At 73.4% G+C, this 57022-nt stretch carries 47 protein-coding genes and 3 tRNA genes (1 of these 50 running past the window's edge); 31 read left to right on the top strand and 19 right to left on the bottom strand.

Features of this window, described 5'->3' with window-relative positions:
* The 3 genes from ACFVNO_RS17940 to ACFVNO_RS17930 form a co-directional block, all read left to right on the top strand.
* On the top strand, window positions 1–762 hold the 3' portion of the coding sequence (locus tag ACFVNO_RS17940) for an isoprenyl transferase (protein WP_220562620.1). Its footprint begins 69 nt before the window's first position; the window shows 762 of its 831 coding nt (coding positions 70–831); the start codon falls outside the window, past its left edge; its stop codon occupies window positions 760–762.
* Between the two features lie 3 nt (window positions 763–765).
* A complete protein-coding gene (locus ACFVNO_RS17935; protein ID WP_355259854.1) occupies window positions 766–1560 on the top strand; it encodes an SGNH/GDSL hydrolase family protein in 795 nt (264 codons plus the stop codon).
* A 115-nt stretch (window positions 1561–1675) separates the two neighbouring features.
* The gene (locus ACFVNO_RS17930; RefSeq protein WP_355259857.1) at window positions 1676–2494 is read left to right on the top strand and encodes an SGNH/GDSL hydrolase family protein; all 819 of its coding nucleotides are present in this window, start codon (window positions 1676–1678) and stop codon (window positions 2492–2494) included.
* A 45-nt stretch (window positions 2495–2539) separates the two neighbouring features.
* Here the strand turns inward: ACFVNO_RS17930 and ACFVNO_RS17925 are convergent, their stop codons facing one another.
* From ACFVNO_RS17925 to ACFVNO_RS17905, 5 genes are all read right to left on the bottom strand, one after another.
* On the bottom strand, window positions 2540–3376 hold the full coding sequence (locus tag ACFVNO_RS17925) for a maleylpyruvate isomerase family mycothiol-dependent enzyme (protein ID WP_378893837.1): 837 nt from the start codon (window positions 3374–3376) through the stop codon (window positions 2540–2542).
* Window positions 3377–3408: 32 nt separating this feature from the next.
* Window positions 3409–3795, bottom strand: coding sequence for a Fur family transcriptional regulator (locus tag ACFVNO_RS17920; protein ID WP_220562617.1), 387 nt, complete (start codon window positions 3793–3795; stop codon window positions 3409–3411).
* Complete coding sequence (locus ACFVNO_RS17915; protein WP_355259863.1) at window positions 3792–4694, bottom strand: metal ABC transporter permease; 903 nt, start codon at window positions 4692–4694, stop codon at window positions 3792–3794. The genes ACFVNO_RS17920 and ACFVNO_RS17915 overlap by 4 nt, the downstream gene beginning before the upstream one ends.
* Window positions 4687–5523 carry an ABC transporter ATP-binding protein gene (locus ACFVNO_RS17910; RefSeq protein WP_355259866.1) on the bottom strand — a complete coding sequence of 279 codons (837 nt, stop codon included), beginning with the start codon at window positions 5521–5523 and terminating at the stop codon, window positions 4687–4689. The genes ACFVNO_RS17915 and ACFVNO_RS17910 overlap by 8 nt, the downstream gene beginning before the upstream one ends.
* A gap of 63 nt (window positions 5524–5586) precedes the next feature.
* Window positions 5587–5958 (bottom strand): DUF6703 family protein, encoded by a 372-nt coding sequence (locus tag ACFVNO_RS17905; protein WP_355259869.1) that lies wholly within the window; start codon window positions 5956–5958, stop codon window positions 5587–5589.
* 311 nt (window positions 5959–6269) lie between these two features.
* Here ACFVNO_RS17905 and ACFVNO_RS17900 point away from each other — a divergent pair, with 311 nt between their 5' ends.
* From ACFVNO_RS17900 to ACFVNO_RS17880, 5 genes are all read left to right on the top strand, one after another.
* Entirely contained in the window at window positions 6270–9977 is a 3708-nt protein-coding gene (locus ACFVNO_RS17900; protein ID WP_355259872.1) for a CDP-glycerol glycerophosphotransferase family protein, read from the top strand.
* 103 nt (window positions 9978–10080) lie between these two features.
* A complete protein-coding gene (locus tag ACFVNO_RS17895) occupies window positions 10081–10386 on the top strand; it encodes an antibiotic biosynthesis monooxygenase (protein ID WP_220562613.1) in 306 nt (101 codons plus the stop codon).
* A 161-nt stretch (window positions 10387–10547) separates the two neighbouring features.
* Complete coding sequence (locus ACFVNO_RS17890) at window positions 10548–11936, top strand: glycine--tRNA ligase (RefSeq protein WP_220562612.1); 1389 nt, start codon at window positions 10548–10550, stop codon at window positions 11934–11936.
* 412 nt (window positions 11937–12348) lie between these two features.
* The gene (locus ACFVNO_RS17885; RefSeq protein ID WP_220562611.1) at window positions 12349–12726 is read left to right on the top strand and encodes a PadR family transcriptional regulator; all 378 of its coding nucleotides are present in this window, start codon (window positions 12349–12351) and stop codon (window positions 12724–12726) included.
* Window positions 12723–14090, top strand: a complete 1368-nt coding sequence (locus ACFVNO_RS17880; protein ID WP_355259878.1) for a permease prefix domain 1-containing protein — start codon at window positions 12723–12725, stop codon at window positions 14088–14090. The genes ACFVNO_RS17885 and ACFVNO_RS17880 overlap by 4 nt, the downstream gene beginning before the upstream one ends.
* 34 nt (window positions 14091–14124) lie before the next feature.
* Here the strand turns inward: ACFVNO_RS17880 and ACFVNO_RS17875 are convergent, their stop codons facing one another.
* Entirely contained in the window at window positions 14125–14862 is a 738-nt protein-coding gene (locus tag ACFVNO_RS17875) for a hemolysin III family protein (RefSeq protein ID WP_355259881.1), read from the bottom strand.
* 443 nt (window positions 14863–15305) lie between these two features.
* On the opposite strand from ACFVNO_RS17875, the gene ppdK reads away from it, so the two are divergent.
* The 4 genes from ppdK to ACFVNO_RS17855 all read left to right on the top strand — a co-directional run bounded on the left by ppdK (window position 15306) and on the right by ACFVNO_RS17855 (window position 21982).
* Window positions 15306–18002, top strand: a complete 2697-nt coding sequence (gene ppdK, locus ACFVNO_RS17870; protein WP_355259884.1) for a pyruvate, phosphate dikinase — start codon at window positions 15306–15308, stop codon at window positions 18000–18002.
* Window positions 18003–18284: 282 nt separating this feature from the next.
* Window positions 18285–19493, top strand: a complete 1209-nt coding sequence (locus ACFVNO_RS17865) for a YdcF family protein (protein WP_355259887.1) — start codon at window positions 18285–18287, stop codon at window positions 19491–19493.
* Window positions 19494–19544: 51 nt separating this feature from the next.
* The gene (locus ACFVNO_RS17860; RefSeq protein WP_355259890.1) at window positions 19545–20801 is read left to right on the top strand and encodes a deoxyguanosinetriphosphate triphosphohydrolase; all 1257 of its coding nucleotides are present in this window, start codon (window positions 19545–19547) and stop codon (window positions 20799–20801) included.
* Between the two features lie 194 nt (window positions 20802–20995).
* Window positions 20996–21982, top strand: coding sequence for a LacI family DNA-binding transcriptional regulator (locus tag ACFVNO_RS17855; RefSeq protein WP_378893825.1), 987 nt, complete (start codon window positions 20996–20998; stop codon window positions 21980–21982).
* Here the strand turns inward: ACFVNO_RS17855 and ACFVNO_RS17850 are convergent.
* On the bottom strand, window positions 21973–23547 hold the full coding sequence (locus tag ACFVNO_RS17850; RefSeq protein WP_378893822.1) for a substrate-binding domain-containing protein: 1575 nt from the start codon (window positions 23545–23547) through the stop codon (window positions 21973–21975). The two genes, ACFVNO_RS17855 and ACFVNO_RS17850, sit on opposite strands and share 10 nt — an antisense overlap.
* Window positions 23544–24722 carry a hypothetical protein gene (locus ACFVNO_RS17845; protein WP_378893819.1) on the bottom strand — a complete coding sequence of 393 codons (1179 nt, stop codon included), beginning with the start codon at window positions 24720–24722 and terminating at the stop codon, window positions 23544–23546. The genes ACFVNO_RS17850 and ACFVNO_RS17845 overlap by 4 nt, the downstream gene beginning before the upstream one ends.
* Window positions 24723–24884: 162 nt before the next feature.
* Between ACFVNO_RS17845 and dnaG the strand changes: the two genes are divergently transcribed.
* From dnaG to ACFVNO_RS17825, 4 genes are all read left to right on the top strand, one after another.
* A complete protein-coding gene (gene dnaG / locus ACFVNO_RS17840; RefSeq protein WP_378893816.1) occupies window positions 24885–26774 on the top strand; it encodes a DNA primase in 1890 nt (629 codons plus the stop codon).
* 104 nt (window positions 26775–26878) lie between these two features.
* Entirely contained in the window at window positions 26879–27955 is a 1077-nt protein-coding gene (gene rpoD, locus ACFVNO_RS17835) for an RNA polymerase sigma factor RpoD (protein ID WP_220565278.1), read from the top strand.
* A 166-nt stretch (window positions 27956–28121) separates the two neighbouring features.
* On the top strand, window positions 28122–29447 hold the full coding sequence (locus ACFVNO_RS17830) for a glycoside hydrolase family 18 protein (RefSeq protein WP_378893813.1): 1326 nt from the start codon (window positions 28122–28124) through the stop codon (window positions 29445–29447).
* Between the two features lie 49 nt (window positions 29448–29496).
* Window positions 29497–32418 (top strand): FAD-binding and (Fe-S)-binding domain-containing protein, encoded by a 2922-nt coding sequence (locus tag ACFVNO_RS17825; RefSeq protein ID WP_378893810.1) that lies wholly within the window; start codon window positions 29497–29499, stop codon window positions 32416–32418.
* A 126-nt stretch (window positions 32419–32544) separates the two neighbouring features.
* On the opposite strand, the gene ACFVNO_RS17820 is transcribed toward ACFVNO_RS17825, so the two are convergent.
* Window positions 32545–33042, bottom strand: a complete 498-nt coding sequence (locus ACFVNO_RS17820) for a hypothetical protein (protein WP_378893807.1) — start codon at window positions 33040–33042, stop codon at window positions 32545–32547.
* A complete protein-coding gene (locus ACFVNO_RS17815) occupies window positions 33043–33381 on the bottom strand; it encodes a hypothetical protein (RefSeq protein WP_220562597.1) in 339 nt (112 codons plus the stop codon).
* Between the two features lie 161 nt (window positions 33382–33542).
* Here ACFVNO_RS17815 and ACFVNO_RS17810 point away from each other — a divergent pair.
* Window positions 33543–33615, top strand: a tRNA-Asn gene (locus ACFVNO_RS17810).
* Between the two features lie 59 nt (window positions 33616–33674).
* Window positions 33675–33750, top strand: a tRNA-Asn gene (locus ACFVNO_RS17805).
* A 121-nt stretch (window positions 33751–33871) separates the two neighbouring features.
* Here ACFVNO_RS17805 and ACFVNO_RS17800 read toward each other — a convergent pair.
* Window positions 33872–34744, bottom strand: a complete 873-nt coding sequence (locus ACFVNO_RS17800; protein WP_355259914.1) for an SAM-dependent methyltransferase — start codon at window positions 34742–34744, stop codon at window positions 33872–33874.
* Window positions 34745–35256: 512 nt separating this feature from the next.
* On the opposite strand from ACFVNO_RS17800, the gene ACFVNO_RS17795 reads away from it, so the two are divergent.
* Entirely contained in the window at window positions 35257–35961 is a 705-nt protein-coding gene (locus ACFVNO_RS17795) for a dihydrofolate reductase family protein (protein WP_355259917.1), read from the top strand.
* The gene (locus tag ACFVNO_RS17790; RefSeq protein ID WP_355259920.1) at window positions 35958–36428 is read left to right on the top strand and encodes a deaminase; all 471 of its coding nucleotides are present in this window, start codon (window positions 35958–35960) and stop codon (window positions 36426–36428) included. The genes ACFVNO_RS17795 and ACFVNO_RS17790 overlap by 4 nt, the downstream gene beginning before the upstream one ends.
* 42 nt (window positions 36429–36470) lie before the next feature.
* On the opposite strand, the gene ACFVNO_RS17785 is transcribed toward ACFVNO_RS17790, so the two are convergent.
* Both ACFVNO_RS17785 and ACFVNO_RS17780 read right to left on the bottom strand, forming a co-directional pair.
* Window positions 36471–38975, bottom strand: coding sequence for a DEAD/DEAH box helicase (locus ACFVNO_RS17785; protein WP_378893802.1), 2505 nt, complete (start codon window positions 38973–38975; stop codon window positions 36471–36473).
* Window positions 38976–39123: 148 nt separating this feature from the next.
* Complete coding sequence (locus tag ACFVNO_RS17780) at window positions 39124–40113, bottom strand: malate dehydrogenase (RefSeq protein ID WP_355259926.1); 990 nt, start codon at window positions 40111–40113, stop codon at window positions 39124–39126.
* Between the two features lie 259 nt (window positions 40114–40372).
* Between ACFVNO_RS17780 and ACFVNO_RS17775 the strand changes: the two genes are divergently transcribed.
* Together ACFVNO_RS17775 and ACFVNO_RS17770 are read left to right on the top strand one after the other, a co-directional pair.
* Window positions 40373–40446: transfer RNA gene (locus ACFVNO_RS17775), tRNA-Ile, on the top strand.
* A gap of 168 nt (window positions 40447–40614) precedes the next feature.
* Window positions 40615–42621 carry a GDSL-type esterase/lipase family protein gene (locus tag ACFVNO_RS17770; RefSeq protein ID WP_378893799.1) on the top strand — a complete coding sequence of 669 codons (2007 nt, stop codon included), beginning with the start codon at window positions 40615–40617 and terminating at the stop codon, window positions 42619–42621.
* On the opposite strand, the gene ACFVNO_RS17765 is transcribed toward ACFVNO_RS17770, so the two are convergent.
* The gene (locus ACFVNO_RS17765) at window positions 42590–43210 is read right to left on the bottom strand and encodes a TetR/AcrR family transcriptional regulator (RefSeq protein WP_355259929.1); all 621 of its coding nucleotides are present in this window, start codon (window positions 43208–43210) and stop codon (window positions 42590–42592) included. The two genes, ACFVNO_RS17770 and ACFVNO_RS17765, sit on opposite strands and share 32 nt — an antisense overlap.
* Window positions 43211–43457: 247 nt before the next feature.
* The gene (locus ACFVNO_RS17760; RefSeq protein ID WP_355259932.1) at window positions 43458–44177 is read right to left on the bottom strand and encodes a glycerophosphodiester phosphodiesterase; all 720 of its coding nucleotides are present in this window, start codon (window positions 44175–44177) and stop codon (window positions 43458–43460) included.
* Between the two features lie 239 nt (window positions 44178–44416).
* On the opposite strand from ACFVNO_RS17760, the gene ACFVNO_RS17755 reads away from it, so the two are divergent.
* Window positions 44417–45190 (top strand): DeoR/GlpR family DNA-binding transcription regulator, encoded by a 774-nt coding sequence (locus tag ACFVNO_RS17755; protein ID WP_220562589.1) that lies wholly within the window; start codon window positions 44417–44419, stop codon window positions 45188–45190.
* A 13-nt stretch (window positions 45191–45203) separates the two neighbouring features.
* Here ACFVNO_RS17755 and ACFVNO_RS17750 read toward each other — a convergent pair whose 3' ends face one another.
* Window positions 45204–45656: a VOC family protein gene (locus ACFVNO_RS17750; RefSeq protein WP_220562588.1), complete on the bottom strand. Its 453-nt coding sequence runs from the start codon at window positions 45654–45656 to the stop codon at window positions 45204–45206.
* A 65-nt stretch (window positions 45657–45721) separates the two neighbouring features.
* The gene (locus tag ACFVNO_RS17745) at window positions 45722–47011 is read right to left on the bottom strand and encodes an MFS transporter (protein ID WP_378893794.1); all 1290 of its coding nucleotides are present in this window, start codon (window positions 47009–47011) and stop codon (window positions 45722–45724) included.
* A 187-nt stretch (window positions 47012–47198) separates the two neighbouring features.
* Between ACFVNO_RS17745 and ACFVNO_RS17740 the strand changes: the two genes are divergently transcribed.
* From ACFVNO_RS17740 to ACFVNO_RS17730, 3 genes are all read left to right on the top strand, one after another.
* Window positions 47199–48833 carry a histidine kinase gene (locus tag ACFVNO_RS17740; protein ID WP_355259938.1) on the top strand — a complete coding sequence of 545 codons (1635 nt, stop codon included), beginning with the start codon at window positions 47199–47201 and terminating at the stop codon, window positions 48831–48833.
* 44 nt (window positions 48834–48877) lie between these two features.
* Complete coding sequence (locus ACFVNO_RS17735; RefSeq protein WP_355259941.1) at window positions 48878–49534, top strand: response regulator transcription factor; 657 nt, start codon at window positions 48878–48880, stop codon at window positions 49532–49534.
* Window positions 49535–49650: 116 nt separating this feature from the next.
* Window positions 49651–50319: a metal-dependent phosphohydrolase gene (locus ACFVNO_RS17730; RefSeq protein ID WP_355259944.1), complete on the top strand. Its 669-nt coding sequence runs from the start codon at window positions 49651–49653 to the stop codon at window positions 50317–50319.
* Between the two features lie 151 nt (window positions 50320–50470).
* Here the strand turns inward: ACFVNO_RS17730 and ACFVNO_RS17725 are convergent, their stop codons facing one another.
* Both ACFVNO_RS17725 and ACFVNO_RS17720 read right to left on the bottom strand, forming a co-directional pair.
* Window positions 50471–50737: a DUF4031 domain-containing protein gene (locus ACFVNO_RS17725; RefSeq protein WP_355259947.1), complete on the bottom strand. Its 267-nt coding sequence runs from the start codon at window positions 50735–50737 to the stop codon at window positions 50471–50473.
* On the bottom strand, window positions 50734–51201 hold the full coding sequence (locus tag ACFVNO_RS17720; protein ID WP_220562582.1) for an Lrp/AsnC family transcriptional regulator: 468 nt from the start codon (window positions 51199–51201) through the stop codon (window positions 50734–50736). The genes ACFVNO_RS17725 and ACFVNO_RS17720 overlap by 4 nt, the downstream gene beginning before the upstream one ends.
* A gap of 200 nt (window positions 51202–51401) precedes the next feature.
* Between ACFVNO_RS17720 and ACFVNO_RS17715 the strand changes: the two genes are divergently transcribed.
* The 5 genes from ACFVNO_RS17715 to ACFVNO_RS17695 all read left to right on the top strand — a co-directional run bounded on the left by ACFVNO_RS17715 (window position 51402) and on the right by ACFVNO_RS17695 (window position 56876).
* Window positions 51402–52310: a tryptophan 2,3-dioxygenase family protein gene (locus tag ACFVNO_RS17715; protein ID WP_355259950.1), complete on the top strand. Its 909-nt coding sequence runs from the start codon at window positions 51402–51404 to the stop codon at window positions 52308–52310.
* Between the two features lie 49 nt (window positions 52311–52359).
* On the top strand, window positions 52360–53598 hold the full coding sequence (gene kynU, locus ACFVNO_RS17710; protein ID WP_220562580.1) for a kynureninase: 1239 nt from the start codon (window positions 52360–52362) through the stop codon (window positions 53596–53598).
* 698 nt (window positions 53599–54296) lie between these two features.
* The gene (locus tag ACFVNO_RS17705) at window positions 54297–55175 is read left to right on the top strand and encodes a hypothetical protein (protein ID WP_355259956.1); all 879 of its coding nucleotides are present in this window, start codon (window positions 54297–54299) and stop codon (window positions 55173–55175) included.
* 408 nt (window positions 55176–55583) lie between these two features.
* Entirely contained in the window at window positions 55584–56021 is a 438-nt protein-coding gene (locus tag ACFVNO_RS17700; protein ID WP_220562578.1) for an Lrp/AsnC family transcriptional regulator, read from the top strand.
* 66 nt (window positions 56022–56087) lie between these two features.
* On the top strand, window positions 56088–56876 hold the full coding sequence (locus ACFVNO_RS17695) for a PhzF family phenazine biosynthesis protein (RefSeq protein WP_355259959.1): 789 nt from the start codon (window positions 56088–56090) through the stop codon (window positions 56874–56876).
* Window positions 56877–57022: the final 146 nt, after the last annotated feature.

The raw sequence follows: 57022 nt of genomic DNA, 5'->3' as shown, positions 1-57022 counted from the left end.
GCGCGTCCTCCCGGCCTGCCCGCCGACCTGGTGCCCCGGCACGTGGCCGTGGTCATGGACGGCAACGGCCGCTGGGCCAAGCAGCGGGGCCTGCCGCGCACCGAGGGCCACAAGGCCGGTGAGGCGTCCCTCTTCGACGTCATCGAGGGCGCCCTGGAGCTGGGCATCCCCAACCTGTCGGCGTACGCCTTCTCGACGGAGAACTGGAAGCGATCCCCGGAGGAGGTCCGCTTCCTCATGGGCTTCAACCGCGACGTCATCCGCCGCCGCCGCGACGAGCTGCACGCCCGCGGGGTGCGCGTCACCTGGGCCGGCCGCCCGGGCATGCTCTGGAAGAGCGTCATCAAGGAGCTGCGCGACGCCGAGGAGCTGACCCGCGACAACACCGCGCTCACCCTCCAGTTCTGCGTCAACTACGGCGGCCAGGCCGAGATCGTCGACGCCGTGCGCGCGCTGGCCCGCAAGGCCGCGGCCGGGGAGATCTCCCCGGACAAGATCACCGAGGACACCCTCTCCCGGCACCTGTACTCGCCGGAGGTCCCGCCGGTGGACCTGTTCGTCCGCTCCTCGGGCGAGCAGCGGCTGTCCAACTTCCTGCTGTGGCAGTCCGCCTACGCCGAGTTCGTCTTCCTGGACACGCTCTGGCCCGACTTCGACCGCCGCGACCTGTGGCGGGCCTGTGAGATCTACGCGCGCCGGGACCGCCGCTACGGCGGCGCCGAACCGAACCCGGTGGCCGTACCCGAAGAAGAGGGGGAATGAGGGATGGCGGGGCAGGACGCGCCTTTGCTGCGCCCGGGGATGTCGCTGGTCTCGATCGGTGACAGCTTCACCGAGGGGGTCGGCGACCCCTACCCGGACGGCTCGGGCTTCCGCGGCTGGGCGGACCGGACGGCCGAGCACCTGGCCGACCACCTGGGGGAGGTCCGGTACGCCAACCTCGCCGTGCGCGGCAAGCTGATGCGCCAGATCGTCACCGACCAGCTGCCCCCGGTCCTGGAGATGGCCCCCGACCTGGTCACCCTGTGCGCGGGCGGCAACGACCTGCTGCGCCCGGCGGGCGACCCGGAGCGGATGGCCAGGATCCTGGACAACACCGTGGCCCGGTTGCGCGCCAACGGCTCGCAGGTGGTGCTGTTCACCGGCGTGAACATCGCCACCGGCTACATGCGCGGCACCATCGGCCTGTTCGCCCGCTACTACATGAACGTGCGCGCGATCGCCGACCGCCACGGCTGCCTCCTGGTCGACCAGTGGTCCATGGGCGTGCTGACCGACTCCCGCGCCTGGGACGCCGACCGGCTGCACATGTCCCCGGAGGGGCACCGCCGCCTGGCGCTGCGGGTGGCCGAGGTGCTGGGCGTCCCGGTCGCCGAGCGCTGGGACGAGCCCTGGCCCGAGGCGGAGCCGGTGGGCCGCGCGGAGGCGCTCAGGGAGGACCTGACCTGGGTCAGGGAGTCGCTGGGCCCGTGGATCGGCCGCCGCCTGACCGGCCGCTCCTCCGGCGACACCGTCACCGCCAAGCGCCCGGAGCTGACGCTCGTCACCAAGGAGCGCTGACCGGGTCCCGAAGCCGCTCATGGGGGATCCGCGGGTGTGACGTCACGCTCAAAACCCGAAAAACCGGAAACCTACTGTCGCGTAACCATGGCGCGTGGTTGCATCATCGTCTACCATGAGCGGCTTTGGGACGAACGACCTCACCAAGAAGGACATCCTGTCCTACGTCGCCCTCGGGGACAGCTTCACCGAGGGCATGAGCGACCCCTACCCGGACAGCGACAGCGTGCCCAACGGGCGGTACCGCGGCTGGGCGGACCGGGTGGCCGAGCACCTCGCCGACCACGTCGGCGAGGTCCGCTACGCCAACCTCGCGGTCCGCGGCCGGCTGATCCGGCAGATCGTCGACGAGCAGCTGCCCCGCGCCGTCGAACTCTCCCCCGACCTCATCACCCTCTGCGCCGGCGGCAACGACATCATCCGCCCCGGCTCGGACCCCGACGCGGTGGCCGTGGTCTTCGCCGAGGCCGTCGCCGAGCTCTCCCGCACCGGCGCGCGCATCGTGGTCTTCACCGGCTTCGACACCAACTGGCAGCCGGTCATGCGCCACATGCGCGGCAAGATCGCCACCTACAACATGCACATGCGCGCCATCGCCGACCGCTACGGCTGCGACGTGGTCGACGTGTGGAGCATGCGGATCCTCGACGACCCCCGGGCCTGGAACTGGGACCGCCTCCACCTCTCCTCGGAGGGCCACCGCCGCCTGGCCCTGCGCGTGTGCGAGGTCCTGGGCGTGCCCGTCGAGGGCGACTGGAAGGAGCCCTGGCCGCCCGCCGAGCCCCGCGACTGGCGGGCCGCCCGCCAGGAGGACCTGCACTGGGCGCGCGAGTTCCTGATGCCGTGGATCCACCGCCGCCTGACCGGCCGCTCCTCCGGGGACAACGTCACCGCCAAGCGCCCGGGCCTGGAGCCGCTGCGCCGGGAGCACTGACCGGGGAGGGACCCGGGAGGGGACCCCGCACCGGCCCGCCGGCCCTCAGCGCAGGATCGACACGATCCGGCAGCAGGCGGCCGCCAGTTCCCGGTCCCCGGTGAGGACGCCCCGCGCGGCGGCCTCACCGGGGTCGATCATCCTCGTGCACATCCGCCAGGCCGTGTCGGCGTCCAGCCGCACGGTCGCGGCGGCCGGCGCCCGCGGCGACGGGTCGTGCGCCCAGCCCCCGCCGGTGCGCACCACCGTCCACGTCCCGCCCGCGGGGCCCTCCACCACGACCCGGGCCCTGGTGCCGGGTTCGGCCCCGAACCCGCGCAGAGTGTGGGGCAGGGCGCGCAGGAAGGTGTCCAGCACCGGCCCGGCCGCCTCCGGCGCCAGGTCGGCGGCCAGTCCCGCGGCCAGCCGGATCTGCTGGCGGTGGGTCCAGTACTCGGTGAAATCGCGGGCGCAGTCGAACCAGGTCGGCGCCGGGACCACTCCGGCCCAGTCCACGCCCAGCGAGGGGGCGTGCGGGTCGGCGTCGCGCCACAGGTCGGCGACCCACCGGCCGGTCAGCTCCAGGGTGTCCACCAGGGCGGCGGGGCTGATCCGGCGGGTCCCGTCGACCCACCGGGCGTTCTCCCGGTGGATGAACTCCGCGACCGTCTCCCCCGGGGCCGGGGCCATGCCCTCCCGGTACCCGTCCCGGCGCCCGGCCAGCCGTCCGTAGTCGTCGCCCAGCAGGTGGGCGGCCAGATCCCGCACGCTCCAGGCGGGCACGGCCTCGGCCCTCCACTGACCGGGCTCCAGGGAGCGCAGCAGGGACAGCAGGGCGGCCCGCTCCGCGGGGAACAGGGAGCGGACGTCGATCTCCGGCCCCAGCAGGGGGTGGTCGTCCATGGGGTCGCCTCTCGGACGGGCGCGGGGCGCCCTCAGCTCCGGCGGGAGCAGGACGCGCAGGTCCCGAAGATCTCCACGCTGTGCGTGACGCCGGTGAACCCGTGCGCCTCGCCCATCTCGGCGGCCCAGCGCTCCACGGCCGGCCCCTCCACCTCCACGGCGGTCGAGCACACCCGGCACACCAGGTGGTGATGGTGGCTCTCGCTGCCGCAGGCGCGGTAGACGGCCTCGCCGTCGTCGGTGCGCAGCACGTCGATCTCGCCGGAGTCGCTCAGCGCCTGGAGCGCCCGGTAGACGGTGGTCAGGCCGATCTTGGAACCCTCGGCGCGCAGGTCCGCGTACAGGTCCTGGGCGCTGCGGAAACCGCTGGACGCGTTCAACGCCCGACGGACCGCCTCACGTCGTGTCGTCGTACTCAACGGCTCACCCTCCCCGGATCGCTCTCGGGCATCGTACCGGCCTCCGCGGTGACGGCGGGTGGCCGGGTGCTCGCGGCCCTGTGCCCCGAGGCCCGGCGCAGGACCCCGCCCACGCCCACCGCCACGACGAAGGCGGCCAGGGCCAGCAGCACGATCGTGGCGCCGGGGGCCAGGTCGGCGTAGAACGCGGTGCTCAGCCCGCCCAGCGAGGACAGCAGGCCGATCACCACGGCCAGCGACATCGTCACCCGGAAACTGCGGGTGAGCTGCTGGGCGGCGACCACCGGGACGATCATCAGGGCGCTCACCATGAGCAGGCCCACCACGCGCATCGCGATCACCACCGTCAACGCGGCGGTGACGGCCAGCAGCACGCTCAGGAAGCGCACCGGGAGCCCGTGGGCCCGGGCCACCTCCTCGTCCTGGCACAGCACGAACAGCTCGCGGCCGAAGACCGCGACCACGGCGGCCACGCCCAGCGCCAGCACCGCGACGACCCACAGGTCCTCCTCGCTCACGGTGCTCACCGAGCCGAACAGGAACCCGGTCAGGGTGGCGTTGCTCGCCCCCGGGGTGAGCCCGATGAGGAGCACGCCGCCCGCGATGCCGCCGTAGAACAGCAGCGCCAGGGCCACGTCCCCGCTGGTGCGGGTGCGCGTCCGCACCACCTCGATGAGGACCGCGCCGATCATCGACACGATGGCGGCGGTGAGCAGCGGCGAGGTGCCGGTGAGCAGGCCCAGGGCCACGCCGGTCAGGGCGACGTGCCCGATGCCGTCGCCCAGCAGCGCCAGCCGCCGCTGCACCAGGTAGGTGCCGATGACCGGGGTGATCAGGCCGACCAGCACCGCGGCGATCAGCGCGCGCCGCATGAACTCGTACTGGAGGAGGTCAATCACGGCCGGGCACCTCGAGTCGCATCAGGTCCGCGGGGGAGGACGGCTCGGCCGCCCGCGGGTCGGGGTCGTTGGGGTCGGGGTGGGGGTGCTGGTGCTCGTGGCCGGGACGGGCGCACTCGCCGGTCGGCGCGGGCGGGGCGCCGTCGTGCACGATCCGGCCCGACTCCAGTACCACGGAGCGTCCGATGACGTCCTCCAGCGGCCCCAGCTCGTGCAGGACCAGGACGACCGTGGAGCCCTGGTCGCGCAGGCGGGTGATGGTGCGGGCGAGCGCGCGCTGGTTCTCGTGGTCCACCCCGGCCATCGGCTCGTCCATGACGAAGGTGTCGGGGCGCCCGGCCAGGGCGCGGGCGATGAGCACGCGCTGCTGCTGGCCCCCCGACAGCTCGCGCACCGAGGCGCGGGCCAGGTCGGTCAGGCCGACGGCGGCCAGGGCCTCGTCGACCGCGGCCCGGTCGGCGCGCGTGGGCAGCGACAGCCGGCGGCGCGCGGCGACCTGCCCGGAGGCGACGATCTCGCGCACCGTGGCGGGCACGGCGCCGCCCGCGGTGAGCCGCTGGGGCACGTACCCGATCCGGCGCCAGTCCCGGAACCGGGACAGCGGTGCGCCGTGGACGCGGATCTCGCCGGAGGAGAGCGGCACGATGCCGAGCATCGCGCGCATGAGGGTGGACTTGCCCGACCCGTTGGGGCCCAGGACGGCCACGGTCTCGCCCGCCCGTATCGCCGTGCTCACCCCGTCCAGGACGGGGACCCCGTCGTAGGAGACGCGGGCGTCGATGGCCTGGAAGGCGGGCGGGACCGACTCGTCCCTGATCTGGGCGTACACGAACCCCATTATCACGAAAACGAAAATGATTGTCAAAATACCCGGACTCAGGGCGATAACACTTCAGAACCCCAGGAACCGGGCCACCGCCAGCACCGCGATCACCACCACGATCAGCACCCGCGGGGCCCGCTGCCGGGAGTCCAGGGAGGGCCAGGTCAGGTACGCGAGCCAGGCCAGGAACAGCGCCACCGGCAGCAGGCACAGCCCGCCCGCCAGCCCCGGGGCCAGCAGCCCCGCCACGAACAGCGCCCCCAGCAGCACCGGCGACAGCCACCGCGGCGCCCGGTGCAGCCACACCAGGGGCACCGCGCTGCGCCGCTCCACCGCCCGGCGCACCGGCCCCGCGCCCGGGGTGTACAGGGAGTCCCCGGAGGGCAGGGGGGCGCCCCCGTCGTCCGTTCGCTTGTCGTCGCCGTGTTCGGGAGGTGCCATGGGGGTCCGTTCGGTCTCGGGAGGCATCGGGCCGGGTCGTCACACGACCGATACCCGTCCGGAGCGCCCGATTCCCACTCCTGTGATACTTGTACCGAAACCCTAGTGCAGGGCTCCGGCCCGCCGCCGACGTCGAACCCGACCGGCCCCGCGCGGCCTCTCCATCCCCCGGAGAGGACACCTCCGTCGAGGGACCTCTCACTCAGGGTGAAAAGAGAACCACGAAAAGCTCCCAGCACCGTTACCGTCCACGCGCGAGCCGCATCTGCCGGGTCCCGCATGCGCGAACCCTTCGGAGGGTGTCAACTTCCGTGCCCGAACCGACAGTCATCGTGACGTTCGACGTCACCGAGCCCCATCTCCAGCACTGCCTCGACTCCCTGGGCCGCCAGACCGGCCTCCCGGGAGGGGGAGAGCCCGCGTCCGGTGCGGACGCGGGGATCGAGGTCGTCCTCGTCCCCGTCCGCCCGGCGACCGCCGCGCCCCGCACCGGAGCGCCCGACGCCTCCGCGCCCGGCACGGCCGTGTCCGACGCCGCCGCGGACGAGGAGGACGACGAGAACGAACAGGACGGCACCGCCCCCGGCAACGGGGCCCCCGGCGAGGAGGGCGAGCAGGGGGACGAGGCCGTCGACCGGGCCCAGGACGCCCTGGCCGTCGCCGCGGCGTTCGCCGCCGCGCCCCCCGCCGGGGTCACCGCCGTCCTGTCGGCAGACGACCCCGCGCCGGACGCCCCCGCGGCCCGCGCCCGCGGGGCCGCGGCCGCCCGCGGCGGGCACCTGCTCTTCCTGGAGGGCTCCGACGCCCTCACCGGCTACGCCCTCTCCTACCTGCTGGGCAGCGCCCGGGACAGCGGATCCGACCTGGTCGTCGGCAACGTGTACATGTTCGACGAGCTGGGCGCCGCGCCCTCCAAGCGCCACCGCCGCCACTACGCCCGCCCGCGCCTGGCCGAGGACCCCCGGAACATCCCCGGACTGGCCTCCGACGGCGTCCTGGGCAACAAGCTGTGGCGGCGCGACTTCTGGAACTCCCTCACCGACCACGGCCTGCACCCCGACGACGCCGACCTCGGCCTGCGCCGCGCCGCCCTGTCCGCCCGCACGGTGGACGTCCTGCCCGGGCCCGCCCTGCTCAGGCGCCGCAGCGAGCGGGAGGCGCTCCCCCTGGACGAGGAGACCCTCACCCGCAGACTGGGCGCCATGACCCGGCTCGCCGAGGGACTGGCCACCCACGACCGCGACCTGTGGGACCGCACGCTCCTGCACGGCGAGCTGCACCGCCTGCTGATGCGGCTCGACGACGCCGACGAGGAGACCCGCGCCACCGCCGTCGCGCTGGTCAACACCTACCTCGACCACGTGCCCGCCCGCCTGCTCGACGGCCTCGGCGTCCTGGACCGCCTGCTGTACCACCTGGTCCGCAAGCACCGGGTCGAGGACGTGCTGGAGGTCGCCACCTTCGCCAAGAGCGTCGAGATCAAGAAGGCCACGCTGGTCCGGCGCGGGTTCGGCTACTACATCCGCTACCCCTTCTTCGAGTCCGAGGACCCGGCCAAGGCCGTCCCCCGCGAGATCTACCGCGTCGACGACGACATCAAGGTCCGCCAGAAGACCGAGGAGATCGCCTGGGAGGACGGGCGGCTGCACATCCGCGGCCGGCTGGGCATCCGCCACCTGCGCGCCCACCGCCGCTGGCACCAGCACGTCACCGCCTACGCGGTGCGCTCCGACGACCGCCGCCGGGTCCGCCTGCCGGTCCGCATCCGCCGCGCCGCCGAGTACCGGCTGCCCGACGTGCTCGACGCCGCCCGGCACGACTACGGCGGCTTCACCGTCATCGTCGACCCGCGCCGACTGCGCGACTCCGGCCGCTGGGACGCCTCCGACTGGAAGATCGAACTGGTCGTCCTCAACCGGGGCATCACCCGGCGCCGGACCGTCTCCAACCCGGTGCCCGGCCCCGCCAGGCGGCCCGCCTACCAGCGGGTCGACGAGGAGGTGTGGGTCCGCCCGCACTGGAGCCGCGACCAGCAGCTGGTCATCAGTGTGGAGCCCTGCCTGGCCAGGATCACCGGGCACCGGTTCGACGAGCGCGCCGGGGTGCTGGAGCTGCGCGGCGAACCCGTCGCCGCACCCGCGGCCGAGGCCGTCGAGCTGAGACTGACCCGGCGGCCCGGCACCGCCACGGTCAGCGTGCCGCTGGAGTCCGAGGGCGGCCGGTTCGAAGCCAGGATCGCCGCCGGCGACCTGTACGACCGGGCCGTCGACGAGTGCGGCGGCGTCATCCGCCAGGAGACCTGGGACGCCCACCTGGTCACCCGCGAGAAGCAGGTGGTGTCCCTGGTCGTGCCGGAGGAGGTCGCGCCGGCCGCCTACGCCGACGGCGACGGCCGCCGCGAACTGTCCGTGCTGCGCTCGGCCGTCGGCCACCTGCGGCTGCGCGCGGGCCACGCCCGGCCCTCGGTGGAGGAGGCCCGCTGGGAGGGGCGGACCCTGGTGCTGTCCGGGGTCTTCCGGGCCGCCGCCGAGCTGAGCCTGGTCGCCAAGGCGCGCGGGCGCGACGAGGAGCACGCGCTGGAGGTGGAGCGCTCCGGGGAACGGTTCACCGCCCGGTTCTCCCCGGCCGACGTCCCCACGCTGTCCGGGACCCTGTCGCTGCCCGCGGGCGGTTACCAGCTGTGGGGACGGGTGGACACGCCGGAGTCGGGGGAGCGCCACGCGGACGTGGGCGTGGAGTTCGCCGAGGACCTGCTCGCCTCGCTGCCGCTGGAGATGCAGACCGCGGAGCGCGGCTACACCCTCTCCTACCAGGGCCGGGGCATCCCGGTCCTCCAGGTCGGCGGCGACCTGCGCCCCGCCGAGCAGGGCACCTTCGCCCAGCGCGAGCTGCGCGAGACCTTCTACCCGGCGCAGCGGCTGGAACCGGTCGTGGACGGCGTCCTCTTCGACACCTACACCGGCCGCCAGTACTCCGACAGCCCGCAGAGCGTCTACGCCGAGCTGCGCCGCCGCGAGCGCTGGGCCGACTACCCCATGTCGTGGCTGGTCGCCGACGGGCAGGTGAACCTGCCCGAGGACCTCACCCGGGTCCGCCACCGCGGCCGCGAGTACTACGAGGGGCTGGCGCGCAGCCGGTACCTGGTCACCAACTCCCGGCAGCCGGCGTGGTTCCACCGCCACCCGGACCAGACGGTCGTGCAGACCTGGCACGGGTCGATGCTCAAGCGCATCGGCTTCGACGTGGAGAACATCCGCGGCAAGTCCCGGGACTACTTCGACAAGCTGGCCTGGGAGACGCGGCAGTGGGACTACCTGGTGTCCCCGAGCCCGTGGGCGACGCCCATCCTGCGCAGCGCCTTCCGGTTCGAGGGCGAGATCCTGGAGACCGGGTACCCGCGCAACGACGTCTTCTTCTCGCCCGAACGGGACGCGATCGCGGAGCGCACCCGCGCCCGGCTCGGGCTGCCCGAGGACAAGAAGGTGGTGCTGTACGCGCCGACCTGGCGCGACGACAAGTACTACACCCGCGGCAAGCACAAGCTGGACCTGCACCTGGACCTCCAGCGGCTGTACGACGAGCTGGGCAAGGACCACGTGCTGCTGGTGCGCCGCCACCCGCGCGTGGTGGACAGCGTGCCGATCGTCGGGCGCGACTTCGTCCACGACGTGTCGCTGTACCCCGAGATCATGGAGCTGTTCCTGGTGACGGACGTGCTCATCACCGACTACTCGTCGATGATGTTCGACTTCGCCAACACGGGGCGCCCGATGCTCTTCTTCACCTATGACCTGGAGGGGTACCGGGACAACCTGCGCGGGTTCTACTTCGACTTCGAGGAGACCGCGCCGGGGCCGCTGCTGATGGAATCCGACCAGGTCATCGAGGCCCTGCGCGGGATCGACGACGTGGCGCGCGACAGCGCCCGGGCCTACCGGGCGTTCGTGGAGCGGTTCTGCCCGCTCGACGACGGCGGCGCGGCCCGCCGCGTGGTCGACCGGGTCTTCGGCGCCGACTGACGCCGGCCGGGGCGGCGGGCACCGGCCCGCCGCCCCGGGCCGCCCTCCGCTCCCGGGCCCGCCCCCGTACGGGGACGGGCCCGCGGTGCGCCAGAATGGGGGCGTGATCGTCATCACCCGCTACTCCGTGTCCGAGGCCGATGTCGAGGCCTTCCGCGCCGACGCCGCCCGGGCGGTCGAAGTGCTCTCCCGCCGCCCCGGGTACCGGGGGCACCGGCTGGGACGGGCCGCCGACGAGCCCACGCTGTGGACGGTGGTCACGGAGTGGGACGGGGCGGGTTTCTACCGGCGGGCGCTCTCGGACTTCGACGTCAAGGTCCACGCCGTGCCGCTGCTGTCGCGGGCTCTGGACGAGCCGACCGCCTTCGAGATCATGGACGCGGAAAGCCCGACTCCTCCCGCTTCCTGACCGAACAATCCGTGCGCGCGGGCCCGGCCGGTGCTCTAGCCTGGGTGGACGGGCACTCACCGTGGCCACTCCCGGTACCGGTGGGCGACCCCTTTCCCAGTACACACCGATGTATCGCGCACTGCGATCCACCGACCGCCAGCCGGATGGAGAGTCACCCCATGGCCGCAAAGTCAGAGGCAATGGACGCACTGGTCAACCTCGCCAAGCGACGGGGTCTGGTGTACCCCTCCAGCGAGATCTACGGTGGCCTGCGCGCCGCCTGGGACTACGGCCCGCTGGGTGTGGAGCTGAAGAACAACGTCAAGCGCCAGTGGTGGCGCACGATGGTCCAGGAGCGCGACGACATCGTCGGCCTGGACTCCAGCGTCATCCTCGCCCGCGAGGTCTGGGAGGCCTCCGGCCACGTGCGCGAGTTCGTCGACCCGCTCACCGAGTGCCAGTCCTGCCACAAGCGCTTCCGCGCCGACCACCTCATCGAGGCCTACGAGGAGAAGCACGGCCACGAGCCGGAGGGCGGCCTGTCCGCGCTGTCCTGCCCCAACTGCGGCGCCAAGAACTCCTTCACCGAGCCGCGCATGTTCAACGGCCTGCTGCGCACCTACCTGGGCCCGGTCCAGGACGAGAAGGGCCTGGCCTACCTGCGCCCGGAGACCGCCCAGGGCATCTTCATCAACTACAAGAACGTCGAGCAGAGCGCCCGCCGCAAGGTCCCCTTCGGCATCGGCCAGATCGGCAAGTCGTTCCGCAACGAGATCACCCCCGGCAACTTCATCTTCCGCACCCGCGAGTTCGAGCAGATGGAGATGGAGTTCTTCTGCAAGCCGGGCTCGGACGAGGAATGGCACCAGTACTGGATCGACACCCGCCTGCAGTGGTACGTCGACCTGGGCATCGCCAAGGACAACCTGCGCCTGTACGAGCACCCGCAGGAGAAGCTGTCCCACTACTCCAAGCGCACCGTGGACATCGAGTACCGGTTCAACTTCATCGGCAGCGAGTGGGGTGAGCTGGAGGGCATCGCCAACCGCACCGACTACGACCTCAAGACGCACTCCGAGGCCTCCGGTGTGGACCTGTCGTACTTCGACCAGGAGAACAACGAGCGCTACACCCCGTTCGTCATCGAGCCCGCGGCCGGTGTCGACCGCGCGGTCCTGACGTTCATGCTCGACGCCTACAACGTCGACGAGGCGCCCAACGCCAAGGGCAAGCTGGAGAAGCGCGCCGTCATGCGCCTGGACCCGCGCCTGGCCCCGGTCAAGGCCGCGGTGCTGCCGCTGTCGCGCAACGCCGACCTGTCGCCCAAGGCCCGCGACCTGGCCGCGCGGCTGCGCCGCCGCTGGAACGTGGAGTTCGACGACGCCGGCGCGATCGGCCGCCGCTACCGCCGCCAGGACGAGATCGGCACGCCGTTCTGCGTCACGGTCGACTTCGACACCCTGGAGGACGAGGCGGTGACCGTGCGCGAGCGCGACACCATGTCCCAGGAGCGGGTGTCGCTGGACCGGGTGGAGACCTACCTGTTCGAGCGCCTGCCCGGCTGCTGACCGGCGCCCCGCCGGACCACGGCCCCGTCGCCCGCCACCGCCCGCCGAGGGCGGGGGCGGGCGACCGCCGTTCCCGGCGGTGCCGCGCCGGAACGGCCGGCGCCCCGCGTGCACGCCACAACGCCGCCCGCGCCCCGAGGGGGCACGGGCGGCGCCGTCGTTGTGGGCGAGACGGCCGGACCCGGGGGGATGGTCTCCGGCCGCCTCTGTGGGCCCCGGCCGCACACGGCCGAGGGGACCCTGTGCCCAACCTAGCGGTCGGGCCCGGGAGACAAAGGGTTGTTTGTCGTGGTTTGCCCTACCGCGTAAGCGAATCGTGACGACGGACCGGTGCGCACCGGATACCTAGTTCTTCTATGCCTAGGTCTGCTAGGGTTACCATCCCTAGCAGAACTAGGTATGAGGAAGGCGCATGCACATCGACAAGGACCTCGTCGCGGCCTCGGCCACGCCGCTCGTCCTGGGCATCCTGGCCGAGGGCGAGTCCTACGGCTACGCGATCGTCAAACGCGTCAACGAGCTCTCCGGCGGGCGCATGCAGTGGACGGACGGGATGCTCTACCCCCTGCTCCACCGGCTGGAGCGCAACGGCCACGTCCGGGCGTCCTGGGGCACGTCCGAGGCGGGGCGCCGCCGCAAGCACTACGCCATCACGGAGGAGGGGCTGGCGGCGCTGGCCGAGCGGCGCGCGCAGTGGAGCGTCGTCGCGGACACGCTCAAGCAGGTCTGGGAGGCCGCCGCACACCACCCGCTCCCGGGCGGCGCGGCACCGGCGGGAGGGATCGCATGACGGGCGGCGTGGAGGAGCAGATCGACCAGTGGCGCGGTTTCGTCCGCCGCCGCAAGGCCATCTCCGCCGCGGACGTGGAGGAGATGGAGGACCACCTGCGCGAGCGGATCGCCGACCTGGAGGCGAACGGCCTGGACGCCGAGGAGGCCTTCCTCGTGGCGGTCAAGCGCATGGGCAACCTGGACGAGGTGTCGCGGGAGTTCGCGCGGGAGCACTCCGAACGCCTCTGGAAGCAGCTCGTCCTGGTCCCCGAGGCCGACGACGGCGCGGGCGGGCTGGCGCGCTGGCGCGAGCTCGCGGTGATGATCGCGTTCGCGCTCGGCGCCGGGCTGGCGGTCAAGCTGCTGGCCACCCTGGTCGACGACGAGTTCGTCCTGGTCCGCAACCTGGCCTTCGTGGTCCTGCCGTTCCTGGCCGGGTGGTTCGCGTGGAAGCGGCGCGTCCCCTGGCGCGTGTGCGCGGTGACGGCGGCCGTCGCGGCGGTGCCGCTGCTGGCGGTCGACCTGTACCCCTTCGAGACCACGGGCGGGCCGTACCCCGCGCCCGGGATGACCGGTGTGCTCGCGTTCACGCACGCCCCGGTCCTGCTGTGGCTGCTCGCGGGCGTCCTGCACACCGGCGGGGAGTGGCGCTCCCACGACCGGCGGATGGACTTCGTGCGGTTCACCGGCGAGCTGGCGATGTACCTGGCGCTGATCATGCTGGGGTCCATGGTCCTGCTCGGGCTGACCGCCGGCGTGCTCTCCCTGGCCGGCGTGGACCTCGAACCGTTCATGGAGGACTGGCTGCTGCCGTTCGGCGGGCCCGGCGCGCTGCTGGTGGCCGCCTGGCTGGTGGAGGCCAAGAAGGGCGTGGTGGAGAACATCGCGCCGGTCCTGACCCGGGTCTTCACCCCGCTGGCGCTCGTGATGCTGCTGGCCGACCTGGTGGTGCTGCTGGTGAACGGGCCGCTGACCACGGTGGACCGCGAGCTGCTCATCCTGATGGACGCGATCCTGGTGCTGGTCCTGTTCCTGCTGCTGTACTCGGTCTCGGCCCGCGACCCGCTGGCCCCGCCCGGGGTCTTCGACTGGCTCCAGCTGGCGCTGGTCGGGGCGGCGCTCGCCGTCAACGCGGTGGCGCTGACGGCGATGCTGACCCGGATCGCCGAGTTCGGGTTCACCGCCAACAAGACCGCGGCCCTGGGGCTCAACCTGGTGCTGCTGGTCCACCTGGTGTGGTCGGCGTGGCTGCTCGCGGGCTTCGTCCGCGGCCGCCGGCCGTTCGCGGCGGTGGAGCGGTGGCAGACGGCCTACCTGCCGGTCTACGCGGCGTGGGCCGCGGTGGTCGTGCTGGTGTTCCCGCCGGTGTTCGGCTTCGCCTGACCGGGGCGGCCGGGCCTTCGGGCCCGGTCGCCGCTCAGCCGGCGGTGTAGACCACGAACGAGACCGCGATGTAGTGGCAGACGAACGCGGCGATGGTCAGCGAGTGGAAGATCTCGTGGAAGCCGAACCACCGGGGCGCCGGGTCGGGCCACTTCATGCCGTAGACCACCGCGCCGACGCTGTAGAGCACCCCGCCGACCAGAATGAGGATCCACGTCGCCGGGTGGGTCCCCGCGACCAGCTCGGGGATGAACAGCACCGCCACCCAGCCGATGGCCAGGTACAGCGCGGTGGACAGCCAGCGCGGGGAGTTCAGCCACAGCAGTTTGAACCCGACCCCCGCGATCGCCCCGCCCCAGACCAGGGCGAGCATCGCCGTGCGCAGGGCCCCCTCCAGCACCAGCACGATGAACGGCGTGTAGGTGCCCGCGATGATGAGGTAGATGTTCGAGTGGTCCATGCGGCGCAGGACCTTCTGCGCCCGCGGCGACCAGCGCCCCACGTGGTAGATCGCGGAGGTGCCGAAGAGCAGGACCGAGCTGAGCGCGTAGACCGCGCTGGCCGCGATGGCGGGCGCGGTGGGGGAGAGGGCCACCAGGACGATGCCCGCGGCCAGGGCCAGCGGGGCGGTGCCCAGGTGCAGCCAGCCGCGCAGGCGGGGTTTGACCGCCTCCACGAACCCCTCGGCCGCGGCGGCGGCCCGTTCGGGGAGGCTGCCCTCCTGCTGCCGCGACCGCGCGTATCCGGTTCCCCGCGCCTTGTCCCTGGACACGTTCCACTCCCCGTAATCCCCGGGCCCGGCACGGTGTCGGGCCCTGTTCGAAGCCTAACTTACGGAACCGTAGGTTACTTGAAGGTAGGGGTGTGTCGAGCGGCACAGTGCCGCCTCCGCGGGGGTCGCGGGCGCGGAGTGGTCGATTCGGGCCGGCCGCCGCTGTTCCGATCCCCCCGGACCCGCTAGGGTGCGTTCCGGGCGCCGTGACCAGCGGCGTCCCCGACCCTTGCCCTCTCCCGTGTGTCTTTCGAGGTCAAGGGGTACGTGCACCCTTCCTGGACCATTGGTCTAGACCTTTTTAAAGCCCATGAGCTGGGAAAATGCAATAAAAAGGTGGTTCATGAAGGGGTGGCCGTGCAGGGAGTGGATAGAGTCGCGCCCATCCGGGCACCAGGGTCGACCCCGCAGGGGTGTCGCCGAGCGAACGAGGGAGAACCCCCGTGGCCAAGTACGTCTACAAGTTCACCGAGGGCAACAAGGACCTCAAGGACCTCCTCGGCGGCAAGGGCGCCAACCTCGCCGAGATGACCAACCTCGGCCTTCCCGTCCCTCCGGGCTTCACCATCACCACCGAGGCCTGCCGCCACTACCTCTCCAACGGCGGCTTCCCCGCGGGCCTGGAGGCCGAGGTGGAGGAGAACCTCCAGGAGCTGGAGAAGGCCATGGGCCGCCGCCTCGGCCAGGCCGACGACCCGCTCCTGGTCAGCGTGCGGTCGGGCGCCAGATTCTCCATGCCCGGCATGATGGAGACCGTCCTCAACATCGGCCTCAACGACGAGTCCGTCGCCGGCCTGGCCCGCCAGGGCGGCGACGAGCGCTTCGCCTGGGACTCCTACCGCCGCCTCGTCCAGATGTTCGGCAAGACCGTCCAGGGCATCGACGGCGAGCTGTTCGAGGACGCCATCGACGAGGCCAAGGCCGCCAAGGGCGTCACCGACGACCTCGACCTGGATGCCGCCGACTTCCGCGCCCTCGTGGACCGCTTCAAGGCCATCGTCCACGAGCAGACCGGCAGCCCCTTCCCCACCGACCCCCGCGAGCAGATGATCCTCGCCGTCCGGGCGGTCTTCGACTCCTGGAACGCCCCCCGCGCCGTCCTCTACCGCCGCCAGGAGCGCATCCCCGCCGACCTGGGCACCGCGGTCAACGTCTGCTCCATGGTCTTCGGCAACCTCGGCATGGACTCCGGCACCGGCGTGGCCTTCACCCGCGACCCCGCCTCCGGCCAGCAGGGCGTCTACGGCGACTACCTCCAGAACGCCCAGGGCGAGGACGTCGTCGCCGGCATCCGCAACACCGTGCCCCTCGCCGACCTGGAGGGCATCGACCCCCGCAGCTACGAGCAGCTCCTGGGGATCATGGAGACCCTGGAGAACCACTACCGCGACCTGTGCGACATCGAGTTCACGATCGAGCGCGGGAGGCTGTGGATGCTCCAGACCCGCGTGGGCAAGCGCACCGCCGCCGCCGCGTTCCGCATCGCCGACCAGCTCGTGGACCAGGGCATGATCACCCTGGACGAGGCCGTCCAGCGGGTCACCGGCGACCAGCTCGCCCAGCTGATGTTCCCCCGCTTCGACGAGGCCGCCGTCGCCGCGGGCGGCGCCCACCTGCTGGGCCGCGGCATGAACGCCTCCCCGGGCGCGGCCGTCGGCAAGGCCGTGTTCGACTCCTACACCGCGGTCAAGTGGTCCCGCAGCGGCGAGAAGGTCATCCTGTGCCGGCGCGAGACCAACCCCGACGACCTCGAGGGCATGATCGCCGCCGAGGGCATCCTCACCAGCCGGGGCGGCAAGACCTCGCACGCCGCCGTGGTCGCCCGCGGCATGGGCAAGACCTGCGTCTGCGGCGCCGAGGAACTCGACATCGACACCAAGAACCGGCGGCTGACCGCGCCGGGCGGCGAGGTGATCGAGGAGGGCGACGTCATCTCCATCGACGGCACCAGCGGCAAGGTGTTCCTGGGGGAGGTGCCCGTCGTGGACTCCCCGGTGGTCCGCTACTTCGAGGGCGAGATCGACCCCGCCTCCGACGAGGCCGACGACCTGGTGCGCGCCGTGGACCGGCTCATGCACTACGTGGACGCCGCCCGCCGCATGCGGGTGCGCGCCAACGCCGACACCGCCGAGGACGCCGCCCGCGCCCGGCGCATGGGCGCCCAGGGCATCGGCCTGTGCCGCACCGAGCACATGTTCCTGGGCGACCGCCGCCAGCTGGTGGAGCGGCTCATCCTGGCCGACACCGAGGACGAGCAGACCGAGGCCCTGGCGGCCCTGCTGCCGCTCCAGCGCGCCGACTTCAACGGCATCCTGGAGGCCATGGACGGCCTGCCCGTCACCGTGCGCCTGCTCGACCCGCCGCTGCACGAGTTCCTGCCCGACATCACCGAGCTGTCGGTGCGCGTGGCCGTGGCCGAGGCCCGCGGCGAGAGCCACGAGAACGACCTGCGGGTGCTCCAGGCCGTGCACAGGCTGCACGAGCAGAACCCGATGCTGGGCCTGCGCGGCGTGCGCCTGGGCCTGGTCGTCCCCGGCCTGTTCACCATGCAGGTGCGGGCCATCGCCCAGGCCGCCGTCGACCGCGTCCGCGCGGGCGGGCGCCCCCGGCCGGAGATCATGATCCCGCTGGTGGGCACGGTCCAGGAGCTGGAGATCATCCGCGACGACGCGCTGCGGGTGCTGCGCGAGGTCGGCGAGGAGAACGGCCTGGAGCTGGACTTCCCGGTCGGCACCATGATCGAGCTGCCCCGCGCCGCCCTGACCGCCGGGCAGATCGCCGAGCACGCCGAGTTCTTCTCCTTCGGCACCAACGACCTCACCCAGACGGTGTGGGGTTTCTCGCGCGACGACGTGGAGGCGTCGTTCTTCTCCGCCTACCTGGAGAAGGGCGTGTTCGGCGTTTCGCCCTTCGAGTCCCTGGACGTGGACGGGGTGGGCCGCCTGGTCCGCATCGCTGTAGAGGAGGGGCGGGCCGCCCGCCCCGGCATCAAGCTGGGCGTGTGCGGCGAGCACGGCGGCGACCCCGCGTCGGTGCACTTCTTCCACAGGGTCGGCCTGGACTACGTGTCCTGCTCGCCGTTCCGCGTCCCGGTCGCGCGCCTGGAGGCCGGGCGCGCCGCCGGACACCAGGCGGGCTGACCTCCCGTGTCGCCGCCGCCCGCGGGGGCGGGCGGCGGCACCCCCGGCACGCCGCCGGGCTCCGTGCCCCTAAACTCGTGTCCCCGGGGCGGATACAGCCACGAAGAGCTTCCGTGACCCTTTCGTGATACATTCTTGATCGCCGGTGTGATCTCCTCACCCTTCCCTCCACGCCCCCGTCCGGGCTGCCCGGGACCCCTCCGCCGAGAACCGGCGGTGCCCGCGAGCCGTCCCAGAAGGGTGATCGACCCCGGCCAGAAGAACGAGTGCGGAGGTACGCCGGTGCGAACGGCGAACGACGGACGCGGTGACGAGACGTGGGAGGAACCCGCCCCGTCCTCCGCCGCGCCCGATGACGATGCGACCCGGGTCATGTCCCGGGCCGACCTGCCCGCCTCCGTGACGGGACCCTCCGCCCCGGCGGCCGGACCGGCCGCCCCCCTGGACGAGCCCGTCGCCGTGTCCGGCCCCAACAACCCGGACGTGCCGGGCGACGCCGACGCCACCGCCGTGTTCTCCCGCGGGACCGGCCCCGACCCCTTCGCCGCCCGCGGGTCCGCCCCCGCGGCGGACGTCTCGGACACCCGGGAGTTCTCCCGGGCCCCGCAGTCCTCCACCACCCGCGAGTTCACCCGCGGCGTCCCGGCCGCGGACGACGCGCCTGACCCCGCGGACCCCGCCGGGGCCGACGCGCCCGACGGACCCCGGGGCTTCACCCGGCGCTTCGTCCGCGACCGGCCCGGGGGCCGCGGCGCCCTCCGCCCGGACACCCCGCCGCCCGCCCGCGACGCCGGGCCGCCCGAACCGCCCGCCACGGCACGGCCCCCGCGCCGGGGGCGCCGCCCGGGCACCGCCCCGCGCCCCCGGAGGAGGCGCCGCCTGCGCCTGCGCTGGATCGTCACCGCGCTCCTGCTCACCGCCCTGGCCCTGCCCCCCGCCACCTGGGGCTGGGTCTGGTACACCGCCCGCCAGGACGACCGCGCCGCCACCGACGCCATCGTCGTCCTCGGCGCCAGCCAGTACAACGGCGTCCCCTCACCCGTCTTCGAGGCCCGCCTGCGCCACGCCCAGGTCCTCTACCTCGAGGGCGTGGCCCCCATGATCGTCACCGTCGGCGGCAAACAGCCCGGCGACAACTACACCGAGGCCGCCGCGGGCCGCAACTGGCTCGTCGAGGTCGGCATCCCCGCCGACCGGATCATCGCCGTGGAGGAGGGCAGCGACACCCTCCAGAGCGTCCGGGCCGTCTCCGCCGTCTTCGCAGACAACGGCTGGGACGAGGCCACCCTGGTCTCCGACCCCTGGCACAGCCTGCGCTCCAAGGTGATGGCCTCCGACCACGGCATCGAGTCGGGGACCTCGCCCTCGCGCTCGGGACCCGCCGTCATCGAACGGCGCACCCAGCTCTGGTACATCACCAGGGAGACCGCCTCCCTCTGGTACTACTGGATCTTCAACGACAGCAGCGACATCCGCGTCAATGCGGCCTGAGCAGGGTCGATGACGCGTTCCGTCCCTGTCGGGAAGTAGGCTCGCAGACCTATGCACACCACCTCGGGCGCCGAGGGCGCCGTCGCCGGCTACACCGGCCGCGACATCCAGAGACGTACCCCGGAGAACCGCAAGAACCGGGCCCGGGGCCCCTTCGAGCGCGACCGGGCACGGGTCCTGCACAGCTCCGCGCTGCGCCGCCTGGCCGCCAAGACCCAGGTGGTCCGGCCCGGGGTGAGCGACTTCCCGCGCACCCGCCTCACCCACTCCCTGGAGTGCGCCCAGATCGGCCGCGAACTCGGCAACTCCCTGGGCTGCGACCCCGACCTCGTCGAGGCCGCCTGCCTCTCCCACGACCTGGGCCACCCGCCCTTCGGCCACAACGGGGAGCGCGCCCTGGACGAGGCCGCCGCCGACTGCGGCGGGTTCGAGGGCAACGCCCAGAGCCTGCGCCTGCTCGTGCGCCTGGAGGGCAAGGTCATCGACCCCGACGGCACCAGCGCCGGGCTCAACCTCACCCGCGCCACCCTCGACGCCACCGTCAAGTACCCCTGGCACCGCGGCGAGGGCGGCGACACCCACAAGTTCAACTGCTACCCCGACGACGCCGACGCCTTCGCCTGGCTGCGCGAGGGAGCCCCCGCCGGGCGCACCTGCTTCGAGGCCCAGGTGATGGACTGGTCCGACGACGTCGCCTACTCCGTCCACGACGTCGAGGACGCCCTGCACGCCGGACTGGTCTCCATGGCCGCCCTGCGCAGCCCCGCCGAACGGGCCGAGGTCGTCCGCATCGCCGCCGACCGCTACTGCGACACCGCCGACCCCGCCGAACTCGACGAGGTCTACGCCGACCTGCTCGCCGCCCCCGTCTGGCCCACCGAGTTCACCGGCGACCTCGCCTCCCTGGCCGGGCTCAAGAACCTCACCAGCGAACTCATCGGCCGGTTCTGCCGGGCCGCCGAGCAGGCCACCCGCGAGGCGCACGGCCCCGGCCGCCTCACCCGCTACGGCGCCACCCTCATCGTGCCCCGCCGGGCCCTCCTGGAATGCGCCCTGCTCAAGGCCGTGGCCGCCCACTTCGTCATGGCCCGCGAGGAGGCCCTGGCCTACCAGGCCCGCGAACGCCTGCTCATCACCGAGCTCGTCGACGCCCTGTGGAAGAACGCGCCCCAGGCCCTGGACCCGCAGTTCCGCGACGCCTTCACCAACGCCCCCGACGACGCCGCCGCCCTGCGCGCCGTCATCGACCAGGTCGCCTCGCTCACCGACACCTCCGCCATCGCCCTGCACGAACGCCTGACCTCCTGACCGGGCCCCCGGGGCCCGGCCGCAGGCCCCCTTGACGCGCCCGCCGGGAGCCGCGCACACTGCTCTGCACGAACAGGTCGCGGCCGCCCGCGCCCCGCGCGCCCCCGCGGGCGCACCCGGCGCCGGACGCCCCGACGAAGCGGCGACCGGAGAGGGCGCACCCCCCATTGCCCGCACGGAGCGGCACCCCCGGCATGATCGACGTCGCGCGCCTGGCCGGCGTCTCGCACCAGACCGTCTCACGCGTGGTCAACGGGCACCCCGGCGTGCGCCCCGAGACCGCCGAACGGGTCCGCGCCGCCATCGCCCGCCTGGGCTACCGGCCCAACGCCACCGCCCGCGCCCTGGTCACCCGGCGCAGCGGCCTCATCGGCGCCCTCCTCGCCCCCGGCCCCGACACCGACCTGCTGCTCGCCGGGATCGAGGCGGCCGTGCGCACCGCCGGACGCACCCTCCTCGTCACCGCGGTGCCCCCCGACGACCCCGCCGCCGCGGAACGGCTCCTGGACCGGGTCGTCGACGGGTGCCTGGCCGTCGCCCCGCCCCCGGCCCTGCTCGACCTCCTGGGCGCCCTCGCCGACCCGCCGCCCACCGTCGTCGTCGACGGCCCCGCCACCCCCCTGGGACCCGCCGTGGCCCCCGACCACCGCGGCGCCGCCCGCGCCCTCACCCGCCACCTGCTCGGCCTGGGCCACCGCACCGTGCACCACGTCGCCGGGATCCCCGGCTCCCACAGCGCCGCCGAACGCGAGGCGGGCTGGCGCGCAGCCCTGGCCGAGGCCGGTGCCGCCGTCCCCGTACCGGTCCCCGGCGGCACCGGGCCCGCCGCGGGCCGCGCCGCCGGACGCCTCATCACCGCCCGCCGGGCCTCGGGAGAAGACGTCACCGCCGTGCTGGCCGCCGACGACACCCTCGCCCTCGGAGTGCTGCGGGCCTTCGCCGACACCGGACCGGCGGTCCCCGGCCGCGTCCACGTCGCCGGGATCGGCGACCGCCCCGAGGCGGCCCACCTCGTCCCCTCCCTCACCACCGCCGACACCGCGGCCCGGACGGTCGGGGAGCGGGCCGCCCGCCTGCTGCTGGAACGGCTGGAGGGCCGCGGCGGCACCGCCGCCGGCGCTCCCGCCGCGCAGGTCCCCGCCGCGACCCTGCGCCCGCGGGCCAGCACCGGTCACTGGTAGCCGCGGATCTCCCGGAACACCTCTTCCAGGCTCTGCTCGCGCGCGTCGAACACCCGGCCCCCGGTCTGCTCGGCCAGGTCCGCCATCTCGTCCTCGCCCGCCTCGCCGAACAGCACCGTGAACACCGGCACCCGCGCCGCCTCCGGCGACAACTCCTCCAGCCCCCGGGCGAACGGCGTCGGCCCCATGCCCCAGTTGACCTCGCCGTCGGTCATCAGCACGATCGACGTCAGGTGGTCGTCCTCGGGGGCCTGCTCGACGAGCCCGTAGGCCGCCAGCACCGCGTCGTAGGTCGCGGTGTCGCCCAGCGCCTCCAGCCCCCCGATCGCGTCCGCCACCTCGCCCAGCGATTCATCCAGCCTGCCGGGCTCCACCACGAACGTCCGCGGCTCGTGCGGCTCGGTGGAGTAGGGCAGCAGCGTGATCTCCTCGCGCTCCTGGAACGCCTGCACCCGCTGCTCCAGCGACCCCCCGCCGGTCCCGGTCAGCGAGCCCAGCGCCTCCTTCAGCTCCTCCAGCCGGTCGCCCTTCATCGACCCCGACACGTCCAGCACGTAGACCGTGCGCGCCGGCCGGCGCAGATCGCTGAAGTAGTCCGCGACCAGCCCGTCCACCACCTCGCGGTGGGCGGGGAACGGCAGCTCCACCAGGGACGGCAGGTCCGCCCCGGACACACCGGACACCACCGGGCGGCGCAGTGTCCGCTCCGCGATGTCGGCCTGCACCTCCTCCGACAGCAGGTCCTCCACCAGCCGCCCGTACCCCTGCTCGGCCTCCTCGTCGGGACCGGCCAGCAGGGTCAGCGGGTAGTCGGCGGTGATGACCCCGTCGGCCGGGTAGACCAGGCGCAGGTCCGCGCCGTCCCGGTTCAGCGACAGCAGCACCGACTCGTAGTTGATGAGCGCGTCCACCGGCCGCTCGTCGTCGGCCCGCTCGGTGAACGCCTGCGCCAGCCAGCCCGACGAGCCCGCCGTCAGCTCCTGGCCCTTGAAGAACCCGGCCAGGTCCGGGCCCACGCGCTCCACGTCCTCGGCGGTCAGCGCGCTGCCGCTGTCGGCCAGCGCCGACGCCACCCCGATCAGCGCCGAGAAGCCCGAGTTCGAGGCGCCCGGGTTGGTCATCCCGTACGTGAACTCCGCGTCGCGCACCGCCCCGTTCACGTCGGACCAGGTCACCTCGGCCCCCTCGGACCACCCCAGGTCGTCGGCGCGCGGCTCCCGCACCCCCAGCACGACGGGGGAGAGCATGACCGGCGTCTCCTCGCGCACCCGGTCGCGGCCGCCGTCGTACAGGTGCAGGTACCGGTTGGAGGCGAACCACACCGCGTCGAACTCCTCGGCCTCGCCCGCGGCGACCCGGGCGAGCCCGTCCAGGGTCCCGGTGTACTCCATCGCCACCGTCACCCCCGTCCGCTCGGCGGCCTCCTCCAGCAGCGGCTCCATGTCGGCCAGCTCGCTGCCCGCCAGGATGCGCAGGGTCGCGTCCTCGCCGCCGGAACCGGACGCCGTGCAGCCGGAGGCCACTACCACCACCGCCAGGGCCGCGGCGGACACAGCGCGCCTCATTCGCCCTCCTCCCGGGCCGGACCCGCGGCCGGGCGCCGCTCCTCGGGAGCGGGCGGACCCATGCCGCTGTCCTCGTACGCGTCCTCGATCCCGCTCAGCAGAGCCTCCAGGGCCTCGTAGGTGGGGGTGTTGACCACGTCGTCGACCCGGGTGCGCACCGGCAGGCCGTGCTCGGCCACCAGGTCCGCGAACGCGTCGCCGCCCTCGGCGCGGAACCCGTGCCGGGTCGCCAGCGCCCGCAGCTCGGGGTCCTCGGCCAGCAGCGCGCCCACCTCGTCGCCCGCGTCGGTCAGCGGGACCAGGGCGTGCACCGAGAACACGGTGGGCTCGGGGTACATCAGCACCGCGTCCTCGGGTAGGGCGGGGCCGCTCACCATGGCGTGCACGTACTGCGCCTCGTAGGCCCACAGCAGCGGGGTGTGCCCCGGGCCCAGGTCCCGGAACTGCTCGAAGGGCTGCTGGGACGACTCCGGCGGCTGGCCCTGGGCCAGGAACAGGTCGGACAGGCGGGAGGTGATCTCCGGGTCCGGGCCGCCGGGCGGGACCACCTCCTCGCCGTTGAGCAGGTAGGAGATCACCGCGGCGTACATGCCCGCCGAGTTCGAGGTGCGCGGGTCGGTGGTGCGCACCAGCACCTCGTTGCGGTTCTCCGAGCCCACCGAGTCCCCGGGCAGGTCCCGCCAGCGGGTGTGCTCGCCGGTCAGCTCCAGGTAGGCGGCCACGTCGAAGGACCAGGTGCCGTCCTCCTCGGACCTGCGGGCGACCCCCGCCTCGCGTAGCGCCTCCGCGAGCGGCTCGTAGGAGAGCAGCACCATCGGCGTGCTGAACAGCCGGTGCTCGGTGGAGACGCCGTGCAGGCGGCGGATGTGGTCGGCGGCGGTGTCCGAGCCGGGGGAGACGAAGTCGGAGCCCTCGGTGTCCTGGGCCATCAGGCGCGAGCCGCGCGGGCGCACCCGCACCTCGTAGCCCAGCTCGGCCAGCCGGGCCACGACCTCCTCGTCGCGGAAGAAGTCGACCTTCTCGGACCCGACGACGCCCTCGACCACGGTGGCGCCGCCGGCGAACCGGTCGACCAGCACCGCCCCGATGGCGACGACCAGGGCCACCACGACCGCGCTCGCCGCCCCGAGCAGCAGCCGTGGGCGCCGGCCGGAGGGGAGGGGGATGGGGCTCACCGTGCGGTTCCTCCTGGTACGTGGAGAAAAGGGGGTGGCCCATCATGCCCGCCGCAGTCGTCCCCCGCCCCACGGCGAGGTGGACGCGGGGTGGCCTCCACGGGAAGCCCCGCCCGCGGACCGCCGACCGGACCGTCCCGGGTGAGAACTACCCTGGGAGGCGTGGCAGGCCGGATCAAAGACGAAGACATCGCCCTGGTGCGCGAGCGCACCCCCATCGCGGACGTGATCGGCGAGTACCTCCAGCTCCGCAACGCGGGTGGCGGCTCGCTGAAGGGCCTGTGCCCCTTCCACGACGAGAAGTCCCCCTCCTTCAACGTCACCCCCTCGAAAAATTTGTACTACTGCTTCGGTTGCGGGGAGGGCGGGGACGCGATCTCGTTCGTGCAGAAGATCGAGGGGCTGGCCTTCGCGGAGGCGGTCGAGTCGCTGGCCCGGCAGATCGGCGTGACGCTGCGGTACGAGGAGAGCGGGGGGCGCTCGACGCGGCGGGACGAGGGCAAGCGGCAGCGGCTGCTGGACGCGCACCGGGCCGCGGCGGAGTTCTACGCCGAGCAGCTGCTCTCGCCCGGGGCGGTGGAGGCCCGCCGCTTCCTGAGCGAGCGCGGGTTCAACCGGGCGCACGCCGAGCACTTCGGGCTCGGGTACGCGCCCGCCGGGTGGGAGAACCTCACCTCGCACCTGCGCCGCAAGGGGTTCACCGACGCCGAGCTGATCTCCGGGGGGCTGGCCGCCCAGGGGCGGCGCGGCGCCTACGACCGGTTCCGCAACCGGCTGCTGTGGCCGGTGAGGGAGGTGACCGGCGAGGTGGTCGGGTTCGGCGCCCGCAAGCTCGACCCCGCCGAGGACGGGCCCAAGTACCTCAACTCCCCCGAGAGCCCCGTCTTCCACAAGAGCCGCCTGCTGTACGGCCTGGACCTGGCCAAGCGGGACATCTCCGCGCGCAACCAGGCCGTCATCGTCGAGGGCTACACCGACGTCATGGCCTGCCACCTGGCCGGGGTGACCACCGCCGTGGCCACCTGCGGCACCGCGTTCGGCGAGGACCACCTGAAGATCCTGCGCCGGATGCTGCTGGGCCGCAGCAACCAGGGCGGGAAGGTCGTGTTCACCTTTGACGGCGACGCCGCCGGGCAGAAGGCCGCGGTGCGCGCCTTCGCCGAGGAGCACGGGTTCGCCTCCGAGACGTTCGTGGCCGTCCAGCCCGACGGCCTGGACCCCTGCGACCTGCGCCTGCACCACGGCGACCAGGCGGTGGTCGACCTGGTCGACCACCCGCTGCCGCTGTACGAGTTCATGATCCGCAAGGTCATCGAGGAGTACGACCTCTCCGCCCCCGAGGGGCGCATCGCCGCCCTGGACGCCGCCGCCCCCGTGGTGGCGAGCATCCGCGACCACGGGGTGCGCCGGTTCTACGGCAAGAACCTGGACCGCTGGCTGGGTACCCTGGACGAGGCCTTCGTGCTCAACCGGGTCAACCAGCACATCCGCCGGGCCACGGCCCGGGGCGCCCGGTCCGCGCCCGCCCCCGCCGCGGGCCCGGTGCCCACCCCCGACGCCCGGGAGGCGCCCTACGACCTGGGCGACCCGTCCCTGCAGCGGGAGCGCCTGGCGCTGAAGGTGGCCGTGCAGTTCCCCGGCCTGGCCGCCGGGTTCGACTCCTTCACCGCCGAGGACTTCACCGTCCCCCAGCACCGGGCGGTGCTGGCGCTCATCGCCGGGCAGGGCGGGGTGGCCGCGGCGGGGGATCCCGCGTCCTGGGCGGCGCGGCTGCGCGAGGCGGCCCCCACCGAGGCGCAGCGCGATTTCGTGACCCGTTTGGCGGTGGAACAACTCGAGTTGTACGGAGAACTCGACGAGCATTCCGCCCGGCAAATTCTGGGCACAGTCAGGACTCATTCCATCAATCGCCGCGAGTCAAACCTCCAGTCGGAGTTGTCGCGTCTGGGCGGCTCCGGGGACGCCGAGGAACAGCAGCGGCTACTGACCGAGCTCATGGCCCTCCAACAGCACAAACGCGCCCTTCAGGAGGAGCTCGCCGGGGGCATGTAGCACGAAGGTGACAATAATGCTCCTCCCGTCGGCGGCGGGCGGACGTGCACAATGGTGTGGTGGCTCCCACGGTTGTGACCAATGAAATTCCGCCCATTCGTCAGGTGGTGCGGCTGCTCCCCGACGCGGGCCGGGGAACGGTCAGCCGCGGCGAGGTCGCGTCGGTCCTGGAACGCCTGGACGCGCCCCCCGACTCTCTGGACGAAGCGGTCGCCCTGCTGGCCCGGGCCGGGGTGGAGGTGTCCGACGGCGAGGAGACGCCCCTCGTCCCCGACCCGGGAAGGCGCTCGGGGTCGGATCTGGTACGGCTCTACCTGCGCGAGATCGGCCGGGTCCCGCTGCTGTCCGCCGAGGAGGAGGTGGAGCTGGCCAAGGCGGTCGAGGCCGGCCTGTACGCGCAACGGTGCGAACCGGTCGAAGGAGTGCGCACGGGGGACGAACTCGACGCGATCATAGAAGCGGGCAAAAAGGCCAAGCGAGCACTCATAGAGGCAAATCTCCGGCTGGTGGTGTCGATCGCCAAACGTTATATGGGGCGGGGCCTGCTTTTCCTCGACCTCATCCAGGAGGGCAACCTCGGGCTGATTCGCGCGGTGGAGAAGTTCGATTACACCAAAGGCTTCAAATTCTCCACCTACGCCACCTGGTGGATTCGCCAGGCGATCACCCGCGCGATCGCCGACCAGGCGCGCACGATCCGTATTCCGGTGCACATGGTCGAGACCATCAACAAACTCGTCCGGGTGCAGCACCAGCTGCACCAGCAGCTGGGCCGCGAGCCCAATATCCAGGAGATCTCCCACGCCGCCGGGTTCGGCGGCGAGAGGGTCCTGGAGATCCAGCGGATCGCCCGCGAGCCCGTCTCCCTCCAGGCGCCGATCGGCGACGAGGAGGCCGACTTCGGCGACTTCATCGAGGACTCCGACGCCGTCGTCCCGGTGGAGGCCGCCGCCTTCACGCTGCTCCAGCAGCACCTGACCGAGATCCTGGCCGGGCTGTCCGACCGCGAACAGCGCATCCTGCGCCTGCGCTTCGGCATGGCCGACGGCCACCCGCACACGCTGGAGGAGGTCGGCCGCGAGTTCGGGGTGACCCGCGAGCGGATCCGCCAGATCGAGGCCAAGACCCTGGCCAAGCTCCGCCACCCCTCCCGGGCCGGCACCCTGCGGGACTTCCTGTAGCGCGCCCTCCGGGCCCCGCCGTGTCCCCTCCGGCGCCCCGCCGGGCGCCTGGGCCTACAACGGCCGGGGGCGGGGAGGGGTTCCCGCGGGCGGCCGCGCGGCCTGATGTGGCCGATGCGGGCCGAACCGGCGGGTTTCGTGACCCGGTGCCCCTACGGTCGGAAGGGTGAAAGCCACACCGCCACGGAGCCACCGGCGCCGGAACGCCCACCCGGGCCGGCGGCGCCTGCTCGCCCTGGGCGCGGCCCTCGCGGCCGCGCTCCTGATCACGGGGGTCTTCGTCATCGCCAACGGCAACCGGCCCCTGCGCATCGGCTACTTCGCGGACTGGAACGTGGCCAACCGCGACTTCACCATCGGGAACCTGGCCGACAGCGGGGCCCCCGCCCGCCTGGACCGCCTCATGTGGGCCTTCGGCGACATCTCCGAGGACGGCCTGTGCCACATCCCCGGCGGCCACGAGCAGTCCTGGGAGCTGTACCAGCGCCGCTACTCCGCGCGCGAGAGCGTGAGCGGCGAGGCCGACGAGTACGAGCAGGAACTGGCCGGGAGCCTGTACCAGCTGCGCCTGCTCCAGGGCGAGTACCCCGACCTGCGGGCCAGCCTGTCCCTGGGCGGCTGGAACTGGTCGCGGCACTTCTCCACCGCCGCCCGCACCGAGGAGTCCCGCCGGGCGTTCGTGTCCTCCTGCGTGGACCTGTGGCTGCGCGGGAACCTGCCGGTGCGCGGGGGCGAGCCCCAGGGCGGGGTGGGGGCGGCCGCGGGGATCTTCGACGGCATCGACCTGGACTGGGAGTGGCCGGGCGGCGCCGGCAACCCGCACAACGTCGAGGACCCCGGCGACGCCGCCAACTTCACGCTGCTGGTCGCCGAGTTCCGCCGCCAGCTCGACGCCCTGTCGGAGGAGACCGGCCGCGAGTACACCCTGTCGGCGTCGCTGTCGGGCGCCCCGGACCAGGCCGGGGCCTACGACCCGGCGATCTTCGACCACCTGGACTTCGCCACCGTGCAGGGCTACGACTTCTCCGGCCCCTGGAGCGAGGTCACCGCCTACCACTCCAACCTCTACCCGCCCGCGGCGGACCCCGACGCCAACAGCGCCGACGCCGCGGTGACCCGGTTCGTCGACCTGGGGGCGCCGCCGGAGAAGCTGGTGCTGGGCATCCCCGCCTTCGGCCGCGGCTGGCAGGGCGTGGAGGGCTCCGGCGACGGGCTGGGCCTCCCGGCCCGGCCGGCCGACGACGCCTACGACGGCCCGACCATGGCGTTCTCCGAGCTGGAGGAGCTGGAGGGGGAGCGGTACCTGGACGAGGAGGCGGGCGCCTTCGCGGTGCGGGCGGGCGACCAGTGGTGGGCCTACGACGACCCGGCCGTCATCGCGATCAAGGGGGACTACGTGCTGGGCCGCGGTCTGGGCGGCCTCATGGTGTGGAACCTGGACATGGACCCGACCGGCGACCTCGTGCGCGCCATGGACGAGGCCCTGCGCTGAGCGCGCGGCGCGGTTGCGCCCCGTGCGGTCGGGGGGCCACCCTGGCGCCATGGCCGACCCGCAGCAGACCCCGCAGCCCGCCCCGTCCGCCGACACCGAGTCCCTGCGCCGGGACCTGGAGGAGGCCGTCCGGGGGACCGTCGCCTTCGACCCCGGCACCCGCGCCCTGTACACCTCCGACGCCTCCAACTACCGGGTGGTCCCGCTGGGGGTGGTGCTGCCCGCCACGGTCGAGGACTGCGCGGCGGCCGTCCGGGTCTGCGCCGCCCACGGCGTGCCCGTCACGCCGCGCGGCGGCGGCACCTCCATCGCGGGCAACGCCATCGGCCCGGGCGTGGTCGTCGACACCTCACGCCACCTCACCGCCATCGAGGACATCGACCCGGTCGCCCGCACGGCCACCGTCCAGCCGGGGGTGGTCCTGGACGAGCTGCGGGCGGCCACCGCCGGGTACGGCCTGACCTTCGCCCCCGACCCCGCCACGCACAGCCGCTGCACCATCGGAGGGATGGTCGGCAACAACTCCTGCGGCTCCCACTCCGTGGCCTGGGGCACCACGGCCGACAACATCGTCTCCCTGGAGGTGCTGCTCCCCGACGGCACCCGGATGACCGTCGGCTCCCGGCACGGCGCCGGGGAGTTCGCGGAGCTGGCCCGCCGCCCCGGCCGGGAGGGCGAGGTGTACCGGGGGCTGGCCCGCCTCGCCGAGGAGCACCGGGCCGAACTGCGCACAGCCATGCCCGCGTTCCGGCGCCGGGTCTCGGGCTACTCGCTGGACCGGCTGCTGCCGGAGAAGGGGCGCAACGTCGCCGCCGCCCTGGTCGGCACCGAGGGCACCTGCGTCTTCGTGCTGCGCGCCACCGTCCGGCTGGTGGAGGCGCCCCGGGCCCGGGCGCTGGCCGTGCTGGGCTACCCCGACGCCCCGGCCGCCGCCGACGCCGTCCCCGACCTGCTCGGGCACGCCCCGCTCACCGTCGAGGGCATCAACCGCCGGATGGTCGACGTCCTGGACGGGCGGCCCGGCACGACCCGGGTGGCCCTGCCCGAGGGCGGCGCCTGGCTGCTGGTGGAGATCGCGGGGGCCGACCCCGAGGACGCCGGGCGGGCCGCCCGGGACATGCTCGCCGCGCTGCCCGCCGCCGCCCGCCCGGCCGACTCCCTCGTGGTGTCCGACCCGGCCCACCGGCGCGCCCTGTGGCGGATCCGGGAGGAGGGGGCCGGGCTCACCCAGCGCACGCCCGCCGGGGAGGACGCCTGGTCGGGCTGGGAGGACGCGGCCGTGCCCCCGGAGAACCTGGCCGGGTACCTGCGCGACTTCGACGCCCTCATGGAGCGGCACGGCCGGTACGGGGTGGTCTACGGGCACTTCGGCGACGGCTGCCTGCACGTGCGCATCGACTTCGAGCTCACCACGGAGGCGGGCCGCACCGCCTATCGGGGGTTCCTGGAGGAGGCCGCCGACCTGGTCGTGGCGCACGGCGGCTCGCTGTCGGGGGAGCACGGCGACGGCCGGGCCCGCTCGGGCCTGCTCGCCCGCATGTACCCGCCGGGGCTGCTGCGGGCCTTCGCCGACTTCAAGCGGCTCTTCGACCCCGCCGGGGTGATGAACCCCGGGGTGATCGTCGACCCGGCCCCGGTGGACGCCGACGTCCGGCTGGCGGCGCGCCCGCTGCCCCTGCTCGACGAGGCGACGCTGGCCTACCGGGACGACCGCGGCGACCCGGCGCGGGCGCTGCGGCGCTGCTCGGGGGTGGGCAAGTGCCGCAGGCACGACGGCCCGGGGGTCATGTGCCCCAGCTACCAGGTCACCCGGGAGGAACGGCACTCCACCCGTGGCCGGGCCCACCTGCTGTTCGAGATGGCGGTGGGGGAGGTGGTCACCGACGGCTGGGCCTCCGAGGAGGTGCGCGAGAGCCTGGACCTGTGCCTGTCCTGCAAGGGCTGCCTGAGCGACTGCCCGGTCAACGTGGACATGGCCGCCTACAAGGCGGAGTTCCTGGACCGCCACTACCGGGGGCGGGTGCGCCCGGCGGCGCACTACTCGATGGGGTGGCTGCCGGTCTGGGCCCGGCTGGCGGCGCTGGCCCCGGCCGAGCTGGACCGGGCGCTGCGGCTGCCGGGGGTCTCCCGGCTGGCCAAGCGGCTGGCGGGGGTGGCGGCCGAACGCGACCTGCCGGGGTTCGCGCGCACCACGTTCACCCGCGCGTTCCGGCGCCGCGCCGCCCGCGGGCAAGCGCGCACCGGCGGGCTGCGCGTGGTGCTGTGGCCCGACACCTTCGGCGAGCACATGGACCCGCGGATCCCGGCGGCGGCGGTCCGGGTGCTGGAGGACGCCGGGTTCACCGTGGTCCTGCCGCGGGGGCCGGTGTGCTGCGGGCTGACCTGGGTGTCCACCGGCCAGCTCGGCACGGCCCGCGCCGTGATGCGCCGCGCCCTGCGCGCGCTGGGGCCGCTGGTGGAGGAGGGGCTGCCGGTGGTGGGGCTCGAACCCAGCTGCACCGCGGCGCTGCGCCACGACCTGGTGGAGCTGGTGCCCGGCCCGGAGAGCGAACGGGTGGCCGCGGCGGTGCACACCCTGGCCGGCTTCCTCGCCGAGCACGCCCCGGACTGGCGCCCGCCGCGGATCCCGGCGGCCGCCCTGGCGCAGGTGCACTGCCACCAGCACGCGGTGCTGGGCTTCGACGCCGACCGCGAGCTGATCGCCCGGGCGGGCGTGGACGGGGAGGTGCTGGACGCGGGCTGCTGCGGGCTGGCGGGGGACTTCGGGTTCACCGAGGGCCACTACGAGGTCTCGGCCGCCATCGGCGAGCGCGAACTGCTGCCCCGCGTGCGCGCGGCCGGCGCCGACACCCTCGTCCTCGCCGACGGCTACAGCTGCCGCACCCAGATCCTCCAGGGCGCCGGGCGCCGCCCGCTGCACCTGGCCGAACTCCTCGCCCGCGGCCTGGACGCGCGCGGGGACCGGCCCTAGACGGTGTTCTGGGGACCTCCGCTGCGCTTCGGCCCGTCCGTCGCCCGCCACCGCCCCCGACGGACGGCCTGCGGCCGCAGCCCGGCCACCTCGCCCGGCGGGACAGGGGCGTCCGATGAGCGGGTCCTAGACGCCCATCTGGTCGTGCAGGAGGTCCAGGGCGCGGGAGACCGCGTCCGGCAGGCGGGGGTCCTTCTCGTCCAGGCCCTCGCCCAGGTGGATGCGCCAGGAGGCGTCGCTGCCGCCGGGGCTGCGCCGGGCCACCAGGCGGAAGCCCGTGGTGGAGTCGGGGCGGGGGAAGGGGACGAACCGGTTCACCAGGATGGTGGCGGTGACCCGCTCGGAGACCGCCTCGGCCAGCGACCGGTAGTCCACCGCGTCGCGCAGGGCGACGGTGTGCTCGCCGCTGCCCTCCTCGACGAAGGAGAACTCCTCGCGCGACCAGCGGGCCCGGTCGATGTCCTCCCACGGCACGGTGCGGCCGTCGGGCAGGTGCAGGGCGCGGGTGGTGGCCGCCAGCACCGCGTCGCCCCCGGCGGAGACGGGAGCGTGCGCGAGCACGCGCTCGCCCCGCTCCAGCCGGGAGCGCACGGCGGCCGGGACGCCCCAGCCCAGCAGGCCCATCTAGTGCTCCGCGGAGCCGTTGTGCCCGTTGGCGCCGTTGCGCCTCGGGGGCTCCCCGTTGACGGTCTCCCACTCGATGAGGTCGATCTCCTCCTCGGTGGGCCGGGCGAGGAAGTCGCGTACCGAGGTGATCGGCATCTTGGCGACGGTCTTGTCGTACACGGTGCGGCCCGCACTGCTCACCTGGGCGCCGACCAGTCCGGCGACCTCCTGGACGACGGGGCTGTCGGCCGCCTTGCGGGCGGTGCGGACGATCTGTTCGTAACGGGCCCTGCCGGCCTTGGCGCCCAGGACGTAGCCGATGGCGAGTCCGGCGACGAAAGTGATCCGGTAGCGCATGGGTACCCTCTTCAGGCCTCGGAGACGGTCGTGGTGTTCCGTGTCTCGCACGTTACCCTGTCGTGGTGGCGCCCACACGGGCCGACACCGGTCACGAGCACTCCGGAAGGGCGCTAGTCTATTGGTGTCGCCACGGCCCGCAGGGCCCCTGGTGAACGCGATCCCGCGTAGCTCAATTGGCAGAGCAGCCGGCTGTTAACCGGCAGGTTATTGGTTCGAGTCCAATCGCGGGAGCAGGGGAAAACCGTTGGCGCCTCCCTCGGCGGGGGCGCTAGGCTGTTCCCGACACGCGATCCCGCGTAGCTCAATTGGCAGAGCAGCCGGCTGTTAACCGGCAGGTTATTGGTTCGAGTCCAATCGCGGGAGCCATGGCGAAGGGCCCCTCTCGGGTGAGAGGGGCCCTTTCGCGTGTGTCGGACGGCGTGACGGCGCTGTCGTGGTGGCGGCCGTCGGAGAGGTGCCGGCCGAGCCGCGGGTGCGGCCCGGCGGCTCAGACGCGGGCGGCGGCGCCGTAGAGCAGGCGGCGGTTGCGCTGGGGCATCTGGTAGCTGCCCGGGACGGGCGGGGCCACCGGCAGGGTCCGCCAGCGCTGCACCTCCAGCAGGCCGGGGCTGAGGATCTCCCAGCCGTCGAGCAGGCCGAGGATCTCCTCGCGCGTGCGCCAGTAGCCGGAGTTGAGGTGGCGGCGGAAGACGTTCTGGAGCTGCTCGGCCCGGTTGGCGTCCTTGGGGAAGACCGCCGCGTCCGGCCGGTGGTAGTGGCTGAACACCAGGTGGCTGCCGGCGGGCAGCAGCCCGCGCAGGGCGGCCATGTGCACGGCCGGGGTGTCGACGTCGGCCACGTGCGAGAGGGCGCCCGCCATGAGCACGCCCACCGGGCGGTCCAGGTCGATGAGGTCGCGCAGGACGGGGTCGGCGAACAGGTCGGCCGGGCGGGTGGGGCCCCCCTCCACGGCGGCGGCGCGGTCCTCGCGGACCAGTGCCCGGTGGTGGGCCAGCACCATGAGGTCGTCGGTGGCGTACACGACCCGGGCCCGCGGGAGGATCTCGTGCGGGTCCCCGGGGGCGGGCAGTCCGGCGCCGAACTGCACGAACTGGTCGATCCCCGCCTCTTCGTGGAGGTGGCGCGCCGCGCGCTGGAGGAACGCCCGCTCGCCCAGGACCAGGTCCTGGAAGCCCGGGGCGACCTGCTCGGCGGCGACCGCGAGGTCGCGGTCCACCTCGAAGTGGTCCTTGCCCTTGAGGTGGAAGGAGTGCAACCGGGCCAGGCTCGGCCGGGTCAGGTCGACGGCGGGTGGGGGATTGGCGTGCTCCTGACGGGTCCCCGCCTGCCTCAGGAAATCGGGGGAGGTGAATCGCGACATCGCCGTCCTCTTGTCTGAGGTGGGGAAGTGTGGCCGACAGGAGGATTCTATTCATCGTTGGCTCGGTTGTTAACCGAGTCGGGGACACCGGTCGTAAAAAACAGCGGGACGTACGCCCTTGTCGTGGCCTCCGGGGCAGGTTGCGGCCACCTTGGGGTTAGTGGCACTTATATGACCGATGTCCAATTATGCGAGGAATCGGGTTCCGTGCTCGCGGAGCGCGAGAAGCCTTGCCACGAAGCATCTTCCGGTTCCGAGTGGAGTCCGGTGGGGCTGAAGTGACGCATGTGGCGCCCCTGGGGCGGGTGCCCCCGTGGACCACCGCGGCCCCTCCGAACACGAATATCGGTCGTTGTCCCATATCCCGGCCGACGCGGAGAGAAATTCGAGAGCGCGCCCACGGCCTGCGACAATCGGTTTCGGCCGCCGAAATGGCACAAGGTCCCGAGCGCCGATGAATACCGCGCGACGGCCGGGCGCACCCGCCGCGCGGACGCCGCTAGCCTGGGCCCATGGACCGTCCCCACACCATCCTCAGCTGCGCCGTGTCCGTCGACGGGCGCATCGACGACACCGGTCCCGAGCGGCTGCGCCTGTCCAACGAGGCCGACTTCGCCGAGGTCGACGAACTGCGCGCGCAGTGCGACGCGATCCTCGTCGGCGCCGGCACCCTGCGCAACGACGACCCCCGGCTGCTGGTCCGCTCCGAGCGGCTGCGCGCCCGCCGCCGGGAGCAAGGGCTGACCGAGAACCTGCTCAAGGCCGTCGTCACCCGCACCGGGGACCTCGACCCCGGCGCGCGGCTCTTCACCACGGGGGACGCCGGAGCGGTCGTCTACACCGGCGGCGACGGGGTCGGGCGCGCCCGGGACCGGTTCGCGGACCGCCCCGGCGGCCTGCCCCCGGTCGACGTGGTGGACGCCGGGGACCCGCCCACCGTGGAGGCGATCCAGGCCGACCTGGCGGCCCGCGGCGTGCGGCGGCTGCTGGTGGAGGGCGGCGGCCGCATCCATACCCTGTTCCTCACCTCCGGGCTGGTCGACGAGCTGAGGCTGGCCGTCGCCCCGTTCTTCGTGGGTGAGGCCGACGCCCCGTCCTTCGTCCACCCGGGGGCCTTCACGGCCACCCCGGCCGCGCCGATGCGCCTGGTGGAGGCCCGTGCGGTCGGCGACATCGCGGTCCTGCGCTACCGCCTCGACGCGGAGGGCGCCGCGTGAGCGCCGGGCCCGCGCCCGCCGCGGGCGACGCGGACGCCCACTGGCTGCGCCGCACCGTCGACCTGTCCCGGCTGTGCCCGCCCTCGGACACCGCGTTCTCCGTCGGCTGCGTGGTCGTGGCCGCCGACGGCACGGTGCTCGGCGAGGGCTACTCGCGCCGCGACGACCCCCACGACCACGCCGAGGAGGCGGCCCTGCGCGACGTCGGGCCGGACGACCCCCGTCTGGCCGGGGCCACCCTGTACTCGTCGCTGGAGCCGTGCAGCTCCCGCTCCTCGCGCCCGCTGCCGTGCGCGTCGCTCATCCTCACCACACCGGTCCCGCGGGTGGTCTTCGCCTGGCGCGAGCCGGCGGTGTTCGTCGACTGCGTGGGCGCCGAGCGCCTGCGCGCCGCCGGCCGCACGGTGCTGGAGCGCTCCGACCTCGCGGACGGGGTCCGCGAGGTCAACGCCCACCTGCTCGGCTGAGCCGGCCCGCGCGGCTCGTCCGGCGCGCGCGGGCCCTGCGGATCAGAGCCGGTTCACGTCCGCGATGTGGACGACGGCGCGCCCCTCGGCGTCGGAGGACGCCAGGTCCACCTCGGCGGAGATGCCCCAGTCGTGGTCCCCGGCGGGGTCGGCGAGGATCTGCCGCACCCGCCACAGCCCGTCCTCCTCCTCGATGAGGAGCATCTTGGGGCCGCGGGCGTCGGGGCCGGTGCCGATGGAGTCGTGCTCGTCGTAGTACTCCTCCAGGGCCTCCTGCCAGGCCTGGGCGTCCCATTCGCCCGCGTCCTCCAGGGCGCCCAGCTCCTGGTAGCGGCGGCGGGCGGCCAGCTCCACCCGGCGGAACAGCTCGTTGCGGACCAGCACCCGGAAGGCGCGCGGGTTGGCGGTGACCGGGCGCACCCGCTCCTCGGGCACCTGCTCCTGCGGCGCCTCCTGCTGCGGGTTGGTCAGCTGCTCCCACTCGTCCAGGAGGCTGGAGTCCACCTGCCGCACCAGCTCGCCCAGCCACGCGATGATGTCGTGCAGCTCCTCGGTCTTGGCGTCGTCGGGCACCGTCTGGTCCAGGGCCTTGTAGGCGCCCGCCAGGTACCGCAGCACCAGGCCCTCCGAGCGCGCCAGCTCGTAGTGGCCCACGTACTCGGTGAAGGTCATCGCCCGCTCGTACATGTCGCGGGCCACGCTCTTGGGCCGCAGCGGGTGGTCGCCCACCCACGGGTGGCCGCGCCGGTAGGTGTCGTAGGCGTGGGAGAGCAGCTCCTCCAGCGGCTTGGGGTAGTCGACGTCCTCCAGGAGCTCCATGCGCTCCTCGTACTCGACGCCGTCCTCCTTCATCCGCTGCACGGCCTCGCCGCGCGCCTTGTTGAGCTGGGCGCCCAGGATCTGCCGGGGGTCGTCCAGGGTGGACTCCACCACGCTCAGCACGTCCAGGGCGTAGGACGGCGACTCGCGGTCCAGCAGCTCCAGCGCCGCCAGCGCGAACGTGGACAGCGGCTGGTTGAGCGCGAAGTCGGACTGGAGGTCCACGGTGAGCCGGGCGGTGCGGCCCTGCCCGTCCGGCTCGGGCAGGGTCTCCACGATTCCGCCGTCCAGCAGCGACCGGTAGATGGCGATCGCCTCGTGGATGTGCCTGCGCTGGGCCTTGCGGTCGTCGTGGTTCTCGGTCAGCAGGTGCTTCATGGCGGTGAAGCAGTTGCCGGGGCGGGCGATGACGCTCAGCAGCATCGCGTTGCTCACCCGGAACCGGGAGGTCAGCGGCTCGGGCTCGGCCTCGATGAGCTTCTCGAACGTGGCCTTGTCCCACGACACGAAGCCCTCGGGCGCCTTCTTGCGCACCACTTTGCGCCGCTTCTTGGGGTCCTCCCCGGCCTTGGCCAGGGCCTTCTCGTTCTCGATGACGTGCTCGGGCGCCAGCGCCACCACGTTGCCGACGGTGTCGAACCCGGCGCGGCCCGCCCGCCCGGCGATCTGGTGGAACTCCCGGGCCCGCAGCCGCCGCACCCGCACCCCGTCGTACTTGCTCAGGGCGGTGAACATCACGGTGCGGATGGGCACGTTGACGCCCACCCCCAGGGTGTCGGTGCCGCAGATGACCTTGAGCAGCCCGCGCTGGGCCAGCCGCTCGACCAGCCGCCGGTACTTGGGCAGCATCCCGGCGTGGTGGACGCCGATGCCGTGGCGCACGTACCGGGACAGGTTGCGGCCGAACCGGGTGGTGAAGCGGAAGTCGCCGATCTCCGCGGCGATCTGCGCCTTCTCCTCCTTGGTGCACATGTTGATGCTGGTGAGCGACTGCGCCCGCTCGATCGCCTGCGCCTGGGTGAAGTGGACGATGTAGACGGGGGCGTCGCCGCCCTGGAGCAGCTCCTCCAGGGTCTCGTGCAGCGGGGTGACCCGGTAGTCGTAGTAGAGGGGGACGGGGCGCTCGGCGGACGTGACCACCGCGGTGGACCGCCCGGTGCGCTTCTCCAGGTCCTCCTCGAACCGGGTGACGTCGCCCAGGGTCGCCGACATCAGCAGGAACTGCGCCTGCGGCATCTCCAGCAGCGGCACCTGCCAGGCCCAGCCGCGGTCGGGCTCGGCGTAGAAGTGGAACTCGTCCATGACGACCGTGTTGATGTCGGCGTCCGCGCCCTCGGCCAGGGCGATCTGGGCGAGCACCTCGGCGGTGCAGCACACGATGGGGGCGTCGGCGTTGACACTGGCGTCGCCGGTCATCATCCCGACGTTCTCGGTGCCGAAGATCTTGCACAGGTCGAAGAACTTCTCCGACACCAGGGCCTTGATGGGCGCGGTGTAGAACGCGCACTCGTCCCGGGCCAGCGCGGCGAACAGGGCGCCGGTCGCGACCATGCTCTTGCCGGAGCCGGTCGGGGTGTTGAGGATGACGTTCGAGCCGGAGACGACCTCGATGAGCGCCTCCTCCTGGTGCGGGTAGAGGGTGAGGCCCCGCTCCTCGGCCCAGGCGGCGAACGCCTCGTAGAGGGAGTCGGGTTCGGGTTCGGCCGGAAGCGCATCAATGAGACTCACGGTCTCTATACTGCCCGGTCCCGTCCACTGCCCGCTCCAGCGCTGGTAGGGGGCCGGACACGGCGACGGCGGGCGCGCCCCGGGGCGCGCCCGCCGTGCGGCGGTCGGGGTCTCACGGGGCCGGCCGGCCCCCGGGACCCGCCGGTCCTCAGACCAGGCCGAGCTTCTTGACGGTGTCGCGCTCCTCGACGAGCTCCTGGACGGAGGCGTCGATGCGGCCGCGGGAGAACTCGTCGATCTCCAGGCCCTGCACGATCTCCCACCGGCCACCGCGCGAGACGACGGGGAAGGAGGAGATGAGGCCCTCGGGCACGCCGTAGGAGCCGTCGGACGGGATGGCGGCGGAGGTCCAGTCGCCCTCGGGGGTGCCGTTGACCCAGTCGTAGACGTGGTCGATGGCGGCGTTGGCGGCCGAGGCGGCCGAGGAGGCGCCCCGGGCGTCGATGATCGCTGCGCCGCGCTTGGCGACGGTCGGGATGAAGTCGTCCTCGAGCCACTTCTGGTCGTTGACGGCCTCGGCGGCGTTGGTGCCGTTCACCTCGGCGCGGAACAGGTCCGGGTACTGGGTCGCGGAGTGGTTGCCCCAGATCGTCAGCTTCTTGATGTCGTTGATCGACACGTCGAGCTTCTTGGCGAGCTGGGTGAGCGCGCGGTTGTGGTCCAGGCGGGTCATCGCGGTGAAGCGCTCGGCCGGGACGTCCGGGGCGTGGCTCTGGGCGATGAGGGCGTTGGTGTTGGCGGGGTTGCCGACCACCAGGACGCGGATGTCGTCGGCGGCGCCGGCGTTGATGGCCTCGCCCTGGGGCTTGAAGATGCCGCCGTTGGCCTCCAGGAGGTCGCCGCGCTCCATGCCCGGGCCGCGGGGGCGGGCGCCCACGAGCAGGGCGATGTTGGCGCCCGCGAAGGCCTGGCGCGGGTCGTCGAAGATGTCGATCCCCTGCAGCAGCGGGAAGGCGCAGTCGTCGAGCTCCATCGCGGTGCCCTCGGCGGCCTTGACGGCCTGGGGGATCTCCAGCAGACGCAGCTTCACCGGGGTGTCGGCGCCGAGCAGCTGGCCGGAGGCGATCCGGAACAGCAGGGCGTAGCCGATCTGACCGGCGGCGCCGGTGACGGTGACGTTGACGGGTGCTTTGGACATGGCGTGAACTCTCCTGACGACGATGTGCGACCCGCGATGTTACCAACGGGTACGAAGCGGCGCCGGTACCGGGCGCCGGGGTCGCCGGGCGCGCGCCGCACCACACCACACTAGACCGCACCGCGCCGCCCACCGCGACCCAGGTGCGCCCAACGCGCCCCGGCGGCGGCCCGGGGCCCGCCATCCCTTGCGCGGCAGTGCATTCACGACTCGGAAACGTCGGACACACCCTGTTAGGATGACGTGCGTCGACGACGGCGGGCCGGTAGCTCAGCTGGTTAGAGCAGGGGACTCATAATCCCTGGGTCGCGGGTTCGAGTCCTGCCCGGCCTACCCCGTTCCGCCCGCGGGAGCGCGTGCGGGCCCTTCCCGCCCCTGAACCCGGCGGCGGCCCCCCTCTCCGTCCCGGTGGTGGCCCACGTCTCACCAACCATCCCGAACCCGGCGCCGTCGGACGGATCGTTAGCAGGGGTGTGTCCGGCGGACCGTGAGGGGTGTGGTGTGGACGAGCGGCGACGAGGGCGCGGAGCGCACCGCGGGTCCCGGCGGAGCGGGCCCGGCACCTGGAACAGGGGCCTGCTGCGCGCGTCCGCCGCCGTCCTGGTGGGCGCCGCCCTGGTGACCGTCCTGCACGCCACCGTCTCCCGGGACGTGGACGCCCGGCCCACCGAACCCGCCCCGCAGGCGCCGGCCGCGCCCCCGGGCCGCCCGTTCAGCAGCCTCCTCGACCGCGTCGGCGTCTCCCGGGACGGCTCGACGGCCGACGTCGACCTCGACGGCGCGGGCAACAGCCTCTCCGCCCAGGCCCTGGCCCTGGCCGGATGGACGCCCGGGCGGGAGATCACCCTGCTGGGCACCACCCTGGAGGTCCCCGACTACGCGCCCGGGCGCCCGGACCACCTGGTCGCCGACGGGCAGGAGGTACGCCTGTACGGCCGCCACGAGTCGCTGACGTTCCTGGTCACGGCCACCGGCGCGGGCGGCGCCCCGGTCGGCGGCAGCGGCCGGATCGTCTACACCGACGGCACCGAGCAGCCCTTCGCCCTCACCTCCCCGGACTGGGTCAGCGGCCCGGCCGGCGACGCCGCCCTGGTCCTGCCCTACGCCAACACCGACGACGCCGGCGCGGACGCCGACGACACCGGTGTCACGGACGGCGCGGACACGGTGCTGGGCTCGGTGCGCCTGTACGCGCGCTCGGTGCCCGCCGACCCCGGGAGGGAGGTCTCCCACCTGGTGCTGCCCGAGACCGACCCGGGGGACCTGCACGTCTTCTCCATCGGGACCCGCGCGGCCGACCACGGGTGGACCGGGACCTGGGCCCGGGCCACCTCGGCCTACATGGAGGTGGGCCCCTGGCAGGACCAGACGGTCCGCCTGGCCGTGCGCAGCACCACGGGCGGCCACCGGGTCCGGATCCGCCTGGACAACACGTTCGCCGCCGAGCCGGTCACCATCGGCGCCGCCTCGGTGGCCCTGCGCGGGACCGGCGCCGCCACGCGCGGCGCGGCAGTCCCGCTCACCTTCGGCGGCCGCTCCGACGTCTCCATCCCGGCCGGGGGACAGGTCTACAGCGACCCCGTCGACCTGCTGCTGCCGCCGCAGACCGACGCCCTGGTCAGCCTCTACCTGCCCGACCCCGTGTACGCCGCGCCGCTGCACTACGCGGCGGGGGACACGAGCTACCTCGGGGAGCCGGGCGGCGGCGACCTCACCCTGGACACCACCGGCGCCCCGTTCACCGGCCGCCTCTACCAGTGGCCCTTCCTCACCGGCATCGAGGTCATGGACGCGCCCGGGGCGATCGTCGCGTTCGGCGACTCCATCACCGACGGCGCCCGCTCCACCCGGGACGCGCACAGGCGCTGGCCGGACGTGCTCAGCGCACGCCTGCACGCCCGCGCCGACCTGCCCCACCCGGGCGTCCTCAACCTGGGCATCACGGGCAACCACGTGGTGAGCGACGCCTACCCGGGCGAGGGGGTGTCGGTGAACGCCTCCGGGGTCTCCGGGCTCCACCGCGCGCCCCGCGACGTGTTCGGCCAGCACGGAGCGCAGGCGCTCGTCCTTTTCGCCGGGATCAACGACCTGCGCTGGGGCACCCCGCCCGAGCAGGTCATCGCGGGGCTGGAGGACCTGGCGGCCTCGGCCCGCGAGCGCGGGATGCGGGTGTTCGTGGCGACCCTGGGCCCGTGCGCGGGCGAGGCGCGCTGCACCGCGCAGGTGGAGGCCGCCCGCCAGACGGTCAACGCGCACCTGCGGTCGCGGGCCCAGGACCCCTCGTCGCCGTTCGACGGGGTGTGGGACTTCGACGCGGTGCTGCGCGACCCGCAGGACCCGACCCGGCTGCTGCCCGCCTACGACTCGGGCGACCACATCCACCCCGGGGACGCGGGCCTGCGCGCCCTGGCGGAGTCGATCGACCTCGACGCGCTGATGGGCCGCCCCCGCGCCGACGGCGGCTCCCCCGACGAGGTCAGCGCGGACAGCCCAGGTGGTGGTGGATGACCAGGTCCACGTAGACGGCCCCCAGGTCGGCCAGGCTGAGCCCGCCCTCGGGGCGGTACCAGTGCAGCAGGGAGTCGAAGGTGTCCAGCACCTCGTCGGCGGCCCGGCCCGGGTCGTCCACGTGGAAGGCGCCGGCCAGGACGCCGTCGACGATGATCCGGCGGATGTGCTCGCGGTAGGTGCGGTGGAGGGCGCCGATCTCCCGGTGGCGCTCCTGGTGGATGGCCCGCAGGGTCGGCAGGATCTCGTGGGCCAGCGCGGTGGCGGTCCGGTGCCGCCAGCCCGTCTCCACGTGCCGGACCACCAGCGCGGACATGCGCTCGACGGCGCCCGCGGCGGGGTCGTCGGCGGCCAGCTGGCGCTCCACCCGGTCCCGGGCCGCGCGCAGGACCACCGCGTAGGCCAGGTCGAAGCGGGTGGGGAAGAGACGACGCAGCGAGGCGGGGTCCGTCCCGGTCTCCGCCGAGATGCGGCGGGTCAGGTCGGACATGGGCAGGCCTCGGGAGCCGTGCTCGGCGAACAGCCTGGCGGCACAGTCCAGGACGGGGGCCGTCGCGCGGAGCGCGTGAGGGGAGATGTCGGCCGTCATGTGTCGGTGTCTCATCGCTCGGGGGCGCGCCGTCGAGGGGACGGCGGCGCGCGTCAGGGTTCCTTGCGTGAATCGCTTTCGAGGATATCCGCGATCGCACGGCGAAACGGGCGGAACCGCAGAACTCGGTGATTAATGGCGAAGTTCGGTGACACATGTGAACCATGCGAGAAATGTCGCGTGAAATGCCCTCCGTGGCGCCTCCTCCCCAGGGGCGCCACGGTGCGCACGAGGCCGCGGAAGCGGCTCAGACCTGCCCCGTCGTCTGCACTCCCCCCTGGACGCGGCCGGTCGTGAGGGGGACGAGGTCGTCCACCCGTTCGGTGGCGATGGCGTCCACTCCCATTCCGACCAACCGCGCCATCTCCGTGAAATCGTTCACCGTCCACGCGGCGACCGAATATCCGAATCGGTGCATTTCCCCGATCGAGTCCCGCGTGATCAGGGTGTGGTGCGTCCCCAGGTACGTCGGCCGCAGGCCGCGCAGGGCCGACTCCGACGGCGGGGTCGGCTGGTCCCAGGCGATCATGAGGCGGGCGTCGGGGTTCTGGGCGCGCAGGGCGGCCAGGGTCTCGGTGGAGCCGGTGTGCAGGACCCGGGCGGTGACCCGGTCGCGCAGCAGGGAGTCCGCGGCCAGCGCGGCCTCCGGGGTGGCGGAGTCCACCAGCAGGGGCGGCCCCTCGTCACCCGTGAACTCCGCGGTGACCTCCATCAGTGTCGGGATGCGCCGGTCCACGTCGTCGCGGGCTCCGGCGAGTTCGGCGAGGGTCAGTTCGGCCACCGGCCGCGGCGGGGACCCCGGGGTCGCCACGGTGCGTTCGTCGACCAGGACGGGGTACCCGTCGGAGGTCAGGTGGACGTCGATCTTGACCAGGTCGGCCCCGGCACGCCAGGCTGAGCGCAGGGCCGGGAGCGTGTTCCCGGGGAAACGTGCGGTGTCTCCGCGCAGTGCGATGGACAACGTCATGCTGTCAAGGGTGGCAAAAACCACCGGCGCACGTGGGGCAAACAGGAAAAACGCCGAAACCGGTTGCGGCGGGCGGCCGCCGGGGCGCGAACGGCGGTGTGTCCGGGGGGTTCCCGCGCGATTGCGAGCGGACTCACGTCGTGGGACAGCCGTCCCCGGTGCCGCGAACTGGGAAACTTTGTTACACGGCGTCGTGACCGCACGGCGCAGCGGCCAGGCCCCCGAGTGTGAGGCGAACGATGATTCCGGACCAGCGACGAGAGCACATCCTCAAGCTCCTCCAGGAGCGGCATGTGCTGAGTATCAACGAGCTCACCTCGATGCTGTCCGTGTCCCACATGACCGTCCGTCGCGACATCCAGGCACTGGAGAACGACGGCAAGGTCCTGTCGGTCACCGGAGGGGTGCGGCTCGCCGCGCGGCTCAAGAGCGAGCCGTCCTACCTGGCCAAGGCCCAGCTGGAGGTGCCCGCCAAGCGGGCCATCGCGCGGGCCGCGGCCGACCTGGTGCGCGAGAACTTCACCATCTACCTCGACGCGGGCACGACCACGCTCCAGATGGTCCCGATGCTCACCGACAAGGTCGGGCTCACCGTCATCACCAGCGACTTCAACGTCGTGGGCCACCTGATGGAGTACCCGGGCATCGAGCTCATCCACACCGGCGGCGTGGTGTCCCACTCCGACCACTCGTCGGTGGGCCGCTTCACCGCCGAGTTCCTCAAGCAGGTCAACGTGGACCTGGCGTTCATCGCCAGCAGCTCCTGGGACGCCGAGCGCGGGTCGACCACCCCGTCCGAGGCCAAGGTGGTGGCCAAGCAGCAGCTGCTGCGCATCGCCTCCAAGAGCGTGCTCACCGTGGACAGCACCAAGTACGGGAAGTTCGGCACCTTCCGGGTGGCGAGCCTGGAGCAGTTCGACCTCATCATCACCGACGACCGGCTCCCGCGCTCGGCCGTCGACGAACTCGCCGAGCGCGACGTGCGCCTGAAGCTGGTGGAGTGCGAGCGCTGAGGGACGGGCCCTGTCAGCCCGCGTCCTCCTCCAGGTCGGCGCGGGTGAACAGGGCCAGCTCCGTGCCGTCGGGGTCGTAGAAGAGCAGCGTGGAGCCCTCCTCGCCGTGCACGATCGGCAGGTGGTCCACGTCCTTGTCGGCGAACCGCTCCTCCCACGCCTCCAGCTCGCCGAGGTTGGCGACGCCGAGGGTGAGCCGGTCCAGGCCGCAGTGCCTGCGGTCGAACCGGTTCTTGAAGTTGTTCCGGTGCTGGATCAGTGCCAGGAGCAGCCCCGAGGCGGGGTGCAGGCACTCGGTCCGCAGGGTGCCGTCGTGGTCGCGGCGGCACTTGACCTTGAAGCCGAGCACGTCGCGGTAGAAGTCCACGCTTTCGTCGCGGTCGCGCACCGAGAGGGTGATGCGGGCCAGTCCGGTGAGCTGTGGCACGTCGTCCTCTTTCGAACGGCGGGAGTCGAGGATGGTCATGAGTCCGAGCACAAGGTCCGAGCCTAAGGGTCGTCGGGATCTGCAGGTCGTCTTTTAACGCTCGTTTAACGCCTGATGTTCCCGGTATCACTCCCGTGGGGCGGTACGTCCGCGGTGCCCCCGGTTCCGGGGGCCTCCCCGGCCTCGGGGGAGCGCCCGTACCAGCGGGTCCGCATGACCGCCACGGTCACCAGCAGGGAGACCAGCCCGCCCAGCGTGGCCAGGGCGAACGCCCCCTGGTAGCCGTGCGCGTCGGCCAGCGACCCGGCCACCGCCGAGCCCAGTGCCTGGCCCAGGATGAGGCTGCTCAGCACGATCGCCATCGACTGCGACAGGCGGCTGGCCGGGGCGGCCCTCTCCACCAGCGCGAACAGGGTCACCAGGTGCGGGCCGATCGCGGCGCCCAGGACGAACACGGCCAGGGCGAGGGTGGCCGCCCCGTGCGGCAGGTACAGCGGCAGGGAGAGCAGGAACAGCGCCCCGGCCGCGACCCGCGCGCGGGAGGTGAGGGTGAAGCCCGTCGGCAGGGAGGCCATCAGCAGGCCCGCCACGGCGCTGCTGGCACCCATCACCGCGTACATCAGCCCTGACAGGTCGCCGTACCCCGACTCGGCGGCGAACGCGGTGACCCCGGTGGACATGCCGCCGAAGAACAGGCCCTGGCAGAACATGGGCACGGTCAGCACCAGCAGGGCGGGCACGGCGATCCGGCCGCCCCGGCCGCGGACCGGCGCGGACCCGGGCGGCGCCGTGGGGTGCAGCGCGAACACCGTTCCGAACACGCCGATGAGCACGGCGGCGCCCAGCACGCTGGCGGTGGGCGAGACCAGCACGGTCAGGACCCCGACCAGGGCCGGGCCCAGGACGAAGGCGGCCTCGTCGAGCACGCCCTCCACCGACATGGCGGCGGCCAGCGAGCGCTCCCGCTCCACGCCCCGGTCGCCGCGCCGGCGGATGAGAACCACCCACCGGGTCCGCGCCATGGGGGCGACCTGGGGCAGGCACAGGCCGGCCAGGGCGGCGAGCCCGGCCAGGACGGGCAGGCCGTACCCGGCCAGGACGGCGGCCACGAGCAGCGCGATGAGGACGGCGTCGACCAGCGACATCACCAGCAGGGGGCGGCGCTGGCCGTGGCGGTCGGCGAACCGGGCGATGACGGGCCCGCCGACGGTCTCGCCCAGGGCGAAGGCCCCGGTCACCGCCCCGCCCGCGGCCACGCTGCCGGTCGCCCCGGTGACGAGGGTGAGCAGGCCGATGAGGGACATCGAGATCGGAAGGCGGGCCATGAAGCTCACCGTGAGGAGTGGCCATCCGGCCAGGTGGTGCATCCGGCGCAGTGTCTCCATCGGCGACATGCGTCCGCCCCTTTCGTGGTTCCCGTCCCGCGCGCTCGTCCTGGGCGCTTTCCGGGTACCAGCACGACGCGACGAGGGGGACCACGGAAGGGGACCGCAATTCATCCCATGATAGGCAACACCGGTCGTACCGGAACTGACTTTCGTGGGTACCGGGGGCGGCGCGCCGGTCGGTAGCTTCGGTGGCATGGAAGAACCCGCCCCGACCCGAGCGACCCGTGCCCGCCGCGCCCTGCGGCGCGCGGTGCGGCCGCTGCCGGGGCCGCCCACCCGGGCCGCCGCGCTGGGCGACGCGGCCCTGGGGGCGGTCGCGGCCCTGCTGTTCGCGGGCGAGGCGGTGGTGGTCTTCACAGTGGGCGCGACCGGCGCGGGCGAGGCCGCCGCCCGGGGCGCGACCGGGGTGGCGGTGGCGGCGGCGGCCGCCCTGCTCGCCCGCCGCCACCCCCCGGCCGCCCTGGTCGTGGCCGCGGCCGCCTCGTTCTGGTTCTTCTGCGGCGGGCTGCTGCTGGCCTGCGTCTCCTACCTCGCGGGCCGCCGCTCGCCCGACACGCGCCCCGCCCTGGCCCTGGCCGCCGCGGCCCTGGTGCTGGGGACCCTGCCGCTGCTATGGGGCGCCTACCCGCTGAGCACGTGGGCGGTGGCGGTCGTCACCCTGCTGGTCAACACCGGACCCGCCTGGCTGCTCGGGGCCCACCGCCGCCAGCACACCGCGCTGGCCGCCGCGGGGTGGGAGCACGCCCGCCAGCTCCGCCGCGAGCACCGGCTCGTCGCCGAGCAGGCCCGCAGCCGGGAGCGCTCGCGGATCGCCCAGGACATGCACGACTCCCTGGGGCACGAGCTCAGCCTCATCGCCCTGCGCGCCGGGGCCCTGGAGGTCGACCCCGGGCTGGGGGAGCGCCACCGCGAGGCCGTCGCCGAGCTGCGCGCCACCGCGGTCACCGCCACCGAGCACCTGCGGGAGATCATCGGGGTGCTGCGCACCGAGGCCGAGCCCGACCCCGTCACCCCGACCGGCGAGGGGGTCGCCGACCTCGTCGAGCGGGCCCGCGACTCCGGCATGCGGATCACCCTGGTCCGCGACCTCGACACCGCGGCCCTGGCGCCGATGGTGGGCCGGGCGGTGCACCGGGTCGTCCAGGAGGCCCTGACCAACGCCACCCGGCACGCCCCGGGAGCGGAGGTGGCGGTCTCCATCGCCGGCGACGGGGAGCGCCTGGAGGTGCGGGTGGTCAACCCCGTTCCCGAGGAGGCGGCGGCGGGGCGGCACGGGGTCGGCGGCGGGCGCGGCCTCATCGGTCTGCGCGAACGCGTCCGGCTGGCCGGCGGGGCCTTCGCCGCGGGCCCCACCGGGGACGGGGCCTGGGAGGTGTGCGCGGTCATCCCCCGCCGGGGCGGGGCCGCACCGCCCGGCGAGGCGGCCGAGGAGGACGAGGACACCGCCATCGACCGGCTCCAGCGGGCCGCGCGGCGCCGCATCCGCGGCTGGTCGATGGCCCTGGTGGCGGTGCCCCTGGCGGCCGTCGCGGGGCTGGCGGCACTGGTCTTCTGGGTGATGGCCGCGAGCATGGAGGAGACCACCCTCACCCCGGAGGAGTTCGGGGCACTGCGCCCGGGGACACCGCAGAGCGAGGTCGAGGAGTCGCTGCCGCCCTTCTCGGTGCCGTTCGACGCCCGGGAGCTGGCCGAGGGCGCGGTGCCCGAGGGGGCGGTGTGCAGCTACTACCGCAGCAGCGCCGACCTGTTCGACGAGGACCGGGTGTTCTACCAGCTGTGCTTCACCGACGGCCGGCTGTCCGCCAAGGGCGAGGCACCGATACGGTGAGCGCGCCCGCCGGGCCCGCGACGACGACCATGAGGAGAGCACACGTGATCAGGGTGCTGATCGCCGACGACGAGGCGATGATCCGCGCGGGGGTGCGGGCCATCGTGGAGAGCGACCCGGACATCGAGGTGGTGGCCGAGGCCGCCGACGGCCGGGAGGCGGTGGACCTGGCGGTCTCCCACCGCCCGGACGTGGCACTGGTCGACATCCGCATGCCCCGCCTGGACGGGCTCGCCGCGGCGGCCGAGATGCGCCGACTGGCCCCGTCCACCGCGGTGGTCGTCCTCACCACCTTCGGAGAGGACGCCTACATCTCCCGCGCCCTGGGCGACGGGGCCTCGGGGTTCCTGCTCAAGGCGGGCGACCCGCGCGAGCTGATCACCGGCGTGCACGCGGTCGCCGACGGCGGCGCCTACCTGTCCCCGCAGGTGGCCCGGCAGGTGATCGACCGCTTCGGCGGCGGGCGCCCGGCCCGCGAGGCCGCGGCCAGGACCCGCGTCGAGCAGCTGACCCAGCGGGAGCGGGAGGTCCTGGCCCTGGTCGGCGCGGGCCTGTCCAACGCCGACATCGCCGACCGCCTGTTCCTGGTGGAGGGCACCGTCAAGAGCTACGTCAGCGCGATCCTCAACCGGCTGGGGCTGCGCAACCGCGTGCAGGCGGCGATCCTCGCCTACGAGGCGGGGCTCACCGCCGACGGCTGAGGCCCGGCGGCCGGGAACGGGGTACGGGACTCGAACCGCGGTACCCGGGTAGGGGAGACTGTGGCGGACGCGACGGGAGACGGCGGCCGCGGCGGCGGCCGAGGAGGAGGGCACGGATGCTCAACGAGGAGGAGGGGATCCTGCTCGAAGCCTCCTGGGAGCGGCTGGCCGGGGACTCCCCGCAGGCCCGGGCCGTGGGGCGCGAGCTCCTGACGCGCTGGAGCGAACCCCACCGGCGCTACCACACCCTCACCCACCTGTGGGCGACGCTGCGGGCCGTGGACATCCTGGCCGAAGAGGCGGTCTCGCCCGACCTGGTCCGCTACGCGGTCTGGTTCCACGACGCCGTGTACGAGACCGAGCCCGGCCTGGACGAGGACCGCAGCGCCGGACTGGCCCGCGAACTGCTCCCCATGCTGGGCCTGGCCCCCGAGCGGGTCGGGGAGGTGGCCCGGCTGGTCCTGATGACCAGGGAGCACGCCCCCGGGCCGGACGACTCCGACGGGCAGGTGCTCTCCGACGCCGACCTGTCCGTCCTGGCCGGGGCCCCGGACGAGTACCTGGCCTACACGGCGGCGGTCCGCGCCGAGTACCGCCGGGTGCCCGACGAGGCGTTCCGGGAGGGCCGCTCCCGGGTGCTGCGCGGCATGCTGGACGCCCCGCAGATATTCCACACCGAGTTCGGCCGCATCCACTGGGAGGCCAGGGCCCGGTCCAACATGCTCGCCGAACTGGACCGGCTGGCCGCCGAGGCGGCGTCCCCGGACGACCCCCGGAGCGCGTGAGGCGCCCGGCGGGGTCCCGGAGGTCCCGGAGGAGCGGTCCTCGAGGGAGGTCTGCGGCCGCAGGCCGTCCGTCGAGGACCTTCCGCCACTCGACGGGCGGGCCGAAGCGGAGCGGAGGTCCGAGTGGGGCGGAGGTTCACAAGGGCGCGGCCTAGGCCCGGAGCCTGGGGCGGCGCAGGCCGGCGGCCCGCAGCCGGGTCACGAGCTCCTTGCCGGTCACGTGCTCGGCGCCCAGGGCCAGGGCCCGGGCGTGCAGGTGCTCGGGGACGTCGTAGTGGTCGCGGTCGAAGGCCCGCTCGGGCACGCCCAGCTCACGGGCGAAGTCGTGCAGTTCCGCGTAGGAGCTGTCGCTCACCAGGTGCGCGAACAGCCAGCCGCGGGGGCCGGGCCAGACGGGGGTGTCGATGAGCACGCTCATGGGGTCCTCGGGGCTGAGACCGGGCGCCAGGGCACCGGGCTGGACAGGATCATCGTGCTGGAGGGGCGGCCGTGCGCGGCGAGGCCGTCGATGACCTCCTCGAAGTGCTCCATGGTGCGCACCGCGATGAGCAGGACGCAGCAGTCGTCGCCGGTGACCCGGTGGGCCTGGAGGATCTCGGGCCGTTCCAGCGACCCCGGCTCGCGCAGCAGGCAGTGCGCGCCGAAGCACTGCATGCGCACCAGGGCGGTCACCGGCAGTCCGGCGGCGGCCGGGTCCACGTGCGCATGGTAGCCGGTGATCACCCCGCGGTCGGTGAGCCGCCGCACCCGGTCGGCCACGGCGGGGGCCGAGAGGTTGACGCGGCGGGACAGCTCGTTGAAGGACAGGCGGCCGTCCCGCTGGAGCTCGGCGAGGATCCGCTGGTCGACGCCGTCCAGCGCCGTGGGCGCTCGTGAGGCCATGCTTTGCAATCCAAAAGTAGATTTTCCGGACATGTTATGGATACCAGGTTGATGTCCTGCTTTGGAGTGCAACGTCCATTCCTTTCCCCCCTCTTCTGCTCGATCATGTGTGCTGACGTACACAGCGCCGTGACGGGGGTTCCACGGGCGGCGCCGTGTGCACCCAGCACGTTCCGCGCAGTACACGAGGGGTCCTCCCGATGCTCACCACGACGTCCGCACAGCAGTGCCCGTACATCCCCGCCGATGTCGAGGGCACCGATGCCGAGGCCCGGGCCCGGCGGGCGCAGGAGAACGCGGGGCAGCCCACCCTGTCCTTCGACCGCAACACCCCCTACGTCGACTACGCCGGGATCGACACGCTGCTGCGCCTGCAGAACCCGCGCACCGACGAGCCCGCCGAGACGGCGTTCATCATCGGCACCCAGATCATGGAACTGCTGTTCGTCCTGATCCAGGAGCGCTGGGAGCGGGCCCGCGACGCCCTGGAGAACGACGACGTCCCCGGCGCGCTGGCCTGGCTGCGCCGCGCCACCGCCGCCCAGGACGTCCTCAACGACTCCTGGAAGCTGCTCGGGGACATGAGCCCCACCGAGTTCAACCGGTTCCGCGACTCCTTCGGCGAGGCGTCGGGCTTCCAGTCCTTCGGCTACCGCAAGCTGGAGTTCGTGCTCGGCAACAAGTCCGCCCCCATGATCCGCCCGCACAAGGGCATGGCCGGCGTCGCCGCCGACCTGCGCGACCTGCTGGAGCGGCCGAGCCTGTACGACGCCGCGCTGCGCCTCCTGCGCCGGCGCGGCCTGCCGGTGCCCGCCGGGGCCGCCGAGCGCGACTGGACGCAGGAGTACGCGCCCGACGCGCGCGTGGAGGAGGCGTGGGCGCGCGTCTACGCCGACGACCGCCCCGGCAACGACCTCTACCTGCTGGCCGAGGCCCTGATGGACGTCGCCGAGCGGGTGACGCGATGGCGCCACCTGCACCTCATGGCGGTCAAGCGCACCATGGGCGGCAAGCCCGGCAGCGGCGGCTCCAACGGCCTCACCTGGCTGGCCCGCAACGTCGAGAAGGACGTCTTCCCCGAGCTGTGGTCCCTGCGCAGCACCATCTGAGCCCGGCCCCGTGACACCGAACCACCATGAGCAGGAAGCAGGACGCCCGATGACGCCCACCACCCGGCAGGAGTGCGCCGCGCTCGACGCCGCCGACCCCCTGGCCCCGCTGCGCGACGAGTTCGTGCTCCCCGCCGGGGTGATCTACCTGGACGGCAACTCGCTGGGCGCGCTGCCGCGCAGCACCCCGGGCCGGGTCGCCGACATGATCGAGCGGGAGTGGGGGCAGGACCTCATCCGCAGCTGGAACGACGCCGGCTGGTGGGACAAGCCCCGCACCCTGGGCGCCAAGGTCGCCCCGCTGGTCGGCGCGGACCCCGACGAGGTGATCGTCGGCGACGGCACCTCGGCCAACCTGTTCAAGTGCGTCATCGCCGCGCTGCGCATGTCGGACCGCTCCGTCGTCCTGGGCGAGGCGGGCAACTTCCCCACGGACCTGTACGTCGCCGAGGGCGCCGTCTCCCTGGCCGGGGCGGTCCAGCGCCGGGTGGACCCCGACGGCCCGGACCTGGAGCGCGAACTCGCCGCCGGGGACGTGGCGGTGCTGCTGCTGAGCCACGTGGACTACCGCACCGGCACCCTGCGCGACATGCCCGGCATCACCCGGCTGGCCCACGAGCACGGCGCCCTGGTGATCTGGGACCTGTGCCACAGCGTCGGGGCGGTGCCGGTGGAGCTGTCCGCCTCCGGGGCCGACTTCGCGGTCGGCTGCACCTACAAGTACCTCAACGCCGGCCCGGGCGCCCCCGCGTTCCTGTACGCCGCCCGCCGCCACCACGCCGCGGCCGACCAGCCGCTCAGCGGCTGGCACGGGCACGCCCGCCCCTTCGACTTCACCGGCGACTACGAGCCCGCCCCGGGGGTGTCGCGCTTCCTCAGCGGCTCGCAGCCCCTGGTGGCCGACGCCGCCCTGGAGGCGAGCCTGGACGTGTGGGCCCGGGCCGACCTCGCCCTGGTGCGCGCCAAGAGCCTGGCGATGACGGACCTGTTCCTGGCCCGGGCGGCGGAGGCGGGCATCTCCTCGGTCACCCCGGCCGAGCACGCCCGGCGCGGCAGCCAGGTCGCCCTGGTGGAGCCGGAGGAGGGCGCCGGGTACCCGATCGTGCAGGCGCTGATCGCCCGCGGTGTGATCGGCGACTTCCGGGCGCCGGACGTGATGCGGTTCGGCTTCACCCCGCTGTACCTGCGGTACACGGACGTGTGGGACGCGACCGAGGCCCTGCACGAGGTGGTCCGCACGGGGGAGTGGCGTGAGGAGCGCTTTGCCCGGCGCGGACAGGTGACCTGAGCCGAGAGGCGGCCCCGGGGGTTGCGGCCCCCGGGGTTCTTTGCGTCGGGAGGGGAACATCCGCCCTCCCGGTGACCCTGCCGGAGAGGGCGGATTGCCCTGGCTTGACGATGCGCGCCCGTCCGCGCGCCCGCGCCGCCCGGGCCGGGACCGCCGTGACCTACCGGCGCGTACACCGGTCCCCGTAAGGGGTCCGGCGGCCTTCGCGGCGTGTCGGAGGGAACCCGTGACGAGGGCCACGGACAGGGCCCGCCCGCCGTCCCCGGGCGGGCCCGAACCCCTGCCACGGCGGGGGTTCCGCTGTTCTCGGAGGCCTCGGGGAAACGACCCGGACCGTGCCCGGGTGAACACGGATCGTCATTTTACCCGGAATCCTTGCGCACTTTGCTTAAACCTGGGTTAGTGTCCTCGTGATCGCTTCGTTATGAGTCTTCTACGAAGTGGTGCCGAGCCCTTGACCGGCCTGTGAGCCGCAGGGGAATCGAGACCCTTTCCGGGAATCCGGGCCGCCCGCTCCATGAGCCGGCCCCGCGGACCGCCGAAGTCCATCGGCGCTTTCCGATTCCCACCCGCTGATTTCCACGGCGGGAGAGCCCTGTCATGTCGCCCTTTCCGAGGCGTGCCCGAGCATGCCCGGTGAACTGCTGCGACGTGCCCGAAGGTCTTCTCGGCCCTGTTGTCTACCTGGCAGATACTCAATGAGCAACGAAACTCCCATCCAGTACGGCAAAGTCACCGCGACCTACTTCTGGGACGACGGTTCCGGCATCAACGGTGACACGGGCGCGCCCGCAGGCGGCGAGCCCATGCAGAAGGGCCTTTTCTCCAGCCCGAGCTGGCCGCTGGGTACCGAGGGCTACGTCGTTTACGAGGGCAAGAAGGCCGAATTCTTCATCGGTGACCGCGGCCCCGGCGTCCCCTCCCACGACTGCGACGTCCTGCTGGACATGGACGGCAAGACCTTCGCCGAACTGACCGGCGAGACCTGGGACGACACGAACTACACCGTCAGCGGCGGCAACGGCCACCTCTACGGCGTCGAGTACTACATCACCGAGTGGGGCGACGGCAACGGCACCGAGGGTGCCCCGCACCCCTTCCAGCAGCCTGAGAACAAGTGCGAGGACGCCGTCTCGCCGATCCCCGAGGAAGTCCTCAACGAGGAGTCCGAGGCGGAGAAGAAGGAAGAGGCGGAGAAGAAGGAGCAGGAGAAGGCCGAGAAGGCCGAGGCCGAGAAGAAGGAGGAGGCGGAGAAGAAGGAGGCCGAGGAGCAGGCCGCGGCCGAGGGCTCCGACGACTCCGAGGGCTCCGACGACTCCGGCGTGAGCGCCCAGACGGCCGCCAACGACCTCTCCGGCGTCCAGCTCACCGGTGCCGGCGACGGCGTCCTGGGCGGGACCGGCCTGCTGGCCCTGGCCATCATCCCGGCCATCCTCATCGCCCTGTTCTTCGCCTGGAACCGGCGTCCCGCCGGCGCCCACGCCGGCGCCGAGGACGAGGGCCGCGGCCTGACCGCCCAGAGCAGCGGCCGCCACAGCCTGGGCTCCCTGTTCGACCGCCTGCGAGGCCGCGGGTAGGGGGATCCCCGCCCGGCCTGCCGGGTCCCCGTGATCGCGGGGAGCCCGAGACGCCAGGTGTCCTCACGGACAAAGGACTCTCCGGGGCACGCGACCCGGCGGGCCGACGAAGGGCCGTGGTCTCGACGACCACGGCCCTTCGGCATGTCCGGGGGCGCGCCGGTCGCCGTCGACCGGCCCGCCCGCCGACCCCGTCGCGCCCGGGACCGCGGGTTCCGGCGGCGCCATTGCCGTCGGCGGTCTCCGGAGGCGTTCCCGGATCGGTGTACTCCGTGTCTTGAATATGAGGCGAATCACCCCATATTGTCGATGCCCCCACGCCGATACTGGACGAACTGCTCAGTAGCGCCGCCGCGCGATCCCCCGGGTCTCATGGGAGCGCGGCCTGAGCGGTATGAGGTAAGACACATGGCCGTGCCGTTGGACGACACCGACCGCCGCATCATCTCCCTGCTCCGCGACGACGGTCGCATGTCCATCCGGGCCGTGGCCGAACAGGCCCACATCTCCCGGGCCAACGCCTACTCCCGCCTGGAGCGCCTGCGCGACGAAGGGGTCATCCGCGGGTTCACCGCCGTCATCGACCCCGAGAAGTACGGCATCGGCCTGTCGGCCTACGTCTCGGTGCGCATCGAGCAGCACTCCTGGGAGAGGTTCCGCGAGTACCTGCGCGACATCCCCGAGGTCGACCACGCCGCCCTCGTCTCCGGCGACGTCGACCTGCTGCTGCTGGTCCGGGTCGCCGACGCCGGCGCCCTGCGCACCTTCGTCCTGGAGCGCCTGCAGCGCATCCCCGAGGTCAAGAGCACCCAGACCATGTTCATCCTGGACGAGCCGCCCCTGTGAGGGGAGGGGCCATTGGCCCCGCGAGTGGCCCTTTCCCGGCGGGTCCGGCGTCGGCAGGATGGGCCCATGCCCGACTACCGCGTGATCGACGCCTTCACCGACCGGCCGCTGGCCGGCAACCCCGCCGCCGTCCTCGTCCTGGAGGACGCCTACGACGACGCCTGGGCCCAGGGGGTCGCCGCCGAGTTCAACCTCTCGGAGACCGCCTTCGCCCGCCCGGTCGACGACCCCGGAGCCGACTACGAGCTCCGCTGGTTCACCCCCACCGTCGAGATCGACCTGTGCGGACACGCCACCCTGGCCACCGCCCACGCCCTGGTCGAACTCGGAGTCCCGGGGCCGTACCGGTTCAGCACCCGCAGCGGCCTGCTCACCGTCGCCGAGCGCGACGGGCGCCTGTGGATGGACTTCCCGGCCAAGCCCCCGGTGCCCGTCGCGGCCCCCGACGGGCTGGCCGAGGCGCTGGGGACCGAGCCCCTGTGGGTCGGCCTGGGCGGCGCGGACGACCTCCTCGTCGAGGTCGCCGACGAGGCGACGGTACGCGGCCTGGAACCCGACATCGCGGCCCTCGGCCGGCTGCCCTACCACCTGGTCATCCCCACCGCCCGCGCGGAGGAGGGCGTCGACTTCGTGTCCCGCGTGTTCGCCCCCCGGGTCGGCATCGCCGAGGACCCGGTCACCGGCCGCGCCCACACCGTGCTCGCCCCGTTCTGGGCCGAGCGGTTGGGCCGCAAGGAATTGTCCGCCCACCAGGCGTCGGCGCGCGGTGGTGACCTGCTGCTGGAGTGGCGGGGTGACCGCGTGCTCATCGGCGGTCACGCGGTCTCGGTGGCCCGGGGGGAGCTGAACCTCTAACGTGGACGCAGCGGGAGGGGTGCGCGGTGGGCGCGCCCCCCCCCCCCCCCCCGGCCCCCCCCCCCCCCCCCCCCCGGCCCCCCCCCCGGCGCGGGGGGGCCCGGGGGGGGGTTTAACAAAAAACCGCCCCCCCGGGGGGGTTGGGG

Origin of the sequence: Nocardiopsis sp. NPDC057823 (assembly GCF_042797335.1) — a bacterium.
Taxonomy (GTDB): Bacteria; Actinomycetota; Actinomycetes; order Streptosporangiales; family Streptosporangiaceae; genus Nocardiopsis; species Nocardiopsis changdeensis.
This window is presented reverse-complemented; position numbering and strand designations above follow the sequence as displayed.

What these genes read in the sequence shown, in the direction of transcription:
- ACFVNO_RS17935 (WP_355259854.1), top strand. Translation starts at nt 766, where the DNA reads ATGGCGGGGCAGGACGCGCCTTTGCTGCGCCCGGGGATGTCGCTGGTC.
- ACFVNO_RS17930 (WP_355259857.1), top strand. Translation starts at nt 1,676, where the DNA reads ATGAGCGGCTTTGGGACGAACGACCTCACCAAGAAGGACATCCTGTCC.
- ACFVNO_RS17925 (WP_378893837.1), bottom strand. Translation starts at nt 3,376, where the DNA reads ATGGACGACCACCCCCTGCTGGGGCCGGAGATCGACGTCCGCTCCCTG.
- ACFVNO_RS17905 (WP_355259869.1), bottom strand. Translation starts at nt 5,958, where the DNA reads ATGGCACCTCCCGAACACGGCGACGACAAGCGAACGGACGACGGGGGC.
- ACFVNO_RS17890 (WP_220562612.1), top strand. Translation starts at nt 10,548, where the DNA reads ATGGCCGCAAAGTCAGAGGCAATGGACGCACTGGTCAACCTCGCCAAG.
- ACFVNO_RS17885 (WP_220562611.1), top strand. Translation starts at nt 12,349, where the DNA reads ATGCACATCGACAAGGACCTCGTCGCGGCCTCGGCCACGCCGCTCGTC.
- ACFVNO_RS17880 (WP_355259878.1), top strand. Translation starts at nt 12,723, where the DNA reads ATGACGGGCGGCGTGGAGGAGCAGATCGACCAGTGGCGCGGTTTCGTC.
- ACFVNO_RS17860 (WP_355259890.1), top strand. Translation starts at nt 19,545, where the DNA reads ATGCACACCACCTCGGGCGCCGAGGGCGCCGTCGCCGGCTACACCGGC.
- ACFVNO_RS17855 (WP_378893825.1), top strand. Translation starts at nt 20,996, where the DNA reads ATGATCGACGTCGCGCGCCTGGCCGGCGTCTCGCACCAGACCGTCTCA.
- ACFVNO_RS17850 (WP_378893822.1), bottom strand. Translation starts at nt 23,547, where the DNA reads ATGAGGCGCGCTGTGTCCGCCGCGGCCCTGGCGGTGGTGGTAGTGGCC.
- ACFVNO_RS17825 (WP_378893810.1), top strand. Translation starts at nt 29,497, where the DNA reads ATGGCCGACCCGCAGCAGACCCCGCAGCCCGCCCCGTCCGCCGACACC.
- ACFVNO_RS17820 (WP_378893807.1), bottom strand. Translation starts at nt 33,042, where the DNA reads ATGGGCCTGCTGGGCTGGGGCGTCCCGGCCGCCGTGCGCTCCCGGCTG.
- ACFVNO_RS17815 (WP_220562597.1), bottom strand. Translation starts at nt 33,381, where the DNA reads ATGCGCTACCGGATCACTTTCGTCGCCGGACTCGCCATCGGCTACGTC.
- ACFVNO_RS17800 (WP_355259914.1), bottom strand. Translation starts at nt 34,744, where the DNA reads ATGTCGCGATTCACCTCCCCCGATTTCCTGAGGCAGGCGGGGACCCGT.
- ACFVNO_RS17795 (WP_355259917.1), top strand. Translation starts at nt 35,257, where the DNA reads ATGGACCGTCCCCACACCATCCTCAGCTGCGCCGTGTCCGTCGACGGG.
- ACFVNO_RS17780 (WP_355259926.1), bottom strand. Translation starts at nt 40,113, where the DNA reads ATGTCCAAAGCACCCGTCAACGTCACCGTCACCGGCGCCGCCGGTCAG.
- ACFVNO_RS17765 (WP_355259929.1), bottom strand. Translation starts at nt 43,210, where the DNA reads ATGACGGCCGACATCTCCCCTCACGCGCTCCGCGCGACGGCCCCCGTC.
- ACFVNO_RS17760 (WP_355259932.1), bottom strand. Translation starts at nt 44,177, where the DNA reads ATGACGTTGTCCATCGCACTGCGCGGAGACACCGCACGTTTCCCCGGG.
- ACFVNO_RS17755 (WP_220562589.1), top strand. Translation starts at nt 44,417, where the DNA reads ATGATTCCGGACCAGCGACGAGAGCACATCCTCAAGCTCCTCCAGGAG.
- ACFVNO_RS17750 (WP_220562588.1), bottom strand. Translation starts at nt 45,656, where the DNA reads ATGACCATCCTCGACTCCCGCCGTTCGAAAGAGGACGACGTGCCACAG.
- ACFVNO_RS17745 (WP_378893794.1), bottom strand. Translation starts at nt 47,011, where the DNA reads ATGTCGCCGATGGAGACACTGCGCCGGATGCACCACCTGGCCGGATGG.
- ACFVNO_RS17740 (WP_355259938.1), top strand. Translation starts at nt 47,199, where the DNA reads ATGGAAGAACCCGCCCCGACCCGAGCGACCCGTGCCCGCCGCGCCCTG.
- ACFVNO_RS17730 (WP_355259944.1), top strand. Translation starts at nt 49,651, where the DNA reads ATGCTCAACGAGGAGGAGGGGATCCTGCTCGAAGCCTCCTGGGAGCGG.
- ACFVNO_RS17725 (WP_355259947.1), bottom strand. Translation starts at nt 50,737, where the DNA reads ATGAGCGTGCTCATCGACACCCCCGTCTGGCCCGGCCCCCGCGGCTGG.
- ACFVNO_RS17720 (WP_220562582.1), bottom strand. Translation starts at nt 51,201, where the DNA reads ATGGCCTCACGAGCGCCCACGGCGCTGGACGGCGTCGACCAGCGGATC.
- ACFVNO_RS17715 (WP_355259950.1), top strand. Translation starts at nt 51,402, where the DNA reads ATGCTCACCACGACGTCCGCACAGCAGTGCCCGTACATCCCCGCCGAT.
- kynU (WP_220562580.1), top strand. Translation starts at nt 52,360, where the DNA reads ATGACGCCCACCACCCGGCAGGAGTGCGCCGCGCTCGACGCCGCCGAC.
- ACFVNO_RS17705 (WP_355259956.1), top strand. Translation starts at nt 54,297, where the DNA reads ATGAGCAACGAAACTCCCATCCAGTACGGCAAAGTCACCGCGACCTAC.
- ACFVNO_RS17700 (WP_220562578.1), top strand. Translation starts at nt 55,584, where the DNA reads ATGGCCGTGCCGTTGGACGACACCGACCGCCGCATCATCTCCCTGCTC.
- ACFVNO_RS17695 (WP_355259959.1), top strand. Translation starts at nt 56,088, where the DNA reads ATGCCCGACTACCGCGTGATCGACGCCTTCACCGACCGGCCGCTGGCC.